Here is a 57,671-nt window from a genome sequence, read left to right as displayed (position 1 = left end):
GATATTGGTGATTTAAAACGCATTAAATTATCGGCCAACTGGATGGCTGCTGCCGGACACCCGGGTGAAGACGCTGGCTTGTACGAGGCGGTAAAAGCCGTTGGCGAAGAGTTATGTCCTGAACTCGGCATTACCATTCCAGTGGGCAAAGATTCGATGTCGATGAAGACTCAATGGCAGGAGAACGGCGAAGACAAAGCCGTGACGGCACCAATGAGTCTGGTGATCACCGCGTTTGGCCGGGTGAACGACATTCGTGCAACCTTAACGCCGCAATTACGTACCGATAAAGGTCAGTCGCACCTTGTGCTGATTGATTTAGGTAAAGGCAAGAACCGTTTAGGTGGTTCAGCGTTGGCGCAGGTGTACCAGCAACTGGGGCAGCACACGCCGGATTTAGACGATACAGAAGCCTTTAAAGCCTTCTTTAACACCACACAGCAGTTGGTAACCGAAGGGCGCTTATTGGCTTACCACGACCGTTCTGACGGTGGCTTATTCACTACCGTAGCGGAAATGGCGTTTGCCGGAAATTGTGGCGCGAATGTGGCACTGGATGAATTAGGCGAAGACAATTTAGCGGCTCTGTTTAATGAAGAGCTGGGCGCTGTTATCCAGGTCAGTGATGAGCAGTATGAGCAAGTAATGGACGCCTATAAAGCCGCTGGTTTAGGCGACTGCGTTAAGCGTATTGGTGAACCAACGCACGACGACGCTATTGTCTTTACTCGCGACGGACAGAATGTATTAGCGCAGAGCCGCACGCACTGGCGTACGGTGTGGGCTGAAACGACGCACCAAATGCAACGTCTGCGTGATAACCCGGTTTGCGCTGACGAAGAATTTCGTTTGAAACAGCGTGCGGATAACCCTGGTTTACAGGCAGATTTAACCTTTGATCCTTCTGAAGACGTTGCTGCGCCTTATATTACTAAGGGTGTGGCGCCTAAAGTCGCGATTCTGCGTGAGCAGGGCGTCAATTCGCACTACGAAATGGCGGCGGCGTTTGACCGTGCTGGTTTTGAAGCGGTAGATGTTCACATGAGCGACATTCTGGCGGGCAGGGTATCGTTAGAAGATATGCAGGCGCTGGCGGCTTGTGGTGGCTTCTCTTACGGTGACGTTTTAGGTGCCGGTGAGGGCTGGGCGAAGTCGATTTTGTTTAACGACCGTGCGCGCGAGCAGTTCGAAGCTTTCTTTAAGCGTAATGATACGCTGGCGCTGGGTGTGTGTAACGGTTGCCAGATGTTGTCGACGCTGAAGCAGTTAATACCGGGAACTGAGCATTGGCCGCGTTTTGTGACCAACCGCAGTGAGCGTTTTGAAGCGCGCTTTAGCCTGGTCGAAGTGCAGAAATCTCAGTCTGTTTTCTTAGGTGATTTGGCCGGTTCACGTATGCCTATTGCGGTTTCTCATGGTGAGGGAAGAGCTGAGTTTGCTAACCCTCAGCAACAGTCTCAGTTGGAGCAAAATGGGCAGGTTGCGCTACGTTACATTGATAACTGGGGCGAAGTGGCAGAGCAGTATCCGGCTAACCCGAATGGTTCACCGAAAGGCATTACGGCGGTAACCAGTGACGATGGTCGAGTGACAGCCATGATGCCGCACCCTGAGCGTGTGTTCCGTACTGTTGCTAACAGCTGGCACCCGGATGAGTGGGGCGAAGACAGTCCATGGATGCGCATGTTCCGCAACGCCCGTAAGCACATCGGTTAGCTGGGCGGCGCGAACTGCAATTCGGCTAACCCGTGGGCTTTCTGCTTACGGAGACGCTACGAGTTCATCCCTGAAGGCTTGACGAAGGCCATCCATGGCCTTCGACACTCCTGCAGCAGAAAGCCCACGGGTTTGATGCCTCTTGCAGCTCGCGCTGCACACCTCCTCAATAGTCCCTGCAACCGTTGGGCGCTCGCTATCCATGGTGATGTGAACATCTGATTCGCGACGTGTAGCCTGACGTTTACGTCAGGTGCTGGCTGTTATTTTTATGCCTAACGCTTTAGTAACAGCCAGTACACTTTTAAGGGTTGGGTTGCCTTTGTCGCTGAATGAACGGTATAGCTGTTCTCGGGACAACCCTGTTTTTTGAGCTAACTCGGTCATGCCTTTTGCTTTTGCCGCTATGCCAATAGCATGGGCAATGTAGCCTGCGTCTTCTGTTTCCAGCGCATCGGCAACGAAAGCCGCGACAGATTCTGCATCCTCTAAATAGGAGGCTGCGTCAAATTTTCTGAAAGTCGTTGCCATTGTTACTGCTCCAATATTCGTAAAGTAAGTGTGCTTTTTTAATGTCTCTGCTTTGGCTTTTTTTATCGCCTCCGACGAGTAACAAAATGAGCACACCTTGATCTTCATAGAAATAAACTTGGTAGCCGGAACCAAAGTGCATTCGTAATTCGCTTAGTCCATGACCAATAGGCTTCACGTCACAGGAGATTCCTTCTACTAACCTATTAACCCGGGCAATAATTCGGCCTTTGATTGTTTGATCTTTTATGCCTGATAACCATTGCCGAAATTTATTTGATTCGTATACTGATAAGCTCATTGTAGTTTTTAAAATACACTTTGGCAAATAAGATGGGTAAATTAGCAGAGGCAGTGAATCTGGTATGTAGGCCAGGGCGGTGAATTCGTGTAGGTGTTCAATGGCGTAGCCTGATGTTTACGTCAGGAACGATATCCCACCTGACATGAATGTCAGGTTACAACACCACCGTATTTTTATGCGGAGGGTTGGCTACTAGGGTTTCGCGCAGGTCATTTTCGTAACTGGGTTTCAGGTGAGTTACCCAAAGCTCATCGGGTTGTTGCTCTAAGCTTTTCAGGGCGCGTTCAAGTAAGCCCGGGGTCATGTGTTTGGTTTTTTCTGCAACGGGCAGTAACTCGTCGGGAAAAGCGCATTCCAGCATTAGGGTGTCGATGTGGCCTAAGCGGTTAAGCTGTTCGGTCAGTTGCGTGCCGGCAATGGTATCGGCAGGGAAGACAAAGTGTTTGCCCTGACTTTTTACGCTGTAACCCACTGTCGGCACGCTGTGTTCTACGGCAAAAGCTTTAATTTCCAGACCTTCAAGCTCTATGCACTCACCGGGATGAATTTCGTTAAACTGCAATATCGCCTCAGGCCCTTCTGTCATGCTGCTAAGTTCGGGCCAGATATCGCCATTAAAAATATTAGTCTTCAGCTTTTCCAGAGTATGAGCCTGAGCGTAAACCGTAACAGGTAAGTGCTCACTTCCGTACTGGTTACTTAAAAAGGTAGGGAGCGCCGCTATGTGGTCCATGTGTGAATGGGTTAAAAACACATGCCGAATCTGGTGCATTTGTGCCAGGCTGAGTTGATTCAGACCGGTGCCGGCGTCAATCACAATGTTATGATTGAGCTGAATACAGGTTGAACCGCCTTTGTTGTCGCCGCTGAGTCCGCCGCTGCAGCCAAGCACTTGAATATTCACAATCTGTTCCCATCTTGGTTTACACTGTAGTGAAAGATTATCACATTAATACAGCCGAGGAGGCTACATGGAACACACACCAACGAAAAGCTCTCCAGTTATGCCGCAACTGATTATTCTGACGTTATTCTGGGTTGGTCTGCAGTTGGTGGCAACCTGGGTAAAAGATGACTTTTCTCATGTGGGCCAATACATCAGTGAAATTAATGCCACCGGCAGTACGGCGGCAGGAGCTTTTGGCTGGGTAGGATTTATTCCTCTGGCTCTGATTTCGTTCGGTGTGTTGTTAACTGCGCGCCCGCATTTACGGGTAAAAGGCATTAGCCACCTTGGTTGGAGCTTACTATTTTTCTACCCGGTAGCTTACCTTGGTGCCGCGCTGGCGCCTTGCGACTTAGGCTGCCCGGCAGATGGTTCCAGCTCTCAGGCATTGCACAACATCATTAGTATTGTCAGTTACTTTGGCTTTGCGCTGGGCACCTTGTTACTCACCTTTACACCGAAAACCACCTGGCCGGTACGTTGTGCGTTTGTTCTGCTGTCCTTGATTATAGCCTTAGGCTTTGTGCTGATGATTAACCCGGAATTGACAGAGGTACGGGGTGCTATGCAGCGTTATGTTGAGTTGGCGCAACTGGTGGTGTTCTGGTTGTTGTTATGGTTGAAGCCTGAAGAGGCCAACGGGGGAAGTGATGAGTAACTCTGTTCGTTTAAGCGTTGAAGGTATGAGCTGCGCGTCTTGTGTCGGTCGTGTCGATAAAGCGCTGAACGGCTTGGATGGTGTTGAAGACGCTTCGGTTAACCTGGCGTCGGACAGTGCCGAAGTGACTTACTCAGATAAGCTTTCTGTGGATGATTTGATTAAGGCGGTGAAAGGCGCCGGCTACGATGCACATGAAGTGCTTGATCGTGATAAGCAAATGCGTGAACAGCGCGAGCAACAGGCACAGGAAATGCGCACCTTAAAACGTCAGCTGTGGCTTTCCGCTTTGCTGACGTTGCCGGTGTTTATACTGGCCATGGGCAACCATGTGGTGCCGGTATTTTCCGAATGGGTGCATCATTCACTGGGCTTACAAACCAGCTGGTGGATACAGTTAGTGCTTACTACCGTGGTGTTGGCGGTTCCCGGTGCACGTTTTTATAAATTAGGTATTCCTGCTTTATTCCGCGGTGCTCCTGACATGAACTCGCTGGTGGCGTTGGGCGCTACGGCTGCCTGGGGTTATTCCGTCGTGGCAACGGTTTTTCCAACCTGGTTACCGAGCGAGTCAGTGAACGTTTACTTCGAAGCGTCGGCGGTTATTGTCACGCTCATTCTGGCGGGCCGTTTTATGGAAGCGCGAGCCAAAAGCCATACGTCGGATGCCATTCAGCGACTCATGAGCCTGCAAAGCAAAACTGCCCGGGTGGTACGTGATGGTAATGTCACCGAAGTGGATGTTGCTGAGCTGGGAAAAGGCGATGAAATTGAAGTGCGCCCGGGCGAACGTATTGCGTTAGATGGCGAAGTTTCTTCTGGTGACAGCTACGTGAATGAAGCCATGATAACCGGTGAACCTGAGCCGGTGCATAAGCAAAAAGAAGACAAAGTAGTCGGCGGAACGCTGAACGAAAAAGGTACGCTACGCTTTAAAGTGACGGCAACCGGTGAAGGAACCGTACTGGCACAGATAATCCGTATGGTTGAGCAGGCGCAGGGCAGTAAATTGCCCATTCAGGACACGGTGAACCGTATTACATTATGGTTCGTACCTGCGGTGATGCTGGTGGCGTTGCTGACCTTTTTGGTGTGGTACTTTGCGGCCAGTGAGTCAGCACTTACTTTTGCGCTGGTCAATGCGGTGGCTGTGTTAATTATTGCCTGCCCTTGCGCCATGGGGCTGGCGACACCGACCTCAATTATGGTGGGTACCGGCCGAGGTGCGGAAATGGGCGTGCTATTCCGTCAGGGCAGTGCCCTGCAGGCGTTGCAACAATCCAAAGGCGTTATCTTTGATAAAACGGGTACGCTGACTGAAGGGAAACCAACCATTACCGACTGGATAACCGTTGGCGACTTTGATGAAAAAGAGGTGCTGACATCAGCGGCTTCTATTGAGGCTAAATCCGAGCATCCTACGGCAGAAGCTTTGGTTAATTACGCAAAAGATCAGAACTTAAAAGTGTCTGAGCCGGATACCTTTGAAGCCATTTCAGGTTTGGGGGCTACCGGTAAAGTCGATGGCAAAACACTTTATATTGGCACCAGCGAGTTGATGCAGGACAACGGTATTGCGTTGGATAACGAACCCGATGACGCGAAAGGCTGGTCTGAAATTGGCCGCACACCGATTTATGTGGCTATTGATGGCAAACTGGCAGCGGTATTTACCCAGGATGACCCGATAAAACCCAGCGCCAAAGAATTGATTAAACGCTTGCACGCCAACGGTCTAAAAACTGCTATGGTCACAGGGGATGCCGAGTCCACCGCAAAACGTATTGCCAAAGAACTGGGCATTGATGAAGTGGTTGCCAATGTAAAACCCGATGGCAAAGTGGATGCGGTTAAGCGCCTGAAAAAAGAATGGGGTCAGGTAATCTTTGTGGGCGACGGTATCAATGACGCGCCCGCACTGGCTTCCGCAGATGTAGGCTTTGCTATTGGCACCGGTACGGACGTCGCCATTGAATCCGCCGATGTGGTGCTAATGTCTGACAACCTGACCGTTGTGCAACAGGCCTTTGCTTTGTCTGAAGCCACCATGCGCAACATTCGTCAGAATTTATTCTGGGCGTTTGCTTATAATACCGCGCTGATCCCTGTCGCTGCGGGCGTGCTGTATCCGTTTTTCGGTATTTTGCTGTCACCTATGCTAGCGGCGGGTGCCATGGCGTTGTCTAGTGTGTTTGTCATTACCAACGCGCTGCGCCTTAAAACCGTGAATTTGGAAAAGTAAATTGAAAGGAATAGACGGACATGAAAGTCGGAGTTTTTGATAGCGGTGTGGGTGGTTTAACTGTGGCTCGATCACTGCAACAAAGTGGTTGTTTCAGCGAACTGTTATATTACGGTGACACCGCCCGGGTGCCTTACGGTAGCAAGGACAGCAACACCGTTACGCGCTATGCGCTGGAAGCCGTGGAGTTTTTTAATGGTGCCGATGTGGACTGTCTGGTGGTGGCCTGTAATACCGTCAGTGTGACCGCATTGGAGCAAATGCAGAAGTTCTCCAATAAGCCGGTGTATGGCGTACTTGAGCCGGGAGTTATGGCACTGCAGCAACTGCAGGATATTGATACCAACGCCAGGGTGTTGGTTATTGCAACGCGCTCGACCATAAACTCCGGTGCTTACCAGCAACAGATACAGGCTTTGGGTTATAAGCAGGTGAATGCTATGGCCACGCCGTTGTTTGTGCCCATTGTTGAAGAAGAGCTTTACGATGGACCAATTCTGAAGGAAACCTTTAAGCACTATTTTGGCCAGCTTGAAAAACCTGATGTCGTGCTGCTGGGTTGTACACACTTTCCGCTAATTGCCAAGAGCATTTCGGCGTATTTCAGCGGCGCTAAAACTATTCACTCCGGCGAAGCCATGCTGGCCTGGCTAAAGCAACATCTGGACTTAAGCGCCCAGTTTGAAAGCACACCACTGCACATCATAGCCACCGAAAACGTCGATGCCGTCAAACGCACCGCCACCCGCTGGGGCCTGAAGCTGTAGCCTGATGCTATTGCATCAGATGAGATATCGAGGACAACGCGAGTGCTGAGGTTATCAGTGGGACTTTGGAGCACTCGCTATTCCACGTTTCCTATAATGCAATAGCATCAGGCCACACCTTTTAGTCCTCTAATTCATCTGCCCTTTTAATCCTTCTCTTAATTTTCTCCTTCTTAAATGCCGCTATTATCAATACATAAAAACGCCAATTCCCAGATTGGGAATTTTATTGACAAACTCTAATTTTTTCCCATAATGGGAAATATGAATCGGGATAAGTACGTTCATGAGAATTGTATCAAGGGCTACCCTCCGCGAGTTTTGGGAAAAGCCTAATTACAGGGATGCAGAGCAACCTTTGAAAGCGTGGTTCGATGAAGCTCGATATGCGTCATGGGAAAAGTCACAGGATATAAAAGAGCAATACCGGCATGCGAGTTTTATAGCTAATAATCGGGTTGTATTTAATATCCACGGTAACAAGTACCGGCTTGTTGTCGCGATGAAGTACGAGTTCTCGATGATTTACATTCGTTTCGTTGGTACGCATAAGCAATACGACGCAATTGATGCAGAAACAATTTAGAGGTGAGGGTATGAATATAAAGCCCATAAAAACAGCTGAGGATCATCAGCGTGCACTGGTTCGTATTGATGAGCTTTGGGATGCTGAACCCAACACAGAAGCGGCTGATGAACTCGATATTCTGGTGACTTTGGTCGAAGCGTACGAAGAAACTAAGTATAAAATCGATGCGCCCGACCCTGTGGAAGCAATTAAATTCAGAATGGATCAGGAGGGTCTAAAAGACTCTGATCTGGTGCCATTTTTAGGTCAGCGGAGTCGGGTTAGTGAGGTTTTAAATCGAAAGCGACGTTTAACACTGCCTATGATTCGTCGCTTGCATAACGGGTTACATATACCTCTGGAATGTCTGGTGACGGATTACGAACTAGATAGTGCTGGGACCTGAAGTTATTGCGGCAGGTGAAAATGTGAGCTAGCGAGTGAGCTAAAAATTTAGCGGTGGGGCTTTGGAGAGAGTAAACGACTGTCGGGTCACATGTAAGCGCTACGAGTGTTGAGGCCCGTTATGCCAGAGTGTCGAAGGCCATGGATGGCCTTCGTCAAGCGTTCATGGATGAACTTGCAGCGTCTCTGGCATAACGGGCCTTAACGCTCAAGCGAAACGTGTGACTCAACAGTCGTTTTCTCCGAAGTCCCACTGCTAACCTCCGCACTCGCGTTTTCCTCGATATCTCACCTGACATAAATGTCAGGCTACGTTAAACTAAGCACCACTTTGGCTTTCAGGAGTTTGTACTTATGCCGCAGACGCAGCGTCCGCTTTATATTCCCTATTCTGGTCCTAACTTGTTGGAAACCCCGTTACTGAACAAGGGCAGTGCCTTCAGTCGGGAAGAGCGTGCCGCGTTTAACCTGACCGGCTTGTTGCCGCCTCGCTATGAGAGTATTGAAGAGCAGGCAGAGCGTGCTTATATGCAATACCGGAGCTTTGAAACGCCGATTAACAAGCATATTTACCTGCGTGCTATTCAGGACAACAATGAAACCCTGTTTTATCGCTTATTGACGGATCATCTGGAAGAGATGATGCCAATTATTTACACCCCGACGGTGGGAGATGCCTGCGAGAAGTTCTCGGACATTTACCGCAGTTCGCGCGGCTTGTTTATTTCTTACTCTGAGCGTGATCAGATAGACGATATTCTGCGCAATGCCACTAAGCAAAAAGTGAAAGTTATTGTCGTAACCGACGGTGAACGCATTCTGGGCTTAGGTGACCAGGGTATTGGCGGCATGGGTATTCCGATTGGTAAGCTGTCGCTGTACACCGCTTGTGGTGGTATCAGCCCGGCGTATACGTTGCCGGTTATGCTGGATGTTGGCACCAACAATGAAAAACTGCTGGAAGACCCAATGTACATGGGTGCGCGGCATAAGCGTATTGGTCAGGAAGAGTATGATGAATTCCTCGACAAATTTATAAAGGCGGTTACCAAGCGTTGGCCGGGCGTGATGTTGCAGTTTGAGGACTTTGCCCAGCCCAATGCCATGCCGTTGCTACGTCGCTATCGTGACGAGGTTTGCTGCTTTAATGATGACATTCAGGGCACTGCGTCTGTGACGGTGGGTACGCTATTGGCGGCCTGCCGTCAAAAAGGCAAAAAGCTGAGTGAGCAGAAAGTGGTCTTTGTCGGGGCAGGCTCGGCCGGTTGCGGTATTGCTGAGCAGGTGATGATTCAGATGACGGCTGAGGGTTTAACCGAAGAGCAGGCGAAGAAACAGATATTTATGGTCGATCGCTTTGGTCTGGTGATGAACACTATGGACGGGCTGCGCGATTTCCAGCAGGCACTGGCACAGAAGGTTAGTGACTTAAATGACTGGGAGTACAGCGGCGATTACCCGTCGTTACTGGACGTAATGCATTGTGCTGAGCCTGATATTCTAATTGGTGTATCTGGGCAGGCCGGACTCTTTACTGAGCAAGTTATTTCGACCATGGCAAAAAATGTGGAACGGCCCATTATCTTTCCATTGAGTAACCCGTCGAAACATGTTGAAGCGCATCCTGCGGATGTGATGAAGTGGAGTGACGGTAAAGCGATTGTGGCGACCGGAAGTCCTTTTGGTCAGGTTGAATACAATGGCAGGACTTACCCGGTAGCTCAGTGTAACAACAGTTATATTTTCCCGGGCATTGGTCTGGGTGTGTTAGCGGTTAAATCGGATCGTGTCAGTGATGAAATGCTTCGTGTCGCCAGTAAGACACTGGCCGGGGCGTCACCCAGTGCCAATGGCAAAGGCGAAGAATTGCTGCCGGCCTTTAATGACTTGACTCAGCTCAGCAAGGACATTGCTTTTGCGGTGGGTAAAGTGGCGCAACAGGAAGGTTTAGCACTGGAAATTGATGACGATACGCTACGTGAGCGCATCGACAACAATTTTTGGAAACCGGAATATCGTTTCTATAAACGGGTCAGTATTTAAGTATGCGCTAAGTCGATGGCTTGCTGTAAATCGCTCAGCAGGTCGTCGGCGTTTTCAATGCCTACCGATAAACGCAATAAATCCAGCGGTACCGGCGTATCAGGCCCTTCAATGCTGGCGCGATGTTCAATCAGACTTTCGACGCCACCTAATGACGTAGCCCGATGCCATAACTGAGTTTTCGCGGCAACCGCAATGGCGGCTTTTTCTCCGCCGGCCACACGAATCGATAACATGCCACCGAATCCGCCGTTCATCTGTTTTTGGGCAACCTCGTGGCCCGCAAAGCTTTTTAGCCCGGGATACAAAACTTCAATAACCTGCGGATGTTGCTCCAACTGCTCGGCAATATATAAAGCACTTTGACAGCTTTCTCTGACCCGTAAAAATAAGGTCCGCATGCCTCGTAACAGTTGCGCTGCGTCTTGAGGCCCCGGAACTGCGCCGGACTGCGCTCGAATCGCGACCAGGCGTTTCCAGAAGTCATTATCTTCTCGGGCAGCCAGTGCGCCGGAAATGACATCGGAATGGCCGTTCAGGTATTTGGTGGCGGAGTGCATCACAAAATCGGCGCCAAGATCTAATGGCTTGGTTAGCAGTGGCGTTGCGACTGTGGAATCGACTGCAAGCAGAGCACCGCAATCGTGAGCGATATTAGCGACGGCGGCAATATCAGTCACGGTCCACAAAGGGTTACCCGGCGTTTCCAGCCAAATAAGCGTAGGGGCGTTTTCTGCAATGGCAGCGCGTAACTCGTTTAAATCCGCAGTATCTACAAACCGAACCTTCAGTCCGCTATCGACGCCAAAAGTCTGTAGCCATTTGCGCAAAGCCCAGTACATGACTTTGGGGGCAATGACCGAATCGCCGGGTTTTAATGCCTGAAAAACGGCCGTAGCGGCGGCCATGCCGGAAGCAAATAAGCGCGCATCGACAGCATTCTCAAGCTCTGCCAGCAGCTTTTCTGCCGGGCGGTAAGTGGGGTTGTCAGCCCTTGAATACACACGACCGGTACGATATTGATTATCCTCATCACGCAGATAAGTCGTTGATGTGTATACTGGAGGGATAATTACGCCATTCTCGTTGTCAGAGTGGGTACCACCCTGAGCAAGGAGTGACTGTGGCGAAAAAGGATGTTTCGTCATATAAATTCTCGTTAAAGTAATCTCAATGCGAGATAGTACGTATAAGAAAGGAAATGATTTAATACTAACTTAAGAGGTATTGTAATGCGTTACTTAATTTCCGCACTACTGGGTTCTATGTTGTTTGTCGCAAACGCCGCACAGGCGAACGAATGTGAGCTGACCATAGATAGCAATGACAACATGAGATTTGATACAAAAGAGATGTCCGTACCGGCAAGCTGTGATGAAGTGACAGTGACTTTAACTCATTCAGGTAAACTGGATAAGAAAGTCATGGGTCATAACTGGGTGCTGAGTGAAGCGGGCGATATGCAGTCTGTTGTTCAGAAAGGCATGTCGGCAGGTATGGATAACAATTATGTACCAGAAGGCTCTGATGCCGTTATCGCAGCGACTGATGTAGTTGGTGGCGGTGAGGAAACCTCGGTGACCTTTTCTACAGAAGGCATGAGTGCAGATACCGATTATAAATTCTACTGCACCTTCCCTGGTCACTCAGCAATTATGCAAGGCAGCTTTGCGATTAAAGAGTAATTATTGCAAAACTGTTCTTTCGCTAATTAATTAGTCATAGCTGCAGCCTATAGGGCTGCAGTTTTTTTGGAGCACCATTTGACCGTTATGAAGTTTTTACTCATTACTTTCGTTTTCGCATTGTCGCTGACTGGCACGGTTAGTCAGGCTCAGCAATTCGGTCCTCGTGAAGCTTTGGTTATTGCCGAACCGGTGACCTTTGAGCGTGAACGTAACCGGGTAGAAGCGGTTGGTACGGCCGAAGCTGTGCGCTCCATTACCATTTATCCTGCTGTCGGTGACAGGGTCGTGGCCGTCAATTTTCAGCCGGGCGATGAAGTTGAAAAAGATGAGTTGCTGGTTGAGCTGGATGCCCGCCGTCAGCAAGTTGCGGTGGAACAAGCACAAATCAATCTGCGTGATGCTGAGCGCACAGTAGAGCGCTTACGTGCCAGCCGTGAACAAGGTGCTGTGCCGCAATCAGAATTAGACAACGCTATTTTATTAAAGGATTTGGCGAGAGTTGAGCTGGATAACGCTAAGATAGAATTAGAAGATCGTTTTATTCGCGCTCCTTTTACCGGAATTATTGGTATCACTGATGTTGAAGTTGGTGACCGTATTGACGAGCAGACGGCTATTGCAACGCTGGATGATCGTTCCACCTTATTAATTGATTTTCGTATTCCCGAAGCCGCCGTTTCACTATTGCAGGACGGTGCTGAGCTTAAAGTTCAGCCTTGGCGCTATTCTGGTACGCCGGTGACTGCAGAAATTGTGGAACTGGATTCGCGCATTAATGCGACCAGCCGCATGTACCGGGCACGGGCGAGAATCAATAATAACAGCGATGATTTTTTACCCGGCACCAGCTTCAGAACTGCCATCGAACTGGCAGGGGAAGAGTTCGCTTCAATACCTGAAGCGGCATTATCCTGGGGCGTGAATAACCCATTTGTCTGGGTTGTCGAAGACGACAAAGCGCAACGAATTGAAGTGCAAATAGAGCAGCGTCTGGCTGGGCGAGTGTTAGTTTCAGGCAATATCCAGCGCGATGATTTATTGATAGTTGAAGGGGTACAGAGTCTTCGCCAAGGACAGCCTGTGATTTTTGATCGAGCAACACTCGACACTCAGGAGGCCTCTGAATAATGTCAGATCAGCAGCTAAATAATCACCAGGATGCGAATGACTTACCGTCGGTATCGATTCGTCGTCCGGTACTGATTGTTGTTCTCAATGTGCTGATCGCCATCGCCGGTTTAGCGGCGCTGATGGGCGTCGAAGTACGTGAATTACCGGATGTTGACCGGCCTGTGGTTGGCGTCAGTGCGGCGTTACCGGGTGGTGCGCCAGAAACTGTTGATGCCGAGGTAACCAGCATTCTGGAAGGGGCTGCGGCCCGAGTTTCCGGGGTGGAATCCATCCAGTCTTCAAGTGAAGAAAACAGCGCCCGAATTTCGATTGAGTTCAGACCTGGTGTCGATTTAGACGTGGTGGCGGCAGAAGTTCGCGAAGCGGTCAATCAAGTGCGTCGGGAATTACCGGACGATGTAGAACAAATTAACGTGCAAAAGGCAGACAGCGATGCGCGTTCGGTGCTGGATTTAGCGGTTAGCAGCGATACTCTGACCCAGGAAGAACTGACGCGCCGACTGGAAACCGACTTGTCACCGGAGTTTCTGGCCATTAATGGTGTCGCAGATGTTCGCTTAAACGGCGACCGTGAACGAGTATTACGAGTGGATCTCGATCCTCTCAAGCTAGTGAGTTTTGGGTTGTCGGTAACGGATGTGGCCGATGCGCTGCGCTTAGCTCCTTTCGATGTTCCTGCCGGCAGCTTACGTTCGACCGACCAGCGACTCATCATACGGGCTGATGCAACGGCTATTACTGAAGATCAAGTTGAGAACATTATTGTCCGTGATGACACGCGTATCGGCGATGTCGCACAAGCTTACTTTGCGCCTGCGGACGCGGGCAGCTTTGTTCGTCTGGACGGCAAGCCTGTTATCGGTCTGGGGGTAATACGTCAGGCTGGTTCTAATACTATTGAAATTTCTGATCAGGCGCTTGCCGTGCTTGATCGTCTGCGTGACCGGTTTCCGGACATGGAAATGCACATTACCAATGATGACGCGCAGTTTATTCGTAAATCGGTCGCAGAAGTGGTTACCACTCTGGCCATCACCATTGCATTGGTAGTAGCGACTTTATGGGTGTTCATTGGCTCTTTCAGGGCAACGATTATTCCGGCATTCTCTATTCCGGTTGCTTTGTTCGGTGCGGTGGCTGCCATTTGGTTAATGGGTTTCTCCATTAACATTCTGACCTTGTTGGCGCTGGTGTTGGCAACCGGCCTGATTGTCGATGACGCCATTGTTGTTACCGAAAATATTCAGCGACGCCGGGCCATGGGTCTTGGCAGTCGTGCGGCAGCTGTGTTGGCAACCCGAGAGGTTTTCTTTGCGGTTGTGGCAACCACGGCGGTGCTGGTGGCAGTGTTTGTGCCAATTGCCTTTTTACCTTCAACGGCAGGTCGTTTATTCCGTGAGTTTGGCGGTGTGCTTGCGGCGGCTGTGGTCATTTCCTCATTTGTTGCTTTGTCGCTGGTACCGGCGTTTACCGCACGTTTGCCGAAATCGGCAGGGCAAAATAACCGTTTCGCTAAAATAGGTCATGTGTTTAAACGGTTTTATAAGCGTACGTTACACAAAGCGCTGGATTTTAGTTGGGTCATCGTGCTGTTGTCACTGCTATCCGCTGGTGGTGGCGCCATGCTGTATAACCAGATAGACAGTGAACTGATGCCGAATGAGGACCGGGGTTCGGTACGGGTTTTCTCTCGCGGACCGGACGGGGTGGGTCTGAAGTTTATGGACCGGCAGGCGCGTCAGTTAGAAGAAATTTTACTGGAATATAAAGACAGCGGTGATATTGAGTCGATTTACACCGTGGTCGGTCAGTGGGACCCAAACCTGGTATTTATTACCGCGAATCTGAAACCCTGGGAAGAGCGCGACATTAGCCAGCAGGAAATTATTGATAACATCAGAGAACCCTTAAGTCAGGTACCGGGCGCACCGGGACGCGCTTTTGGTGACAACAGCCTGAATTTAAGAGGGCAAGGTGGTGGTATTGAAATGGCCATTACCGGTGAGAACTATGATGAGATCTTTAAAGTTGCCCGGGAATTTACCGCTGCAGTCAAAGAACGAATGCCGGAACTTGGCGATCTTAATGTGTCTTATCAGCCAACTCAGCCGCAGTTAAGGGTGAAAATTGACCGCCGGCGGGCGGCTGAGCTGGGCGTTTCATTAAATGATATATCGTCGACGTTACGCGCTGCTATCAACGGCGATGATGTCGCGGATCTCAACGTCGGCGACCAACAAATTCCGGTCATGTTGCGTACGCGTAACAACTTAATTCAGTCACCTCAGGATATGCAGAATTTGTATGTGTCATCCAGTAGTGGCGACTTAGTTCCGATATCCAGTGTCTCTGAAATTATTGAAGAAGGGGTATCAGCAGAACTGGAGCGACAGGCACAGCGTCGTGCGATAGAAATAGATGCGCAACTGCCTGAAGACTTACCGATGTCTGAAGTGGTAGAACAATTGCGTTCGATAGCGGAAGAACAATTACCGGATAATATGGGGCTGGTGTTCTTAGGGGAAGCGGCTGCCTTTGAAGATACCTCACAAGAAATTGCCATGACCTATATTCTGGCCTTCTTAATTGTGTTGTTGGTGCTGGCGGCTCAATTTGAGTCCTTAAACAGTGCGGTGGTAGTGATGCTGACCGTTCCGTTTGGTATTGCTGCGGCTATTTATGCCTTGTTCCTGACTGGTACGTCAATGAACATCTATTCGCAGATAGGCCTGGTGATGCTGATAGGCCTGCTGGCTAAGAACTCCGTGTTATTGGTTGAGTTTGCTGATCAGTTGCGAGACCGGGGGCTCGATGTTCGCGAAGCCATTGAAGAAGCGTCGTTAATTCGCTTACGCCCCATTATGATGACTTTAGTATCAACCATTCTGGGTGGCTTGCCGTTGATTTTATCCTCCGGTGCTGGTGCGGAAGCCCGCAACTCTATTGGTTGGGTTGTCTTCGGTGGTCTCGGACTGGCAACGCTCTTTACGTTGTATCTGACGCCGGTGCTTTATCTCTGGCTAGCGCGCTTTACCAAACCGCGTGCCGACGAAGCCGCCCGGCTGGACAATGAGATGGAAGCAGCAAGAGAGAGTGGTCACTAAAGGCCGTTTGGAGTAATAATCCAGTGCTGAATATTCCAGCGCTGGCGTACTTTGTCCATTGCCCCGGTTTCTTCAAGATGCTTCAGAGCACGGTTGATTTGCTCGAGCAACTTCGTATTGCCGGCTTTGACTGCAAAGCTGACAGGAACCCTAATTTCTGGCTGCCAGAGAATTCGTACCCCAATCCCCATTTCTTTGGCAAGATACAAGCCCACCTGCTCAGGCATAATAACGGCTTCCACTTCGCCGACCGCTAACTGCGCCATGGATTCCTTTTTCGAGTCAGCTTGCTGGATTCGAATGGCGTTATGCAGGCCCAGCTCTTTTAAGTGTTGCTCCAGAATGGAGTGCCGGTCGCCACTAATACGTTTACCAACTAATTTTCTGACGGACTCAGGACTGCTGTCCTGATCCAGGACAAACAGAGTGGCAAGGCGGTGATAATAGGGCTGACTGAAGTCGAAGTAGGTTTGACGAACAGACGTTGACTCCATCCCGATGGCAATATCGAGTTCGCCATAGCGCAGCAAACTCACGACATTGTCCCAGTCGTATTGGTGGAGGTTAAATTCTTTTTGCAGGTGGTTAAATACGGCTTTTGTCACATCGACATCAAAGCCAACCGGTTCGCCATCTTGGTTAAACTGATAAGGTGGGTAGCCAGTGGCCATACCTATTTCGTCGGCATGACCGCTGGCAGGCACTGAAACATTCAACAATAATGAGACAGCGAAAAAGGTTGGCAGCAGCCGCATCTAAGCGTCCATAACCTTTAACTTGGAACGAATGTAATCAGCGTGACTGATATAAAGTAAATCGGCGAGTTTGCGTAACATACTTTCCTCATGTGGATCGAGCTTACTATCAGCGTAGGCAACAACCCACAAAGTTTCCAGTAATTCAACGCGTTGCTCGTATCTCAGCGCTTTCAGTTGTGCGGTGAAATCGTGTAGTGATGAGGCTTCTTTTACTGCCTGCACGGCTTCTTTAACTGCATTTTCCGCCTGGTCACCGGTGATGCCATATTCGTGTTCTAGCTCATGCAATAAGTGATCATGTTCCTCATCTGAAAGCTTGCCGTCGGCCAGACTAATCTCAGTCATTAAAACCAGAGAGAGAAAGGCATCGTTGGTGAGCCCGTCTACCTGGTGCAGTGTGGCTTGTTCAGAGATTGGGTTTTGTTGAAAAAAATTTTGCAGAGCTTTTAGCATACAACATCCTATTTGGGTAAATCGGGTAATAAAAAGGAAAATTCTGTGCCTTCGCCAGGCGTTGATTGGACAGAAATTTCGCCCTTGAGTTTCCGCGTCACCAGATTATAAACAATGGATAAGCCGAGCCCGGAACCGCCTTTTTGACGCGAGGTGGTAAAAAACGGCTCAAAAATATTCTTCATGGTCTCGCTGTCCATGCCTTTACCATTGTCACGAAAGTAAAAGCGTACACCATTATCTTCCTGCTTGGTCAGAATACGAATTTGATGATTTTCATCGGCTTCAGCAAAGGCGTGATCATTGGTGTTACTGACCAGATTGGTCACGATTTGTGCCAGTGCACCTTGATAAGTGCTCAAAACAATACGGTCGTCGCAGTCGATGTCTATAGTGACTTTTTTCTTTTTCACCATAGGGTTCAGGCTTAAAATCAGCGCGTGAAGGTAACTATTCAGTTCGCATTTAACCAACTCAAAACTGGATTGATCGACCGCCGTTTTCTTAAAATTTTGGATTAGTGTTGCTGCGCGCTCAAGATTGCTGCTGAGTAATTGGTAGGCCTCGAACGTATTGCTGATAAAAGTGTGCAGTTGTTTGCGCGAAATGGAACCGTCGCTAAAACCTTGATCCAGCTTTTTTAAGCGGTGCTCGCAATGGGTGACGGCGGTCACCGAAATGCCCAGCGGGGTATTGACTTCGTGCGCGACACCGGCAACCAATTTACCCAGAGCCGCCATTTTTTCCGTTTCAATCAATCGCTCCTGGGCTTGCTTAAAGTTGTCCAGTGCTTTGGTCAGCGACTGTGTGCGCTCTTCGACCATGCTTTCTAACTGCTCGTTTTGGCGCATCAGCAAGTTTTCAAACGTTTCACGTTCAGCAGCGCTGACCGCACGTCCGTATATGTCAGCCAGCATACCAACAAAAGCGACTTCATCGGAGCTCCAGCGACGCGATGGTTTACGGCTTTCACAGCACATAACACCTATCATTTCGCCTTTATGACGCAAGGGAACATCCAGCAGTCCGTAAACGCCGGTTTCTTGTAGATAGCCATTATTGAGCTCAACGGTTGCCGGATGAGTGCGGGCATCGTTGGCTATAATGGTGCGCTCAGTTTCTAAGGCTCTGAAGTATTCAGGTAACTCGCTTTTACGTAATATTGGTACGTCGGCATCGGGGCTTTTTTCGTCGATGAGCTTGGCAGCTGTCATACTTTTTTTATCAGGCTGTAGCAACCAGATGCTGACTCGGCTGATATCCAGCCCCTTCAGTGCCGAGGTTAGAATTAACCCGGATGCTTTTTCTAAGTCACCGCCGTCAATGTCTGTCGACTTTGATACGTCGAGAAGGATATTTTCTAATGCGTCGTTCATATTCAACCCGTGTTCTGAATATTTTCTCACTATAACCCACTGACTTTTAAAGTCCATTAACCGAACATAACTCTCCATTTAACGTTAGCAACTGGACTTTTGGATCGTAACTGCCTACAAAGGGAAGACATTTTTAATGAGGCAATACCATGAAAAAAACAACATTAACCTTAGCGGTGGCATCGCTGTTGAGCTTTGCGCCGTTGAGCATGGCAGAGGAACAAACTCAGGGCTGGGACGTAAGCGACCCACAAGGTGAATTTAAAACCATTGATATCTCGGTCAACTCAGGTACCTGGATGAATGTGGATGTCAGCCCTGATGGCGAGTACATCGTATTTGATTTACTGGGTGATATTTATCGCATGCCGTTTGGCGGTGGCGAAGCTGAAAAACTTGTCGGTGGTATTGCCTGGCATATGCAGCCGGTCTACTCGCCAGACGGACGTTACATTGCGTTTACCTCGGATCAGGGCGGTGGCGATAATATTTGGGTCATGGATGCGGATGGCAGCAATGCGCGCGCTGTGACCGAAGAAACATTTCGATTGTTGAACAGCCCGGCGTGGAGCCCGGACAGCGAGTTTCTGGTCGCGCGTAAACATTTCACCGCCAGCCGCTCACTGGGTGCCGGTGAAGTCTGGATGTATCACCGCAGCGGCGGTTCAGGTGTTCAGCTGACTGAGCGTCCGAATGACCAAAAAGACTTAGGCGAACCGGCGTTTTCACCTGACGGTAAATACATCTATTTTTCGCAGGATGATACACCGGGAAAAACCTTCCATTACAGTAAAGATTCGCTGGAAGGCATTTATGACATAAAGCGCTTTGAGCGCGAAACTGGGGAAATCGAAACCTTAATAAGTGGTGCCGGTGGCGCAATTCGTCCGACGCCGTCACCCGACGGGCGTTATTTGGCCTACATTAAGCGCGAAGATTTTGACAGCGTACTCTATGTACTCGATTTGAAAACCGGTGAACACAAGCGGGTTTACGGGAAGATGGAACGCGACATGCAGGAAACCTGGGCCATTCACGGTGTTTACCCGACCATGGACTGGACCCCGGATTCTAAGCAGTTGGTGTTCTGGGCCGGTGGTCATATTCAGAAGCTCAACATCGATGATGGCAACGCGCGCATTATTCCGTTTAAAGTTGAAACCGAAAAGAAAGTACAGCAGGCGTTACGCTTTAAGCAGAACGTTGAAGCTGACCAGTTTGACGTAAAAATGCTGCGCATGGCACAAGTGTCACCACAGGGCGACGCGGTGATTTACGAAGCTTTGGGTAGTTTGTATCAGCGTTCATTACCAAATGGTGAGCCGCAGCGTTTAACCAACAGTGAAGACTTTGAACTGTACCCACAATACTCGCGTGATGGCGAAAGCGTGGTGTTTGTGCGTTGGAACGATGAAGAGCAGGCTCAGGTTATTGTTCGCGATATTAGCTCGGGTAATGAGCAGGTGCTGAATACCGGTCAGGGCAACTTTGTCGAACCGACATTTTCACCTGACGGCAAGCACGTAGTTTACCGTAAGGTGCGTGGTGGTTACTTAATTTCAGATAAGTTTGGTCTGGAAAACGGTATTTATCGCGTTGCAGTGTCAGCCAACGCAGAACCAGAGCAAATTGCCGAAAGCGGGCATTTACCGCAATACGGCGCACGTAACGACCGGGTCTATCTGATGACACCGGGCGCTAAGCCAACCTTGAGCGTTATTGATTTACGCACGCTGGAACAACGCGAGTTGTATCAGTCGGAATTAGCCACTGAATTCCGTGTGTCTCCGGATGGCAAGCAACTGGCTTTTGCGGAACGTTTTAAAGTGTTCGTAACACCTTTAGTCGAGCGCGGGAGCGTTATCAACGTAGGGCCGGGAGATAAGCAAATGCCGGTACATCAGCTGTCTGTTCGTGCCGGTGAAAATCTATCCTGGACGGCAAACAGTGACCAGATTTACTGGACACTGGGGCCGGAGCTTTACCATACGTCGGTGGCTGAAGCCTTCAGCGCTGAAACTGAAAGCGACACGCTGAAAGTAGACAATGGTCAGAACATTGGTTTTGAGCATGACGCGATGGTACCGGGTACAACCGTTGCTTTTGTCGGTGGTCAGGTGGTTACCATGGATGGAGACACGGTCTACCAGCAGGGTACCGTGGTGGTCCGTAACAATAAAATTGTGGCGGTAGGACCGGAAGCTGAAGTTAATGTGCCTGCTGGTGCTGAAGTGATTGATACCAGCGGTAAGACCGCTATGCCCGGTTTATTTGATGCCCACGCGCACGGTGGTCAGGGCCAGGCGGAAATTATTCCGCAGCAGAACTGGGGACAATACGCGAACCTCGCATTTGGTGTGACTTCCATTCATGATCCATCTAACGATACGACCGAGTTCTTTGCCGCATCCGAACTGCAAAAAGCAGGCAAAATTGCGGCGCCTCGATTGTTTTCCACCGGTACTATCTTGTACGGGGCTAATGGTCCGGGGTATACCTCGCATGTGGACAGTTTAGAAGACGCCAAATTTCATCTGGAGCGCCTGAAGAAAGTGGGTGCCTTCTCGGTGAAAAGCTACAACCAACCTCGTCGTAACCAGCGTCAACAAGTGGTTGAAGCTGGTCGAGAACTGGAAATGATGGTGGTACCTGAAGGTGGTTCGCTACTGCAGCACAATTTAACCATGATTATGGACGGGCACACCACGGTTGAGCACTCGCTGCCGGTTGCCAATATTTACGCTGACATTCGCCAGTTATGGAAACAAAGTGATGTGGCTTATACACCAACGTTGGGTGTGGCCTATGGCGGTATCTGGGGTGAGAACTACTGGTACGCTGAAACCGATGTGTGGAAGCATCCGAAACTGACTCAATATGTACCGCAGGAGTTTTTAGTGGGCAAGGCCATGCGCCGCGAGAAAGCGCCGCATAACCATTACAATCACTTTAATAATGCGGAAGTGGCGACCGAGTTGCAAGACTTAGGTGTTGACGTACTTGCCGGTGCTCACGGTCAGCGCGAAGGTTTGGCGCAACATTGGGAAATTTGGATGATGGCACAGGGTGGTATGGAACCACTGGATGCCTTACGCACCGCGACACTGGATCCGGCAAAAGTTTTTGGTATGGACCACGCGTTAGGTTCACTGGAAGAAGGTAAACTGGCGGATATTATCGTGATTGATGGTAACCCGCTGGAGAACATCCGTGATACCGATAAAGTGACTCATACCATGGTTAATGGCGTACTTTATGACGCCACCACCATGGATCGCTTGCTGCCTGAACCACGCAAGCGTAAGGACTTTTTCTGGGAAGAATAAGCCCGGATTAACTCAGCTATGATGCTGCCGCGGTTTCGGCGACCACTTGCCGGAACCAGCGGTGGCCTGCATCGTGTTGTAATAACGGTGACCAGATCATGGTCAGAGTTAACCCCGGTATTTCGAACGGCGGGGCTTTCATAACCAACTGACTGTCCTGTGAATACAGTTCGGCTGCGCGCGTTGGCAAGGTAGCAACCAGCCCCTGGCGTGCCAGATACATAGCCACATGATAATTACGGGTAAACACCTTAATTCTCCGGCGTTTGCCCAGTTTATCTAAAGCGTCATCCACCCAGCCCAGTTTTTGCACATCGTGTGGATCCATACCGACGCCTACACCAAAACCGGTTTTACTGACCCAGACGTGCTGAGCTTTCAAGTAATTATCCAGCGTGTAGTCTTCCAAAAGTGGGTGATCTTTGCGAATTAAGCAGGAAAACTCATCACTCCATAAATTCTTTTGATGAAACGACTGTGGCAGTTGTTCAAAGCGGTTGATGGCTAAATCCACTTTGCCGTTTTCCACATCATGAAAGCTGATGTCACTGGGGGTCATAATATCCAGCGAGACATTAGGTGCCTGCTCATCAAGCTTTTCCAGCAGCTTCGGCATAAGCGTGGAAGCGGCGTAGTCGGATGCCATAATGCGAAATACCTGATCGCTGGTTGGGGCATCAAATTCGCGGACTGGCTGAATCATTTCTTCAACCGAATACAATACGCCGCGCAGGGCTTCCTGCATGTCCAGCGCACGTTGGGTTGGTACCATGCCTTCGCTGGTACGTACTAAAATAGGGTCGTTCAGCAGGTTGCGCAGACGCTTTAAACCGTTACTCATGGCGGGCTGGGTAATATTAAGCTGAGCCGCCGCACGGGTGACGTTCTTTTCCCGCAGCAGAACATCTAAGTAAACCAGCAGGTTCAGATCAATGTCTTTGATGGTATTCATAGCTATCCGAAATAAGTGGAATATGAAAAATCTATCGGAATTATAAATAGGGTGAATGTATAACGCCAGTCCTGTTTCTGTCATTATTGAGGCTTAAGTTCACTCAAAGAAAGAGCCGTTGTGGCCGTTATAGCGGGTAAAGACAATGACTAGCAGCCCTGAAACCATGGCAAAAAGTATTCTGGATGGCTTTCATAGCCACTACCGGCGTTTTCAGGCGCTGACTCAGGGGGCGCGTGAACGTTTCTTGCAACGCGACTGGGCGGCGGTGGTGTCATCGGCGTCCGAGCGAATCCATTATTACGACCGTCAGGTGGGCACAACGGCTAAGAAAGTCGAGCGCCGTGTGGGTAATGAGCTGGATGAAACACTCTGGCTGGCAACCCGGCAACGCTATCAACAATTGCTGAAGTTTCATCCTCAGGCGGAACTGGCGGAAACCTTTTACAACTCAGTGTTTTGTCGGGTGTTTGACCGTGCCTACTTTAACAACGACTATATTTTTGTAGAAACCGTGCTGGCGAATCACATTCCGGTGCCGGTGGAAAATGAATGCCACTCTTACTTCCCGGTGGTTGACGGGCTGGAAGGCACACTGACGCGAGTGTTTGACGATATTGGGCTGGGCGGTGAATTTGAAAACTTTGAAAACGATATTGAACAGTTGCGCGATAAGTTTTTTGAGCGGGCGACTGAAACGGATATCGAGGCCCATAACTTACGCATTGATGTACTGAAGTCCCCGTTCTATCGCAACAAAGCGGCTTATATTGTCGGGCGGGTGGTGACTGAGAATAACCATTACCCCTTTATTGTGCCCGTGCTGATTAATTCGGAGGGCAAGCTCTACGTGGACGCTTTTATTACCCGGTCGGACCGCATGGCCACTATTTTCGGCTTTGCGCGCTCGTATTTTATGGTGGAAACCGAGGCGCCTTCTGCCTTGGTGCGGTTTTTAAAAGATTTAATGCCACACAAAACTCTGGCTGAACTTTATTCCTCGGTGGGCTTTCATAAGCAGGGCAAAACCGAGTTTTATCGCGAGTTTTTGCACCATTTGCGCCGCACAGATGACCAGCTTTCTGCTGCCCCCGGTGTCAAAGGTATGGTTATGACGGTGTTTACCCTGCCGTCTTTTCCTTATGTGTTTAAAGTCATTAAAGACCGGCTGGGCGGCACCAAGGAGTTTGGCCGACAGACGGTAATTGATCGTTACCGCATGGTTAAGCGACATGATCGGGTGGGGCGTATGGCCGATACACTGGAATTTGTCGATGTGGCGTTGCCGCTTAAGAGAATATCCGGCGACTTACTGGAGGAGTTTAAACAAACCATTAGCAACTCCATTTCGATAGAGGGAGATACGCTGGTGATTCACCAGTTGTTTGTTGAACGCCGTATGACGCCGTTGAATTTATACTTAGAATACGCCAATGACGAAGAAGTAGATGCGGCAATGGATGACTATGGCCGGGCCTTAAAAGAAATGATGGCCGCCAATATTTTCCCCGGTGACATGTTGCTGAAAAACTTTGGTGTGACCCGGCATAAACGGGTGGTGTTTTATGACTATGACGAAGTGCGTTACTTAACCGATATGAGCTTTCGGCGGCTGCCGGAGAATGACTGGGAAGTGTCTTATGCACCGGACGATGTTTTCCCGCAGCAGCTGGCGCAATTTGCTGTGCCGCAGGCGAAATATCGCGACAAGCTATTGAAACGTCACCCTGAGTTGGTTGATCCGACGTATTGGTGCGGTATACAAAAAAACATCCGCAAAGGTGAACTCACGGATGTCTTTCCTTATGCTGCCGACTTACGCTTTACGCGGAGGTTTTAAACTGGTCTTCCTCGGTCGAGCCTTTTAGTGCGGTAACCGAGGACAACCCGCCCTGAATCACGTTGGTCAGCTCGTCAAAGTAACCGGTACCCACTTCCTGTTGGTGGGCCACAAAGGTGTAACCTTTGTCTGCTGCGTCAAACTCCTGCTGCTGTAATTTAACGTAGGCTGACATGTCGTTGCGGGCATAATCATGTGCCAGCTCAAACATGTGGTACCACATATTGTGCACACCCGCTAAAGTAATAAATTGGAACTTATAACCCATTGCGGCCAATTCGCGCTGGAACTTGGCAATGGTGTCGTCGTCCAGGTTACGTTTCCAGTTAAACGAAGGCGAACAGTTATAGGCTAACAATTTACCCGGATACTTGGCATGAACGGCTTCAGCAAACTGGCGCGCTTCGTCTAAGTCTGGTTTAGCGGTTTCACACCAAATAAGATCGGCAAACGGCGCATAAGCTAAGCCGCGTGAAATAGCCTGCTCAATGCCCGGCTTAACCCGATAGAAACCTTCGGCAGTGCGCTCACCGGTAATGAAAGGCTTGTCATTCGGATCGAAATCAGACGTCAGCAAGTCGGCGGCGTTAGCGTCAGTACGGGCGACAATCAATGTTGGCGTACCGGCAACATCAGCAGCTAAGCGCGCAGCGGAAAGTTTCTGCACCGCTTCTTGCGTTGGCACCAGTACTTTTCCGCCCATGTGACCGCATTTTTTCACAGATGCTAATTGGTCCTCAAAATGCACACCGGCAGCACCGGCTTTTATCATGTTCTTCATGAGCTCGTAGGCATTGAGCACACCACCGAAGCCGGCTTCTGCGTCAGCAACAATCGGGGCAAAATAGTCTACGTAGTTGTCGTCTTCCGGCGTAACGCCTTTTGACCACTGAATTTGGTCGGCACGGGCGAAGGAGTTGTTAATGCGCTCGACTACCGTTGGTACTGAGTCGACCGGGTACAGTGACTGATCCGGATACATGCTGCAGGCTGAGTTGTTATCAGCAGCGACCTGCCAGCCGGAAAGATAAATGGCCTGTAAACCGGCTTTGACCTGCTGTACTGCCTGACCGCCGGTTAAAGCACCCAGTGCGTTCACATAGTCTTTGCCGAACTTTTCCTGCGCTTTACCATGAATCAGCTGCCACAGTTTATCGGCACCGTTGCGGGCGTAAGTGTATTCCGGCTGCACTGTGCCACGTAGCCGCACCACATCTTCGGCACTGTAGGGACGCTCAACACCTTTCCAGCGCGGGTCGGTGTCCCATTGCTTTTGTAATTCTTTAACCTGTTGTGCGAATGAAAGGTTTTTGGTTGTCATAAATAATTCCTTGTTGTTCTTTAATTGTCATTACTTGAGTTGTTGGTAGCCGGGCAGGGTCAGAAAGTCGACCAGCTCGTCGGCGGTGGTAATTTCTTCCAGCAGGCTCAGGGCCTGGGCAAAGGGTTCGTTGTTCCAGCGCTGTTCACCGACTTCATTTTTCACTGTGTCCGCTTCTTCCTGCAGATATTGCCGAAACAGCTCTTTGGTGACCGGCGTGTTGTCGGAAAGCGTCTTGCCGTGGCGTATCCACTGCCAGATTGAGGTACGAGAAATTTCGGCGGTGGCGGCATCTTCCATCAGGCCGTAGATAGGAACGCAGCCTTTGCCGTTCAGCCAGGAGGCAATGTACTGCAGCGACACCCGAATGTTGGTTCGCATGCCCGCTTCGGTGCGCTCGCCGTCACAGGGTTGCAGCAGTAAGGCCTGATCAATCGCTGTGTCGTTTTCACGCAGAACGTGAAGCTGGTTGTCGCCTTCAATACCGTCGACAAAAATTTCGCGCACGGTATCCGCAAGCCCGGGGTGAGCAATCCAGGTGCCGTCGTGCCCATTGTCACGTTCCATGGTTTTGTCGGCGTGCACTTTAGCGAGTATTTTCTCATTCTCAGCTGGATCTTTGCTGGGAATAAAAGCCGCCATGCCGCCCATAGCCAGGGCGCCGCGCTGATGACAGGTTTTTACTAACAAGCGTGAGTAGGCATTAAGAAAAGGCTTGTCCATGCTCACCACCTGGCGGTCGGGAAGAACCCGCTCCGGATGCTCTTTCAGGGTCTTGATGTAACTGAAAATGTAGTCCCAGCGACCGCAGTTAAGTGCAGCAATGTGGTCTTTCATGGCGTGCAGTATTTCGTGCATTTGAAAAACCGCCGGCAGGGTTTCAATGAGTATGGTGGACCGAATGGTGCTGGTTTTCAGGCTGAACTTTTTCTCTGTGAAGTGAAAAACGTCGGCCCACCATTTGGCTTCGTCGCTGTGTTCCAACTTGGGCAGGTAGTAATATACACCGGAGCCTTGTTGCAGGCGCTGCTGATAATTCAGTAAAAAGTACAAAGCAAAGTCCATTAATGCACCGGGAATTGGCTTGCCGTTACGCTGTACGTGTTTTTCTGGTAAATGCAGGCCGCGAACCCGGGCAATGAGCAGTGCAGGATCAGAGCCAACTTCATAGTGTTTGCCACTGTCGGGGTCGGTGTAGGTCATGCCGCCAATGTTGGCGTCACGAAGGTTGATTTGACCGTTAACCATGCCCTCCCAGGTAGGCGATTGAGAATCTTCAAAGTCAGCCATGTAGCAATCGACATTGGCATTCAGCGCGTTGATGACCATTTTACGGTCGACTGGGCCGGTAATTTCTAAACGGCGTTTTTTCAAGTCGGCTGGTAACTCGGCAATGCGCCAGTTTTCTTCGCGAATGTCTTTCGTGGTGGGATCGAAGTCGGGCAACTGGCCCTGATCAAATTGCGCCTGTCGTTGCTGGCGCTTTTTTAACAGCGACTCTAACTGTGGTTGAAAGGTATCGACTAACTCAGCGAGAAAAGACTGATTATCGTCGTTGAACAAGGCCTTCGCATCGTCATCAAGCGGTTGACTGAAGTTAAATAGATTGTTCATTTTTGAATCCGTTGTTATGAGTTTGTTAACACGGATTAAGATTAGATGCTGGTCGCACCATTAGTCTAATTTATGCGGTTGATTAGCAGTATTCAGTATGGTTATTTTGGTTGAGAAGGAGTTTGTGGCTAAAATTCGAACGGGGCCAAAGCGGCCCCGTTACTGGTTTGAATGTTGGGAGAACTCTTAGGATTAAATCTTGAAGCGCTCAACCAACTCATTCAGGCTAACAGCAAGACGCGATAACTCTTGGCTGGAGGCGTTGGTTTGTTCTGCACCTGAAGCGGTTGAGTTAGACAAGTCGCGAATACTGACTAAGTTCTTATCAACATCACGTGACACGTTTGCCTGCTCTTCAGCGGCACTGGCGATGGAAGTATTGTGGTTATTGATTTCACTCACTGCTGTCGCAATTAACTGCAGAGCCTCGCCGGCACCACGAGCCACATCGAGAGTCTTAGTGGCTCGTTCTAAGCTTCGATCCATTGTACTAACTGAACGGTCACTGGACTCATTAATGGCTTTAACCATGTCCTCAATTTCAACGGTGGACTGCTGCGTTTTGTGTGCCAGTGAACGAACTTCATCGGCGACAACCGCAAAGCCTCGACCCGACTCTCCGGCTCGTGCGGCTTCAATGGCGGCGTTAAGTGCCAGCAAGTTCGTCTGCTCAGCAATGCCGCGAATTACCTCAAGTACCTTGGTAATACCTCTCACTTTTTCCGCTAGCTCGGTAACGCTACCGGATGAATCACCAATTTCCTGTGAGAGCTCTTCAATAGCGCGTACCGTTTCTCGCACACGTTCGTCGCCATGTTGTGCCTGCTTATTGGCTTCTTCGGAAGCTTCAGAGGCGTTTTGAGCATCCTGAGCAACGGTTTCTACTGCTGTCGTTAACTCGTTTACGGCAGTCGCTGCTTGTTCGAGCTCTTCCGACTGTTGCTGGATGGTTCGGGTCGACTCTTGAGTGACCGAACTAAGCTCTTCTGACGTTGAGGCAAGTTGTTCTGAAGATTCGGAAATGGTGCTCATGGATTCGCGCAATTGATCTTGCATGGTACGCAATTGGCGGAGCAGTTGTGCTGGCTCGTCTTCACCTTCAATGTCAATCGATTGAGTTAAATCGCGAGCTGCTATGGTTTTTGCGAAATCGACTGCGCCACGAATGGGTTTTACGATACTTCTGGTCAGCACTATGGCAAATAACGCTAATAACGCGATAACGATGACTAATGCGATGACTACCGCCGTGTTGGCCGTACTGGAAACGTTATGAGCCTCTGCAGAAGCCTCATCAATGAGCTCCATTTCGCGAGCCAGAAGTTCGTCGAGCTTGGCAGAAATTTTATTGGTCAGCGGCAGAACATTGTTTTCGCGAAGTGAGTCAATAGCATCGGTTAAACCAGCGTCGACGAGTTGATTAAACTGGTCATTCAACTTCCAGAACTCTTGATCCAACGCCATGTATTCATTGAATAGTTTTTTAGCCTTTGCATCTGCAATAGTCGACTCATACTCGTCCTGGTTGCGTTTTAGAGAATCGATAGCGCTTGTTAAGTTCTCTCGATACCTCTCAAGGCGAGTTGGGTCGTCAATATAGGCGGCAACATTAGCCGAGTGGATACGTACTCTTAAGAATTCGCGGTCCAAATCGTTCACGTTATCAAGTGCAGGCACCTGCTCACCGCTAATGATATTAAGTTGAGTCTCAATAGCCCCCATACGGTTGAGTGCAAAAATACCCAAAATGAGTGTCAGTATTCCAATGAGCCCGAAAGCCGTGCTTGCGCGGACACCGATGGAGAGCTGTCGTATCATGTTATAATCCTTTGTTGTACCAAAACTTATGGTCTACTGCTGGCAGACTCAATGTCACTAGAATCTAAGATATACTTTGCTATCGGCAGCTAGCTCGAAAAACAAAACCTTTTTAATAAACTTTTTAGCTTCTCTTGAGTGGGTTGTATGGTTTCGGTTAATAAGTACTCATCTGGCTGATGCGCTTGTCTGATCGAGCCGGGTCCCATAACCAAAGTTTCACAGCCTAATTCTTGTAGAAAAGGCGCTTCGGTGCAGTAGTTTACAGCCTGAGCTTCGCTTTGTGCGATTTTTTCAGCGAGTTGAACCAGAGCTGAGTCGGTTGCTTGTTGAAAGGCCGGCACAGGGTGGTGCAATGAAATCAGCTCAACAGAGCCGGGATAACGTGCCTGAATACTCTCCGTCGCTTTGTGCAAATGAGCGTAAAGCTCGTCGACCGATAAGCCCGGTAGCGGACGAATATCCAGATGCAATTCACAACAGCCACAGATACGGTTGGCATTATCGCCTCCATGAATGTGGCCAAAATTCATAGTGGGTTGTGGCACCGTAAAGCTTGAATCTGAATATTTATGCTTAAATTCTTCTTTTAATTTCAATAGTGCTGAAATGACGTCGTGCATGAGCTCTATGGCGTTAATACCCAATGCTGGATCGGAGCTGTGGCCGGAGCGTCCGGTAATGCGAACAACCTCACTCATATGACCTTTGTGTGCGTATACCGGGCGCATATCCGTAGGCTCACCAATCACACAGTAGTCGGGTTTCAGATGAGCAAAGCGGCTGACTTCGCGGGCGCCGTTCATGGTCGTCTCTTCATCGGCGGTCGCCAGTATCATTATCGGTTTGGTTTGCTGAGTTGAGTCCAGCTCGCTGAGCGCCTGCAGAACGAAAGCAAAGAAGCCTTTCATATCAATGCTGCCGAGACCGTACCAGCGGTCGTCCTGCTCGGTGAGCTTAAACGGATCAAAGTTCCAGCGGCTGGCATCGTAAGGCACGGTGTCGGTGTGACCGGACAGTAATAACCCACCGCTTCCACCGCCACGGCGGGCCAGTAAATTGTACTTTCCCTGTTGGCTTTGCAGTTCGTTAATTTCGCAGTCAAAACCAAGCAGCTCGAGCCACTCAGCCAAGAGAGTAATGACTTTCTGGTTGCTCTGATCCCACTTAGGATCGGTGGCACTAATGGACGGCAGAGCAATGAGCTGCTGGTACATGGAAAAGAATGACGGTAAAGAGGCTGTGCGCATATGAGTTAATTCCTTGAATATAATTATTCACTATTATTGCATAAATATATTTATTCGGTTATTCTGCATTTTTACTCAGAAACAGCAATAGGTTTTTTGTCGCATGCCGTCTCAGTCAGTCGCTATTATCGGAGCCAGCGGTTACGTTGGAGCGGAGCTTAGCCGTTTAGTGCAGCAACACTCGGCTCTTAGCCTTCTTGGCTGTTATGTGTCTGAGCATAGCAGTGATGCCGGTACCTTGTTGAGTGATTTGTACCCACAATACGGACATTGTCTAAAAATTTCCTTACAGGGCTTGTCAGATAAAGAAAAGTTGAGCATTAAGCGTCAGGCCGATACCGTGTTTTTATGTACTGATCACGGGGTCAGTGTTGCCCTGGCGCCTGAGTTTCTTGAGGCAGGCCTAAAAGTGATAGACCTGTCCGGTGGTTTTCGCTTAGACGCAGTTGAAGATTATCCGACGTTTTATGGTTTTGAGCACAAACAGGCTCGGTGGCTTCAGCAGGCGGCTTATGGTCTGGCGGAATGGTACCCGCATGAGATAGCTACAGCCCAGTTGGTTGCGGTTCCTGGTTGCTACCCAACGGCCAGCTTAATGGCATTGCTTCCGCTAAAGCAGTCCGGTTTACTCAACAATAACAAAGTTATTATTAATGCGGTGTCCGGAGTTACGGGTGCGGGGCGCAAGGCTTCTCTTGTTACTCATGGTGCAGAACTCTCTTTGCAGGCATACGGCCTATTTGGACATCGTCATACACCGGAAATAGCTCAACAACTACAACATGACGTACTGTTTACCCCTCACCTGGCACAATTTCCACGTGGCATTCTGGCCACTGTGTATGCTGATCTTAACCCGGGGGTTAGCGATAAAGAGCTGGATAACGCCTACCAATGTTACGCGGAACAACCCCTGGTACGCTGTGATAAGCGGGCACGCCCGGCTATTAAGGATGTTGTACAACAGCCTTTTGTGGATATTGGCTGGCACCGGCAGGGAAACCAACTGATTGTGTTGTCGGCCATCGATAACTTGCTTAAAGGTGCAGCCAGTCAGGCGATTCAATGCATTAACCTGCAGTTAGGTCTACCGATTGAAGAGGGCCTGTTATGAAAGTCGTAAAACTGGGTGGCAGTTTATTGGAGCAGCCTGAAGCCCTGAAAGCTATGTTTCAGTCACTTAAACAAACTTATGATAAAACGCTGTTAGTGCATGGCGGTGGCGCTTTAGTGCAACAGTGGTTGGCGACAGCAGGCTTACACAGTGAAAAGCAAGACGGCATAAGAGTCAGTCCTGAGCAACACATGCCGTACATAGTCGGCGGCCTGGCCGGTGCGGCAAACAAAACACTAATGAAATACGCCATTGCCCAGGGCATAAAGCCGATGGGTATTACCTTGTATGAAACGGGCATTAGCTGCGTACAAAGGTCTGAAACCTTGGGGCAGGTAGGCGTTTGTGAGATTCCGGAAGTGATGCCTGCTGTCGGGCTTATTTCTGACTTACTGGCGCATGGTTATCTACCGGTCATTAGCTCTATTGGCTTTGGTGAAAATGGCGACTGGTTTAACGTCAATGCCGACGATGCTGCGGTTGCTGTTGCCGCGACCTACAACGCTGAGCTGTTGTTTCTGACCGACGTTGAAGCGGTTTTAGACGGCGGTGGCAAGCCTTTAAGTCACCTCAACTCAGATACGATTCACGAACTGACTCAAACTGGCGTCATTAAAGACGGCATGCTGGTGAAAGTTCGCGGCGCGCTGGAAGCCGCAAAACGCTTACGACGATGTGTGCGAATAGGCAGTTGGAATTTAATGAATAACCCTTTTTCAGGCACACAGATTAGTGAGTAAGTATGATGAAACATTGTTTATCCGGGCTGGAGTTAACTCCGGCTGACACAGTGCAATTATTGGCTTTAGCACAAGCGCAAAAAAAACACCCCGAAAAATATCAACACACACTGGCTGGCCAAAGCGTAGTGACGCTGTTCGAAAAGCCCAGTTTACGCACACGCCTGTCTTTTGACATTGGCCTGCAAAAACTGGGTGGTCATGCCGTGTACCTGAACGAGCAGGGGCAGGGTATGGGCGTGCGCGAAACCGTTGCCGACTATGCCCGCAACCTCTCCTGCTGGGCCGATGCCATTGTCGCCCGGGTGATGTCGCATAGCACCTTAGAAGAACTGGCTCAGCACGCGTCGGTCTCGGTGGTTAATAGCTTATGTGATCGGTTTCACCCTTGTCAGGCATTGGCCGACTTTTTAACGCTACAGGAACAGTACGGCAAAGTGCAGGGGCTGAAGCTGGTTTACTTAGGCGACGGGAATAACGTCTCGCACTCGTTGATGTTAACGGCTGCCACGGTCGGGGCTGACTGCACCATTATTTGCCCGAAAGGTTATGAACCCGATGCTGATGTTGTGAAGCAAGCGAAAACTTTGGCAAAGAACAGCGGCGCAAACATTGTAGTAACGCATGACATTGCTGCGGTTGCCGGTGCCGATGCGCTCTACACCGATACCTGGGTTTCTATGGGCGATGAAAAGCCGCTGAGCGATGTGCGCGATATTTTTAATCCATATCAAATCAACGCGCAACTGGTTGAGCACAGTGGTGCCACCTCGGTGTTGCACTGCCAGCCGGCGCATCGCGGCTATGAAATTACCTCCGATGTTATGGACGGTTCATTGTCGCGCTGTTTTCAGCAGGCAGAGAACCGGCTGTATGCACAAAATGCCTTATTAACTTTGTTATTAAACCCAGCGGCAGCGGTACTGCCGGAATCTATGGAGAAAGCCTCATGAGAAACGTAAAAAAAGTCGTACTGGCCTATTCCGGCGGTCTGGATACCTCCGCTATTGTACCCTGGTTAAAAGAAAACTACGGCTGTGAAGTGGTGGCTTTTGTAGCTGACGTTGGGCAGGGGGCGGAAGAGCTGGAAGGCGTGGAAGAAAAAGCCAAAGCGTCCGGTGCGTCCGAGTGCCACGTGGTCGATTTGAAAGACGAGTTTGTGAAAAACTATGTGTACCCAACACTTAAAACCGGCGCTATTTACGAAGGTACTTATTTACTGGGTACAGCCATGGCGCGGCCAATTATTGCTAAAGCTCAGGTGGAAGTGGCGCGTAAAGTGGGCGCGGATGCGCTGTCTCACGGTTGTACTGGTAAAGGTAATGATCAGGTACGGTTTGAGTCCTGCTACGCGGCGTTAGCACCTGACTTACAAGTGATAGCGCCGTGGCGCGAATGGGAACTCAGCAGTCGTGAATCCTTGCTGGATTATTTGGCAGAGCGCAATATTCCGTGCTCAGCTTCGGCGACGAAAATTTACAGCCGTGATGCCAATGCCTGGCATATCTCCCACGAGGGCGGTGAACTGGAAGACCCCTGGTGCGAGCCGACTGAAAAAGTCTGGACTATGACGGTATCGCCCGAACAGGCACCGGATAAGCCGGAATATGTATCAGTGACGGTCAAAAATGGCGAGATTGTGGCAGTGAATGACAAAGCGCTGTCGCCTTTTGAATGCCTGGAAGTGTTGAATGACATTGCGGCTAAACACGGTGTGGGTCGGGTGGACATTGTCGAAAATCGTCTGGTGGGCATGAAAAGCCGTGGGTGCTATGAAACCCCGGGCGGCGCGGCGATGATGGCAGCGTTGCAGGCGATTGATGAGTTGGTGCTGGATAAAGCCAGCCGCAGTTGGAAAACTCAACTGAGCGAGCAGTTTGCGCAACTGCTGTACGATGGCCGCTGGTTTACACCACTGCAGCAGTCGGTGATGGCGGGGGCACAGTCATTGTGTTTGACTGCCAGCGGTGAAGTGGTACTGAAGCTGTATAAAGGTTCGGTAACCGCAGTGCAGAAAAGCTCGCCTAATAGTCTGTACAGCGAAGACTTTGCCACCTTTGGGGCGGATGAAGTTTATAACCAGGCGCACGCCGAAGGCTTTATTCGGTTGTTCTCTCTTCCCAGCCGGATCGCGGCTTTACAGAAGCAGCAGAAGGGGTAGTTTATGGCGTTATGGGGCGGACGTTTTGCGGCTGGGCCCGATGCCGCATTCCAGCAATTTAATGACTCGCTACCCTTTGACTACGTGTTAGCGGAGCAGGATATTACCGGGTCGAAAGCCTGGGCTAATGCGCTGCAAAAGGTTGGTGTGCTGAGTACCGAAGAGTGTCAGCAATTGCAGCAAGCACTAAACGAACTATTGAACGAAGTGCGCACGGACCCTGCTGCCGTGGCGGTTGGCGGCGATGAGGATATTCATTCTTTTGTAGAAGCTGCGTTAATCGCAAAAGTAGGTGACTTAGCTAAAAAACTGCACACCGGGCGTAGCCGTAACGATCAGGTCGCGACCGATTTACGTTTATGGTGCCGGGAGCAGTCTGATGCTCTGCAGCATTCTTTAAAGCAGACGAAGCAGGCGTTAATTGATTTAGCAGAGCGCGAGCACAGTACGGTCATACCCGGCTATACCCACCTGCAACGGGCGCAACCGGTTTTACTGGCGCACTGGTGCCTGGCCTATGTGGAAATACTGCAGCGCGATAGTGAGCGCTTACAAGACGCTACTGATCGGCTCAATAAAAGCCCCTTAGGTTGCGGTGCACTGGCGGGGACGGCGTATGCAGTCGACCGCGAAGCCATTGCCAGCGAGTTGGGGTTTAGCGAAGCAACGCGTAACAGTCTGGATTCGGTATCTGATCGTGATTTTGTGGTGGAGCTGTTAAGCACCGCGTCGCTGTCTATGCTGCATTTGTCGCGCTTAGCGGAAGACTTAATTTTCTACAATTCAGGCGAAGCAGGCTTTATTGAGCTGGCCGATAACGTGACCTCGGGCTCTTCGCTGATGCCGCAGAAGAAAAACCCGGACGCACTGGAGTTGGTGCGGGGTAAAAGTGGTCGGGTGGTGGGCTCATTAACCGGCTTAATGATGACCTTAAAAGCGTTGCCATTGGCCTACAACAAAGATATGCAGGAAGACAAAGAAGGGCTGTTCGATGCCTTTACCACCTGGCAGGCGTCATTGGCTATGGTGACTTCAACCCTGAATGGTCTGACGGTTAACCATGAAGCCTGTCGCACAGCAGCGCAGGGCGGTTACGCGAACGCGACGGAATTAGCGGACTATATGGTGTCCAAAGGTATTCCGTTCCGGCAGGCACATCACAATGTCGGGGAGCTGGTGCAGCAGGCCATTCAGGCTCAAAAGCCATTGGAAGATATGTCGCTGGAGGCGTTTCAGGCGGTTGTTCCTTTGATTGAACACGATGTTTATGACTGGCTGACACTGGAGGCTTTATTGGATAAGCGCTGCGCCCTTGGCGGCACTTCACCTCAGCGGGTGAATGAAGCGTTAAAGGCGGCACAGCAACAACAGAAAATTCAGGTGCGCGATGCCAACTTGGGTGATATCGGTGCGATTCTGGAATTGGTTCAGCACTGGGCCGGGGCGGGCGAGAACTTACCACGGGCTAAAGATGACATTGTGCATTCAATTAATGAGTTTGCGGTGACCGAAGTTGGCGGCAAAGTGATGGGTTGTGCATCGCTTTATATTTATACGACGGGGCTTGCCGAAATTCGCTCGCTGGGCGTGCATCCGCGCACGGAAGTTCGTGGTCAGGGGCGCATGCTGGTGTCTTATTTACTTAAAAAGGCACGCTTACTGAAGTTAAACCGGGTGATAGTACTGACCCGGGTGCCGGACTTTTTTGAGCAGCAGGGTTTTAGTCATTGCTCAAAAGACACTTTACCGGAAAAGGTCATGAAGGACTGTGAGATTTGCCCAAGGCTGGCCAACTGCGATGAGCTGGCCATGGAATTTCATCTTGAGCAGCCGAGTGAACAACTTATTTTTCGTACAACAGTCTAGAACTTTGGCGCTCAAGCTCAGGTTTTAGTACAACGTGGTTATCCAGCGCTCTTCGTTAATAAACGACCAGCTCCAGTCTTTCCATTTGTCACTCAGGCCCTTGGTTTTTACTTCATCAAGGGTCATACCCTGCTGTTTCATGGTATCAACTTCTGCTTTGGTTTCTTTCAGCATGGTTAGAAAACCACGATAATCTTCTTCGCTGGCCAAAGGTCCGTGTCCGGGAATAATGACAGTTTCATCGGTAATGCGATCCAATAAGTTTTCGACATTCGCAATATAGCCGTCAACATCACCGCCACTTTTTAGGTCAATAAACGGGAAGCGTTCATTGAAGAATAAGTCGCCCGGGTGCAGTACGTTGGCATCTTTAAACCAGACGGCACTGTCACCGTCAGTGTGCCCGGCTGGTAAATGGAACACGTAGATGGTGTCCTCATTAAAGTGGAAGGTGATACCGGAATCAAAAGTAACCGCAGGCAGACCCGTTTCGTTAAAGCTGTCGTCGTTACTTAAGCGTTCACGGACATGGTCATGGGCAAAAATGGTCGAGCTCTGGTTATTCGCGAACCACATATTGGAACCCACATGGTCGCCGTGAAAATGGGTGTTCAGAATATAGCGAACCTCTTCACCACTAATATCCTTAATTTTGGCAGCAATACGTTCCGCTACTTGAGTGTATTGATCATCCACCAGGAATACACCGTCTTCGCCGGACGACATCAGCATGTTGCCGCCTGCTCCGGTTAGCATATAAATATTATCGGCCACTTCATTGTGTTCAATCATGACATCTTCGAAACGATCTGCCGTAGCTGGAAAAGCAAAAGCTGCCAGTAAGCCACTGATTAAAAGTTTACGCATGGGGTTTCCTCATTTGATTTTTTCATTACTGATATAGGTTACTTATTCAACAAGCGCAAAGATCAAAATGAGAAAACGCAGGTTACCGGACCATGAATATTTTGTGACACTTTTGTGTTGTCACAATCTTGTCATGCAAGCGTCTTAGTCTTCTCCCGACTTAAATCATAACTGGACAACATCCAAGTCGGGAGAACCCAATGAAATTTAATACTTTATTCAAAATCTCTGCAGTAACAGCCGCTCTATTCTTAGCCGGTTGTGGCGGCGATATTAATGTAACCCCAACGGTGAATAACGGCGGCGGTTCTGGTTCAGACGGTGGCGGCGCTGATGGCGGCGGTGGCGATTCAGGAAGCGGTGCTGATTGCGCAAGCTACGGCGACGTTCAAGGTTCATACGACGGTCAAGACTGTAATTACGATACAGACTTCGCAAGTGCGACCATCGAAATTGACGAAGATATTACCTTTGAAGAGTTGCCTGACGGTGGCGTGCATGTTTTTGAAGGCGCGCTGCAAATTGGTGTAGATTGCGACACTACGACAAGTTGTGAAATTAATCAGAATGGTCCGGTCATGACCGTTGAACCGGGTGCAACACTGGCCTTTACCTCTGGTGAAGCTATTGTTCAGGTTGCCCGTGGCGCTCAGCTGAACGCAATTGGTACTTTCGACAAGCCAATTACGTTTACCTCGGCTAACGCATTTGACCGTTTGAACGTTACAGGTGATGCACCACGTTTCGCCGACTGGGGTGGTATTATCGTCAACGGTAACGGACAAACAAACCAGTGTACGAATGCGCAACGGGCTGCTGACACTTGTAACATTGAGTCCGAAGGTATTGTGAGCTACTACGGTGGTAACGATAACGCTGATGATAGCGGTTCAATGAAATACGTTAAAATTTGGTACGCAGGTTCAGGTCCTCGTGAAGGTGGTGATGGCGATGACCTTAACTCATTAACTCTGAACGCTGTGGGTTCTGGTTCATCTTATGAATTTCTTCACATTCACCAGGGCTATGATGACGGCGTTGAGTTCTTTGGCGGTGCGGCCAACATTAAAAACATCGTTTTCACCGACAATCAGGACGATTCTGTAGATATTGATGCCGGCTGGCAGGGCAAAGCTCAATTCCTGTTCATTAAACACGGTACGGTTGATGTTGATGGAAATACTGTGGGTATGGGTAACGGCGGTTTTGAAGCCGACGGCGAGAAGAATAACGGTCCAGATTACGATGAAGTTCCTCCTTCAGCTCCAACGATTGCTAACGTCACTGTTATTACCACCGATTTAAAGTCTGAGCGCGATGATGCTCCTTCAATTGCCACTAAGTTTGATGACAACTTCCAGGGTCAAATGTATAACGTACTGAAAATTAAAGAAAACGGTACTGCTGACGACGGTTGTATCTTCTTTACTTCAGATGGTGAAGCGGGCGTTGATAATGGCGAGCTGGACTTCTACAACTCAGTTTTAGCCTGCACTAACAACTTCGTGAATACGGGTGATAACACCTTCGGCGATGGCGAAACCTATTCAGCCTGGTATCCGAACGACGGTGTAAACGAAGTGCTGGATGGTTCTGCGACTGTTTTGAATGATGACGGTATCTCATCGGATATGTCCTCATCCATTACTATCGCAGCGAATGATTTAACTGAATTAAACGATGACTTCTTTACTCCGGTTGATTTCATCGGCGCATTGTCTGACGACGATACAAGTTCTGAGTGGTACCAGTGGGTTGAAACTGCTGTAGCTGCTGCTGACGCGGACTAATTTAAGTTGGAATGCGAATGAATAGGCGCAACGGTGTTGCGCCTATTTTCCGATTTTATTGCAGGAGTTGGTTATGAAAAATCAATACAAACTCAAACCTGTTGCTTTAGCGGTTGGATTAGGGTTGTTTGCGTCTGTTCCGGCAGCGTTAGCTCAGCAAGCCGACGAAGCTGAAATTGAGCGTGAATCGACGATTGAAGAAGTGGTGACAACGGGCAGTCGTTTGCAAGGTAGTGCAGCCGCTGTGGTTGAAGAGCGTAAGAATCAGGCTTTTGTGGCTGATATCCTGGGCGCTGAGCAGTTATCTCGTTCTGGTGACAGCGATGCGGCTTCGGCCTTGCGCCGAGTAACCGGCTTAACCTTGGTTGATGGTAAATTTATTTATGTCCGTGGTCTTGGTGAACGTTACTCCAGTGCCCGCATCAATGGAGCCAGCATACCCAGTCCGGATTTAACCCGTAACGTGGTACCGCTGGATATTATTCCTTCGACCATTATTGAAAGTATGGCAGTACAAAAGGTGTTTTCACCTTCAATGCCTGCGGCTTTTGGTGGTGGTAATATTGATATCCGTACGCGCTCTTTACCGGATGATTTTGTCTTTAGTGTTGAAGCGGGCGTTGGCATGAATAGCAACGCAGACGAAGGTTATACCTATAACCGCGACGACAGCGGTATCCCGGCAGGCATTCAGGAAGCCATTGGCCGCTACCAGGGCGACTTTAGCTTGCGTAACATTATTAATACCGATGGTCTGACTGGTACTGGAAACAGTGCGGGTAATCAGGCTCGTGAAATTAATGCCTCGCTAGCGAAGCAATTGCCACGTGATATGGTGCTGAAGAAAGAATCGTTAGATCCGAACATGGATTTAAAGGCGACCTTAGGTAACAGCTTTGACGAGTCATTCTTTGGTGGAACCATAGGCGTATTAGCTGCGGCGTCTTATGACAATAACTGGAACTATTCCGAACGCCAGAATGCGGTTATCAGTAACAACGCCACAGCGGATTGTTCAACGTCTCTGGAAACGGTAGAAGACATCTCTAAGTCTTGTTACAACACCTTTTCAGAAACCTCAGTAACGACAGAAACTGAGCGCATGAACGGTTTTTTCACCGCAGGCTATGAACTGGATACGCACAGTGTCAGTTATACCAAAATTTATCTTGAAGATTCAGAAGACGAATCGGAATTTGGTATTAAACAAAGCCCTAATGGTAGTAACCTGAAAACTATTATTGGAACGGGTCTTGCGAACCGTGAGCACGAGTTTAAATATGAAGAGCGTGTACTGGATGTGGATCAGTTCCGCGGACAACATACCTTCATGGATTACTGGGGCATTGGTTTTGACTGGCAGTATACGGAGTCAAAAGCTGAAACAGACATTCCTACGGAAGTTTCGTACCGTTTTGATGATAGATATGACGCTGACGGTAACTTTACAGAAACTCGCGTAACCGGTGACGATAACCGCGCTGTTTTCCAGTTTGTCGATATGGAAGATAACGTTAAGTCATACGGCGGTAACTTCTCATTGCCAATTATGCTGTCAGGTATAGAGCTTGAGTTAAAAGCAGGCTATGACTTTGTTGATAAAGCCCGTTATTACAATACCAGTAGTTTTAGTCTCGATAATGGATCCGGTTCGGGCTTTTCCGTTCTTGATGATTTAGACGACAAATTAGGGCTAACGGGTTATTTGACGGATGATGTTATTGACGAAAATAACTTTCGCCTTACTTTCCGCGAGCCCAGTGCACCAAATGCAGATGATTATTTAGCGGCTCAGAAAATTGATGCCTATTACGGTGAGTTCGACGCGATATTCGATAACACTTGGCGCGTAAGTGGTGGTGTCCGGTATGAAGACTTTAAACAAGTTTCTCTGGCGACATCGAGCTTGATCTTTAGTGAACAGGATCTCAATAATTACTTTAATCCTGAGCGGGTGATTAATAGCACGATTGCCGAAGATGACCTTTATACGGCTTTATCTCTGACTTATATGACCAGTGATAATTACCAACTGCGTTTTGGTTATGGCGAAACGGTTGTGCGCCCAGATTTACGTGAAACTGTGCCGGTGGCTTATTATGACCCGGTAACTGATATCCGTACCTTCGGAACCGCAGGTTTAGAAAGCAGCGATTTGCGTAACTACGACGCACGCTTCGAGTATTATGCAGACAATGGCGACAACTACACCATTGCGGCGTTCTATAAGGATATAGAGAACCCAATTGAGTCGATACTTCAAGTCGGTGATGAAGAGTATACTTTGAGCTATGTTAATGGCGAATCTGCGGAAGTTTATGGGGTTGAGCTTGAGTGGCTGCACGATTTAGGCTACCTGGCGAACGGTTTCTTTACCTCTGGTAACTTAACCTGGAGTGACTCTGAAGCTTCGATTGATCCGGCTCTTGCGGGTAACTTAACCAACCGCACGAAGCGTATGACCGGTCACTCTGAATACGTTGCCAACTTCCAGTTGAACTACGACTCAGCTAACGGTGAACACGCCACTTCGTTGGTCTATAACGTGTTTGGTGAGCGTATCATAGCGGCTGGTATCGGTGGACGTGAGGACGCTTTCGAGCAACCATTCCATTCACTGGATCTGGTTTATAACTATTATCCGAGCTTTAATTCCAAAATCGGCTTCAAGGTGAAAAACATTCTTGGAGAAGATCAGGAAGTGACTCAGTCGGATATCTTAGTTCGCAGCAAAGAAGTTGGAACCGAAATTAGCTTAAGTTACAGCTACGAGTTCTAATTTGGGGTAGCCTGACATTTATGTCAGGTTCAATATCCCTCCTGACGTGAACGTCAGGCTACATAGAAGTAGCCTGGCGTTTTTTTATGGTACCTACATCATTAGGTCATCTTTATCTCTAGTGGTTTCAACGTATCTAAATGCACATCGCGTTGCGGGAAGGCGATAACAATATCGTTTTCAGCGAATATCTTATCTATTTTAAAGCGTATGTCGGACTGTACTCGACGAATATCCATCGGCGCTTCAACTTCTGTCCAGAACAGTAAATTGAAGGTTAAGCTGTTGTCACCGAAGTCATCAAAGAAGACTTCAAAAGGCAGGCGCTGAACAATTTTTTCGTGTTGACTGGCAGCCTCCAGCATGAGTTCGCGAACCTTGTCGATAGGCGAGCCATAGGCAACCCCAACGGTGACTGTGCTGCGTATTTCCGTCGATACCAGTGTCCAGTTCACTACCCGCTGCTCAAGGAAATAACTGTTTGGAACCAGCACATGCACGCCGTCAAAGCGTTTGATGCGAACACAGCGGTTACCAATTTCTTCAATGCGGCCACGCTCGTTTTCTAGCTCAACAATATCGCCGATGCGAATAGGTCGCTCGGCAATTAAGATCATCCCGGAAATCAGGTTGTTCAGCAGGTTCTGAGCACCAAAACCGACACCAATGGCTAATGCACCACCTAAGACTGCAAATATGGTTATTGGGATACCCGCAACTGGTAAGGCAATGAGAACAATAAGTACATAAGCCAAAAACGAGAACAGCTTACGAAAGGCATAAATGGTGTTTTGAGAAGCGTGCCCGGACTTTAAGGCACGTTTGACCAGACTGGAGCCTATCCAGCGTATGACAATGACGCCAACAATAATCAGCGAAATAGCAATAATTACCTGGCTGAGGTAGATTTGGGCATCTCCGGTTTTCCACAACTCGACATTCCAGATTCTATTTAAACCAGAAGAGATGTCTGTCCAGGACATTTGCATAATCTATTTACCTATTAGAATGAATCTTTCTTTGTAATTTACGCGAAAAACACGTACATTGCGCGCTCAATTTTTACCCTATTATCCTGGATGTTGAATACGTGATTTCTGCTGCAAATATCACCATGCAATTTGGTGCAAAGCCTCTTTTTGAAAATATTTCTGTTAAATTCGGCAACGGTAACCGCTATGGCCTGATAGGCGCTAATGGCTGCGGTAAGTCGACCTTTATGCGTATATTAAGTGGTGAGCAGGAGCCTTCTTCTGGCAATGTGTCGCTGGAACCTAATATTCGCATCGGTAAGTTGCGTCAGGATCAATTTGCTTACGAAGACTACAGTGTGGTTGATGCCGTTATTATGGGTCACGAGGAGCTGTGGGCGGTAAAGGAAGAGCGTGACCGCATTTATAGCAGTGGCGAAATGAGTGAAGAAGACGGCATGCGTGTTGCCGATTTGGAAACCGAATTTGCCGAAATGGACGGTTATACAGCCGAGTCCCGTGCAGGCGAATTGTTGCTGGGGCTGGGTATACCGGTAGAGCAGCACTTTGGTTTGATGTCGGCGCTGGCTCCGGGGGTAAAAATTCGGGTGTTACTGGCGCAGGTTCTGTTTTCTGAGCCGGATATTATGCTGCTGGACGAACCGACCAACAACCTGGACATTAATACCATTCGTTGGTTAGAGGACGTGTTGGCGGAAAAGCAAAGCACTATGATCATCATTTCGCACGACCGTCACTTTCTGAATACGGTTTGTACGCATATGGCCGATATTGATTACGGTGAGTTGCGCGTGTATCCGGGCAATTACGACGAATACATGTTTGCCGCCACTCAGGCGCGTGAACAGCTGATGAGCGATAACGCCAAGAAGAAAGAGAAAATAGCGGAGCTGCAAAGCTTTGTCAGTCGTTTCTCTGCGAATGCGTCGAAAGCCAAGCAGGCAACCTCACGTCAGCGCCAAATGGAAAAAATTCAGCTGGACGAAGTGAAAGCGTCCAGCCGGGTGAATCCGTACATCCGCTTTACTCAGGAAAAGAAACTTTACCGATTAGCGCTTGAAACCGAAAACGTACGTAAGAGCTTCGAAGACGAAGCGGTATTAAAAGGTCTGAGTACCTCGGTTGAAGTGGGCGAAAAAGTCGCCATTATCGGTGCCAACGGTATTGGTAAAACGACGTTGCTGAAATGCCTGATGGGCGAATATACGCCGGACTCAGGCAGCATCAAGTGGTCCGAAAATGCGGCGATAGGCTACTACGCGCAGGACCATGCCCACTGGTTTAAGCAGGAAATGACCGTGTACGAGTGGATGTATCAGTGGAAGAAGCCGGGCGACGACGAGCAGGCTATTCGTGGTGTACTGGGTCGTATGTTGTTTTCCTCAGACGATATCCAAAAGCCGGTATCGATTTTATCCGGTGGTGAAAAAGGGCGGATGATTTTCGGTAAACTGATTTTGCAGCGCCCGAACATTCTGGTGATGGACGAGCCGACGAACCATTTGGATATGGAATCGATAGAGTCGCTCAACCTGGCGCTGGAGCAGTTCGAGGGTACTTTGCTGTTTGTCAGCCATGACCGCGAATTTGTGTCGTCACTGGCTACTCGTATTATCGAAATAACCGACAAAGGCTTACGCGACTTTGCCGGCAGTTACGATGAGTACCTGGCGCAGTTGGCTGCCGCTTAACGCTGCACCATTTTCTGGGCGCTCTTGACCAGTTCGTCAGGGTCGCCCATACGCTCTGGCTTTGTTACGCCACGTTGGCAGGCAGGACGCTCGCTAATGGTGTTCATCCATCGCTTTAGGTTTTCCAGGCCGTCAAGGCTGACACCGGACCAGTCGTGGGTACGAACCCAGCACCAGTTGGCAATATCCGCTAACGAGAAGTTGTCACCCGCTAAGTATTCAGACTCGCCTAAACGTGTGTTCAGCACTTCAAATAGCCGCCGGCTTTCATTCTGATAGCGCTCAATGGCTGAGGGCAGTTTCTCCGGAAAATAACGATAGAAGACATTGGCTTGTCCCATCATGGGGCCGATGCCTCCCATCTGAAACATCAACCACTGAATCATACGTGACCGTTCTTTCGGGTCTTTAGGGTTGAGTTTGTCGTAGGTTTCCGCCAGGTACAGCATAATAGCACCGGACTCAAACACCGCGAAATCATCGTTGTTTTTATCGACAATTACCGGAATGCGACCGTTAGGGTTCATTTTCAGAAACTCCGGGCGTTTTTGCTCGTCGTCCTGCAACTGAACATGATGAAGATTATAGTCCAGCCCCATTTCTTCTAGTGTGACCGTGGCTTTATAACCATTGGGGGTTGCTGATGTGTAGAGTTCAATCATGTGTATCCCTTAAACCTTTGATGAGTCGCGCTCTTTCATACGCTCGTACCAGGCTTTTAGATTAGGCCAGCGTTCATCGACACGCAGCTGAATCACCTTGGCAAAGTCGACCGTGCAAAAGGCGTTAATGTCAGCAATGGTAAAACGTTCCAGCGCAATGAACTGATGCTCGGCTAAGTGCTTATCCAGAAAATCTAAGAAGGTCAGAACTGCGGCATGATTAACATCACCCCACTCTTTAATGGGTGTCATGCGATGTTTGAAGTAGTCGGTGGTGTGCTGAAAACACATGCCAATCGGAAAAAATAAATAAAAGTCTACCCAGCGGTTCCACTGTTCGATAATAGCCTGCTCTTCGGCGGTATTGCCTAATAAAACTTCAGAATTTGGGAAGGCACTCTCAAAATAGCGACAAATTGCCATGGTTTCGCCAATGCAGGTGCCGTTGTCGAGCTCCAGTACCGGCACTTTTTTCATTGGGTTCTTTTGCTCAAACTCCGGCGTTAGGTTCTCGCCTTTAGACAGATCAATTTCAATACAGTCGACCTTATTCAGGAGCCCTTTTTCCGCGAGAAACATCCGTACCCGCCGCGGGTTGGGCGCTTTTGCCATTTCATAAAGTTTCATAAAGCTAACTCCCTTTTAAATTGAGTGTTAGCTTCAATTTACTCCGACTTTAGCGAGATTGAAAGGTGCCTTTTAAGCTGTTTGCAAAGGCGACAAACTTCTCTTTTATGGTGCGTTTCACTTTCACCTCAACCGAACCCAATACCTGGAAACCCTCAATTCGTATATGCGGCGCTTGCTTTAAGTTGCCCATAGACGGGGCTTTATTCTCGGTGGAACCAAGAATGCTAAAGACATTGGTGCTAATGGTGATTTCTTCAGGTACGAAAATTTCAAGACTGGAAAGGCCGCCTATAATTTTTATAGTAACGTCAGGGTGTTGGAATATGGCATCGGTAAAGTCGAGATCGACGGAGCCTAACAGAGAATAGATAGTGATTTCACGCGGTACTGTCCATACACCGCAACGTTCGTTGGAGGACAGAATGGATACGACATTTTCCGTTGGTTGGACACGCCCCTCGCCGTAATGTGGCGAGAACTGCTGTTCTTTCATGCTGTCGTATGAGGTGTCAGGTTTAAGCTCCAGATCCTCTACCAACTCAGCAAGCTGGCTATGTGCGGTTGCATCCATGGCTTGATCAAGACGGCGTTCAAAGGCTTCTGCCGATAGCTCACCGTGGCTGTAATTCATAACCAACTGGTCGATGGTTTCTTCGCGGACTTTTTCTATTGGGCGATCTTCAAACTTTACACTCATGATGGTTCCTTGTTGTTCTTATCTTCTTATTATGGACAACAAAGCAATTCTTAGGCCAGAAATAATTAATATAAAAATCAATAGGTTATAATTTCTGTGAAAATTAATCTTTGTGCCTGTCACTAAATATTGGGAAAAACGACCAATTCATACCGGATCAGTTGATCTTCTGTGAGTTATTAACTTAACTAAAACCCAAGAAAACCAAGTTATTTCAGACGGATACGACCATGAATAAACTCCCTTTTGTTGTTGATGCCCATACCCACCTTTTCAACGCTCGTTATGTGCCTTTGCAGGGCATTCTGGAGAGTTGGGGTATTTGGAAATTACCGGCAAAGTTAATTAGTAAACTGGCGTATGCACTAACGGCCAGTTCTACCTTAAAAGAGCGGCTAGAGTCATTTTCAGTTGCAACGAAAACAGGAGCCACAGAAAAAATCTGCAACGAGTTTGCCCATCTGGTTTGTGTTGAAATAGAGCATTACTTACCGGGAGAGTTAAGGGAAGAGAGCAGTAGCAATCCGGAGTTAGCGAAAGCTTACCAGGAGAAATTCATTAATAGTGAGTTGTATTCGGTTCTGAGAGAAATACATCAGTATTACGGTGACAGTGAATCGGCCCGGGAACTGGAGTTAGATTACATAGAAACAAAATTGACTTTCAAGGCAGAAATGCAGGTTCAGGATAAGCTATCGGGTTGGTTCTCCGGCATTCACAAAATGATTGAGCGAATGCTGCGCAGGTCATTGGAATTTTTAGAAGACGCCGCGGACAAAATAGATTTTGTTTTAAATATGCTGCGCAGTGAAGTCGGCATACTTAAGCGGTTAAAAGGCTATTACGGCAACTTTGCGGAAAATTATGTGCTTTTTCATTACATGATGGATATGGCCCATCCGTTTGATGATAACCCCAAGTATGAGTTTTATGATCAGCAGTTAGAGCGCATGACGGCGTTGGAGAATTATTCAGAAGGAATCGTGCTGGGGTTCTCCGCCTTTGATCCTCTGCGGTTTGTTTCTCAGTCTGCCACTGATCGCGTGCTTCGAGATGCCATAGAGCGCTCGTTAGAGCACGGCAAAGCGGGATTCAAGTTTTATCCTCCTATGGGTTACAAGCCGGCGGGTAATGAACCTCCGGTTGAACGGGTTGTTGATTACTTTCTGGATTTTTGTGTGGAGCATTCCATTCCGGTTTTCACTCACTGCACGCCGGAAGGCTTTCAGGCCTATAAAGGTTCAGGATTAAATTCAGACCCGGATTACTGGGAGCAGGCGCTGACAAAAACAGAGCAAAGGAAAACAATGAGACTCTGCTTTGGCCATGCCGGTGGCGGAAAGCGAAAAATGAACGGGCGCTGGGTTAAAGGTTGGCTGGCAGAGACAGAAGCGGAGTGGAATGATCCGAATAACTACGCTCGTAAAGTTGTTGAGCTCTGTCGGCGCTACCCACATGTTTATTGTGACTTGTCTTACCTGCACGAAATTGTCGGCAGTAAGAAAGCTCAGGCGAGTCTGGCCAAACGGCTTGAAATTGAACTAACGCGTGAAGCCACGACTGACAAGCCTTTTAAGCTGGCTGACAAATTAATGTACGGCAGCGACTGGCATATGGTGTCTATGGTTAATGACATTGAAGCCTATTTTGGGCAAATAAAGGACATTTTTGAAAAGCAGAAAATGCAGCCTTTTGCCGATAAGTTCTATTTTAAAAATGCACTGAGGTACGTTGATTTAGAGGCTTATATTAAACGTGCGGAGAATGTGTTTAGTCAGGATTACATTGCACGGTTGAAAGAAATTCGGACGAATTTGATGTAGCCTGATGCTATTAAATCCGATGAATGCTCAATTAATAAGAGGAATGTTTATGACCCATGGGGTAGGGGTTGCGCGGGCTGAGGAAGCTCTCAGCGCTTTGGAAAATATGACCGCAGGTGTTCAGCCTATTGCTTTAGAAGAATACCAGCAGCGTGTTGCTAAGGCACAGAAGCTGATGCGGGAACAAGGCATCAGTGCGATGTATTTAAACGCAGGTACTAACTTAGAGTATTTTACCGGTTTGAAGTGGTATCCCAGCGAGCGCTTAGTTGGCGCTATTCTTCCGGTTGAGGGGAACGTCACCTTAATAGCGCCTGCGTTTGAAGTCGGCTCGTTAACCCAGGCAATGATACTGCCCATGGATACGGTTTTGTGGGACGAACATGAATCTCCCTATGAACAGTTGCTGGCGTTTTTAGCAGAGCATTTTTCTAATGGCTATAAACTGGCGTTGGATGAGTCCACGCCATACAGCGTTGTGGCAAAGCTGGAAGAGCGTAAGCCAGCCGAAACAATGTGTGACGCAAAAGTCATTACCGCTGCCTGCAGAATGCATAAGTCGCCCGCAGAACTGGCGCTCATTCAGGCCGCAATGGACATGACCATGGCAGTACACAGAGCCACCGGCGCTATGCTTCGTGAAGGCATCACAGCATCGGAAGTCAGAGCGTTTATTGATGAAGCGCATCGCAAGGTGGGAGCGTCCGGGTCGTTTTTCTGTATTGTTTTGTTTGGCAAGGGAACCAGTTACCCGCATGGCGTTAATTACGAGCAACGCTTAAAAAAAGACGACTGGGTTCTTATCGATACCGGTTGTAAGTTGCATGGGTATCACTCTGATATCACTCGTACCTACGCCTTTGGCACTGCAACTGAAGAGCAACAGACGTTCTGGCAGTACGAACGTGATTTGCAGCAAGCGGCTTTTGATGCGGCTTATATTGGTAAAACCTGCGAATTTGTTGATGACGCCGTTCGCGTTAAATTAAAAGAGCAGGGCTTGCAAGCAGACTATCAATTACCGGGTGTGCCGCACAGAACCGGGCACGGCATTGGCATGGACTTGCATGAATGGCCGTACTTAGTTGGCGGTGATAAGACTGTGCTGGCGCCGGGAATGTGTTTCAGTAATGAACCTATGGTGATTAACCCGGAGAAGTTTGGTGTGCGCTTGGAAGATCACTTTTATATGAGTGAAGAAGGTCCCGTGTGGTTTACCGAACCCTCTCGCTCAGTGGATGATCCGTTTAACCTTCTATAATCGGCGACATGGGGCATAACGTGAAACGTCAGGCTCCATGCTTCATCTGCTTTTTTAAATTGACAATCCAAACTGCTTTATAAATACTGGAAAACAGATTCTAAGCACGGAGCGCGGCCTATGCACAACTTGGAGAATTTCACGGTGCGCTGTCTTAAGCCGCTCGTTTGGCTTACCGTGTTTTTGGTTTCGTTCTCCGCGGCTGCGCAAAATCCAAACCCCGCCGCGCGGGATTACACAGGTTTGGAGATCGCGTTAGAAAATCAGTTAAAGAACATTTCTGATGCCGAACAGTATGCCGCCAAAATCCAGTCGCTCACTCAGGAATACGCACCGCACTCGCTACGTGAAAAAGCCTATCTCGACTATTTAGCTTGCGTAAATAATATTGAAATTAAATCCGCTAGCTATTCTTCGAAGGCAACGATTGTTGAACAAAAGAATTTTACTTTGGCCGATTACTTGTGTGAGCAGGATAAATTCAGTAAGGCTGGAGAATCAGGGAAAGCCTTTGACCGCGTGCTAGTCGCTTATTTAATGCAGTCCGAAGTATCATCTGCACCTCTAAGATATTTATCAGCTTTTTTATACGCAAATGAGTCGCTCCGGAAAGGGCGTCTTGCTCAAGGTATTGAAGCAACCCGCATTATGTTAGCGATAGCCAGGGAAAACCACTTCCAGCATCTACAAAGTTCTACTTACTCCATTCGGGCGTTGCTTCAGGCGGATCTGAAGGATTTTGAAAGCGCTTTGAAGAATATTGACCGCGCGATTGAACTTGCAGAGACCAACTATGACCGTTCCAACCGCTTATTGGATAAAGGTTACATTTTAAGTTTTGCAGGACGCAATGAGGAAGCTATAGCGCTTTACGATGACTTGCTGAAACTTGAGTCTAGCCAAGGGGACTATGAGTTAAAGCTGATCGTTTGGAGTAACTTGCATTATATATACGCGAATACAGGGCAGTTAGAAAAGAACCTGGCACTCACTGAGGACATGTTGAACCTCGCAAAAGACAAGGCCAGCCAATATTATGTAGCCGCAGCTAAGATGTCACGAGCGTATGCTTTACTAGAAGCGGGGCAGTACGAAAAAGCATCTAAGCTATTTAAAGAGGCGGACCAATGGTATCTGGAAAACGGTTATGACTTAAGAACGGCCGAAGGGTACGAGGACTGGGCCGTGTTACTGCAAGAACAGTCTTACTCTCAGGAGGCTTACGCCTATTTAAAGAAAAGTGTTGAACTGTACCGTGAACTTGAAAGCAAAGATGGTCACTCCGAAAACGATACGATTGAAGCATTACTCGAAGCTGAACAAAAGCAACAGGCTTTGGCTGAAGCAGAACAATCCATTGCTTTCATGGAAGCACGGCAAAAAGCTCAAGCCCAGTTGATTGCTGCGATTGTTATCAGTGCTTTACTGATTTTAGCAATTGGTTTATTCGCTCACTTCAGACTTAAACGATTAAACCGCGCGCTGGACTCTGCCAATGCCGCCCTGGAACACGAAAACCACCATGATCCACTAACCGGTGCCCACAACCGCCGGTATTTTTATCGGTTTTTAGAAGAGGAAAAATTACGAAAAGACCGCACACAAGCGTTTATCGGGCTTATCGATATTGACCACTTTAAAACACTGAACGACACCTATGGCCACGATGTTGGTGACGAGGTACTGCAAATACTGGTGAAACGTCTGAAGTACGCGACGAAAAACGATGACAAAGTGATTCGTTGGGGCGGTGAAGAGTTTCTTATCTATTTGGCTGTCAATGGCTCTATTGACGAAACGCGCTTGGCGTTACAGCGTATTATTGCTGAGGTTAACTCGCAGCCGTTTAGCGTTGGACAGCAGGTGCTTGGCGTAACCATCTCTATGGGGTTTAAAGTTGTAGAGTTAAGTGCAGATATTCATCATGAAGTAAAACAGGTGGATAACTACCTTTATCAAGCGAAACGCGAAGGACGGCAGCGAGCGATTGGTCAATTCAATGATCAATTATCTTTAGAACAAATATAAGCAGGACTCGCGTTGCTAGCAACATTGATGAGACAAGTGGTACAAAATTGGCACAATCGGGGAAACAAAAAAGCCCCGCTGTTTCCAGCGGGGCCTTGCAATATGTGGTGCCGGAGGCGGAATAGAACTGCATATGTTACGTGTTGATTTATAATGGTTTTATAAATAAAAAATAAATAAGTGTTACAACCCGTGTTACTAAGTATTTATTTTACAACATTCCGGCTTGATTAGGTGCTAAGGGTTTATAACCATATCGAGCATTTGGCGCGTCGGCCGATCTGATGGAGTGGTAGATTAACCGAATAAACCGATGGTCAGCTTTTCTTGATGATTACACTTCCCTACAACAATGATGTCAAATCGAACTATAGACAATGTCCATAGGAAGGCTACCTAGCTTTGGGTGAAAGTGGTATGGTATCTTCCAAAATAAATACAAAAACACCTCTTCATACTGTTCAATTTGAGCTTGGTAAGCCGGTTGCGAGAAACGATAACCTCTATCTCAGGCTGCCTTTGCCAATAGAGCTATAAGGAATCGTCATGCCGACGCTGGATTTTAAGGGAAAGCAATTCGTATATTCACATCACCTGAGTGTACCATTTCGTGAGATTAAAGTAATTCCAGAAAAGTCACTGCCAGAGGAAGGCAAGAAGCCAAGCCTTGATAACAACCTGATAATCCATGGGGATAACTTGGAAGCGCTAAAAGCGCTTTTGCCAACTCATGCCGGTAAAGTTGACTGCATATTTATTGATCCGCCATATAACACAGGTAATGAAGGATGGTGTTATAACGACAACGTTCGTTCCCCATTGATGCAAGAATGGCTCAAGAAGTCTGCAAATCCTGTTGATGGCGAAGATATGGAGAGGCACGACAAATGGCTTTGCATGATGTGGCCAAGACTACAACTATTAAAGGAGCTGCTATCTGATACAGGGGCTATTTTCATGACAATAGATGATCATGAAGCTAATAGGCTAGAAGCTATTGGAGAGGAAATATTTGGCAGCGAAAATAATCTCGGGCGCATAGTCGTAAGACTAAACCCTAAAGGTCGACACCTTGACCAGTTTTTAGCTAAAACTCACGAGTATGTTTTAGTATTCACCAAAAATATTCAGCTAGCGCAGTTGTCTGGAGTCGACAAAGATGAGGATATGTTAAGCGATTATGACAAGGAAGATGAGAACGGGTTATATCGCCATATCGAGTTAAGAAATAGAAATTCCGCATTTAATCCTGATACGCGGCCAAAGCTTTATTATCCAATTTATGTGAATCCAGAAACTAAGCGAGTATCCCTCAAGAAGGACGATGAATTTTGTGATGAGGCTTTGCCTTTGGATGGCTCGGGGAGTCCAACGTGTTGGACATGGGGAAAGGTAAAATTTGAACAAGAGAACCATCTTCTTGTTGCATCTAAGACTAGAGAGGGACACTGGCGTGTTTTCCGTAAGGACTACTTGAATAAGGATGGTAGTGAAGTAAAAACCAAGCCAAAAACAATCTGGCTAGATCCTGATCTGAATATGGATGAGAGCAGAAAGGTGGTAAGTAGGATTTTTGGAAAGAATATCTTTGACTTTCCAAAGCCAGTGCCGCTGGTGGAAAAAATTTTGCAGATGGCAACGAGCAAGAACTCAATAGTATTAGATTCATTTGCAGGGTCTGGCACAACAGCACATGCTGTTTTGTCTTCCAATGATAAAGATAATGGAAATAGGAAGTTTATACTCATTGAGTGCGAAAATTATGCTGATGAACTAACCGCCGAGAGAGTAAGGCGAGTTATGAATGGCTATCCCTACCAAGGAACAGAGAAGAAAGAGTTATATTCTGAGTCAATTACTTGGTCCCGGTTTCAAAAAAAGCAGCCGAAAATTATAGAAGAAATTAGCAATATTGAAGCTCAGAACCAATCAAATTTTGACAAAATCAATAAATCTTTAAAGGATGGGCAGCTCATTGTGACTGGTGAGCGCAAAGTTGAAAAAACTGCAGCAGGTCTCGGTGGTAGTTTTGCTTATTGCTCATTAGGTGAACCTATTAGAGTTGAAAGTTTATTGAGCGGTTCTGGCATGCCGTCATTCGAGTCTCTCTCTCGTTATGTCTTTTATACTGCTACAGGGAAATCTTTGCAAGAGGTTGCAAAAGTTTCGGCTGATGGGTTTATTGGGGAGACCGATCTTTTCCGAGTTCATTTGTTCTACCGACCTGAAGCCGATTGGCTTCGTTCCAATGAAGCTGCTCTGAATGCAGAAAAGATAGCGGCTATTACTAGCAATAATCCAACCAAAAAGCGCACTATAGTTTTTGCTGTTGCTAAGTTTATGAGCCAGAAGGAATTGACAGAACACCGGATTGAATTCTGCCAGCTACCTTATGCTATTCACAGAATAATGGGGGCTTAGGATGGAGTTCAAAGATTACCAGAACGGCGTTCTTGATAAGCTAGACTACTACATTGACAAGCTTAAGGCCTCAAAAGAGCAGGCTGAAGCGTTTGTTGAATTTCAACAAGCACGAGGCCAACATGCAACGACCTCCGATTATGCAAAAGATGCCTGGGACGCTTTAGTTCATGAACGCCGAATTGATTTCATCCAAGCAAAAAATGGGGCTCTTAAGCCAGCCCCTTATATTGCAAGGTTTGATGGACTAGACCGACCAATCCCCAATGTTTGCTTTAAGGTCCCGACCGGGGGTGGAAAGACCTTGCTTGGAAGTGCGGCTATAGAACGCTTGCAGATTGATTTATTCACTAAGCAAACGGGCATGGTTTTATGGGTAGTACCCTCTGATTCAATCTATAGACAGACATGGAAACAACTGGCCAATAGAGAACATCCGTATCGTCAAATTCTTGAGAGAGCTTCGGGTGGCCGGGTTAAAATGCTTGAAAAAAACGATCCGTTCACCAGGCGTGATGTAGAAGAAAATCTATGCGTGATGCTTCTTATGCTTCAGTCAAGCGCTCGGCAATCTAAAGAAACATTGAGAATGTTCAGGGATAGTGGACGGTTCACTTCATTCTTTCCCACTGAGGATGACTCCATTGCAAACGAACAGCTGTTGAGGAGTGTTCGCAATCTGGACTGCAATGACTTATCCGACTTTGGATGGGCTGAAGGAGTGCAACCTGATTCGGTGTCATTAAAGCACAGTTTGGGCAATGTGCTTCGATTGGTGTCGCCAGTAATTGTTGTCGATGAGGGGCATAAAGCTTATAGCGAAACTGCGAGGGAAACTCTTTGTGGCTTTAACCCTCGGTTCATCTTAGAACTATCTGCAACGCCTAATCCAAATGGGAAATTGCATTCAAACGTGATGGTGAATGTAAGTGGCCAGGCGCTTAAAGATGAGCAAATGATAAAGCTTCCTATCAACGTGGTAAATGATGCTAAGAGTGACTGGAAGGACACCTTATCAGCGTCGTGTGAACGGCTCCAAGAGCTTGATAAAACGGCAAGAGAGTTTGAAGCTGAGTCGGGTCGCTATATTAGACCGATCATGCTTGTGCGTGTGGAACGAACTGGTAAGGATCAAAGAGACAAGGCATTTGTTCATTCTGAAGATGCTAAAGAATTTTTGATAAAGAACCTCGGTGTAGGTGAGAGTGAGATAATCATTAAAACATCAGAGAAAGATGAGCTTGGTGATATAGATTTGCTTAGTAACACTTGCCCGATTAGGTATATTATCACGAAAGACGCCCTCAGAGAGGGGTGGGATTGCCCTTTTGCGTACGTACTAACAGTTCTTTCCAAGATGACTGCTAAGACCGCAATAACGCAGATGATTGGCCGGGTATTACGACAACCTCATACAAAGGTTACGCAGCTCTCGAGTCTCGATGAGTGTTATGTATACACTTATGATCAAGATGTATCCGTAGCCGTTAAAAGCGTTAAACAGGGGCTTGAAGATGAAGGCATGGGAGATGTTGCATCCCAGGTTAGAGAGTCAGGTGGCAAAGGAGGGCAGCGAGAGGTCTTTAGAGAAGTGATCCAACGAAGAGAGAAATTTCGTGAGTTACCTAAGGTTTTTCTTCCGAAGGTATTACATGCCGATTCAAATGAGCTATCAGGATTTCGTTTGTTTGATTATGAACGAGACGTTTTGGGCGAAATTGAGTGGGAAGATCTTTCATACGTCAATGTAGATAACTTTGAACTTTTAGAAGATAAGCTCGAACGGACAATTACTCGAATCGACTACGAAGCTTCTAAAAGTGATCAAACCAAGCTGGACTTCACAGATACAGCACACCATGAAGAGCTCAAATTTGAGGATGGTGCTCAACTGGACTTGCCTCACTTAGTAAGGCAGTTGACCGATGTAATTCCGAATCCTTGGCAGGCAATGCGCATTCTGAAGGAGACACTTACAGTGCTCCATGATAAAGGGGTAACGGAAAAAGCTCTGTATATCAATCGCCTGGAGTTAGTCAAAGAAATTAAGCGTGACTTGAAGAAGCAAGTAACTTTAGTCTCTGAGAAAATATTCAAAGAAAAGCTCGAGCATAGTGAGATTACGCTAAGATTGTTTGCTTCAGATAATGACCGTTTAAATTGGGAACTGGCGCAAACTATTGAAGTCAACGTTGCCGATGGTGATGAAGTATTGCGTCGAAAAGACAACTCCGATCTTGAAAGAAGTCTGTTTGAGAAAGTGTACAAGAACGGATTAAACAACCTTGAGAAAGAAACTGCCTGGTACCTAGATAGGAAAGACTCTGTGTACTGGTGGCATCGGATAGCTGTCAATCAGGCTGAATACAGTCTCCAGGGCTGGCAGCGTAAAAAGGTGTACCCTGATTTGCTTGTCTGCGTAGAAGAGCCTAACACTGGTTCATTCAGATTTTCGATTTTGGAAACCAAAGGTGAGCATCTTAAAGGTAATGATGACACTGAGTACAAGCGAAAGCTTTTCGAGCTGTTAACTGAACACGCTAGAACGGCTGTAGAAGCAGGAGAGCTAACTATTGAGGCTGCTACAGGCGGCATGTCGTTCAAAATGCTGATGGAGGACTCCTGGAGCCAAGAAATCGTATCTGAGGTTAGTTAGATGTGCTAACTCAGACTTGATCTAACCCAGTTGTTAAGGTGAAGTGTCGGACCAAGTCGAGACTAATTCAGGTGACGAGATTTTAATAAAGTAGTCAAAGTTTCTACTGTTTTCTTCATGCTCTCGCAATTTTTACTGCCATGCTTTTAATTAAGGTGTCGCTCATTGTATTGATTGTTTTGTGATCAAAGGTTTCACGGCCAAAGGAGTTAATCATTTTTTCCCGTATAGCAACGGAGAAAGGCTTACCATTTTGTTCAGTGGCGATAGTGGATTGTGCGATAAGTTCGTACTCATCAAAGCAACTGTTCTCTTTGCAGTAGGTATTTGCGGGATCAAGTTCGTAAAGAGCTTCTGAAAGGTACCTGGTAAGTTGTTCATTAGCTTTGTCCATTTGCTCTTCTGCAACTTTGGATGCGAATGTATCGCTGCTTCCGTCTTGTGCTTGCCCATCAGGACCTAATGGTGAAACTCCTAATTGAGCTCTCTTTTCATTTACCTTATCGGTGTATTCCTGTGACATGGGATTGATGCCTCGTTTACGATTTTTTGCTTCTACCGATGAGTCGTAAATGTAATCATATTCTTCGGGGAAGTAGCGACTATGGACATTCCCTTTTACACGGGGTAAAAGCAGATCTTTTAGCGAGCGTTCTTTGTTATTCATAATCAATCCTTATTA

The 57,671-nt window shown here is 48.2% G+C and carries 43 protein-coding genes (1 of these 43 only partly in view); 25 read left to right on the top strand and 18 right to left on the bottom strand.

The features are described 5' to 3' along the window. A protein-coding gene (purL, locus tag CWI78_RS04060; RefSeq protein ID WP_126780521.1) for a phosphoribosylformylglycinamidine synthase crosses the window boundary here: on the top strand, window positions 1-1,716 show its end. 2,172 nt of this gene lie to the left of the window's left edge; the window shows 1,716 of its 3,888 coding nt (coding positions 2,173-3,888); the start codon falls outside the window, past its left edge; the stop codon is at window positions 1,714-1,716. A gap of 249 nt (window positions 1,717-1,965) precedes the next feature. Here the strand turns inward: purL and CWI78_RS04055 are convergent, their stop codons facing one another. From CWI78_RS04055 to CWI78_RS04045, 3 genes are all read right to left on the bottom strand, one after another. Then, window positions 1,966-2,247, bottom strand: a complete 282-nt coding sequence (locus CWI78_RS04055; protein ID WP_126780519.1) for an addiction module antidote protein — start codon at window positions 2,245-2,247, stop codon at window positions 1,966-1,968. Next, on the bottom strand, window positions 2,222-2,548 hold the full coding sequence (locus CWI78_RS04050) for a type II toxin-antitoxin system RelE/ParE family toxin (protein WP_126780517.1): 327 nt from the start codon (window positions 2,546-2,548) through the stop codon (window positions 2,222-2,224). Before CWI78_RS04050 ends, CWI78_RS04055 begins: the two co-directional genes overlap by 26 nt. A gap of 157 nt (window positions 2,549-2,705) precedes the next feature. Then, entirely contained in the window at window positions 2,706-3,455 is a 750-nt protein-coding gene (locus CWI78_RS04045) for a 3',5'-cyclic-nucleotide phosphodiesterase (protein ID WP_126780515.1), read from the bottom strand. 67 nt (window positions 3,456-3,522) lie between these two features. Between CWI78_RS04045 and CWI78_RS04040 the strand changes: the two genes are divergently transcribed. The 6 genes from CWI78_RS04040 (at window position 3,523) to CWI78_RS04015 (ending at window position 10,180) form a co-directional block, all read left to right on the top strand. Continuing rightward, window positions 3,523-4,155, top strand: coding sequence for a DUF998 domain-containing protein (locus CWI78_RS04040; protein ID WP_126780513.1), 633 nt, complete (start codon window positions 3,523-3,525; stop codon window positions 4,153-4,155). Next, window positions 4,148-6,397 (top strand): heavy metal translocating P-type ATPase, encoded by a 2,250-nt coding sequence (locus tag CWI78_RS04035; protein WP_126780511.1) that lies wholly within the window; start codon window positions 4,148-4,150, stop codon window positions 6,395-6,397. The genes CWI78_RS04040 and CWI78_RS04035 overlap by 8 nt, the downstream gene beginning before the upstream one ends. A gap of 20 nt (window positions 6,398-6,417) precedes the next feature. Beyond that, the gene (gene murI / locus CWI78_RS04030) at window positions 6,418-7,164 is read left to right on the top strand and encodes a glutamate racemase (protein WP_126780509.1); all 747 of its coding nucleotides are present in this window, start codon (window positions 6,418-6,420) and stop codon (window positions 7,162-7,164) included. 358 nt (window positions 7,165-7,522) lie between these two features. Continuing rightward, window positions 7,523-7,750, top strand: coding sequence for a type II toxin-antitoxin system HigB family toxin (locus tag CWI78_RS04025; protein ID WP_244213068.1), 228 nt, complete (start codon window positions 7,523-7,525; stop codon window positions 7,748-7,750). A 10-nt stretch (window positions 7,751-7,760) separates the two neighbouring features. Beyond that, entirely contained in the window at window positions 7,761-8,138 is a 378-nt protein-coding gene (locus CWI78_RS04020; RefSeq protein WP_126780506.1) for a helix-turn-helix domain-containing protein, read from the top strand. 353 nt (window positions 8,139-8,491) lie between these two features. Next, window positions 8,492-10,180, top strand: a complete 1,689-nt coding sequence (locus tag CWI78_RS04015; protein ID WP_126780504.1) for an NAD-dependent malic enzyme — start codon at window positions 8,492-8,494, stop codon at window positions 10,178-10,180. Here CWI78_RS04015 and CWI78_RS04010 read toward each other — a convergent pair. Further along, the gene (locus tag CWI78_RS04010; RefSeq protein ID WP_126780502.1) at window positions 10,177-11,328 is read right to left on the bottom strand and encodes a trans-sulfuration enzyme family protein; all 1,152 of its coding nucleotides are present in this window, start codon (window positions 11,326-11,328) and stop codon (window positions 10,177-10,179) included. The two genes, CWI78_RS04015 and CWI78_RS04010, sit on opposite strands and share 4 nt — an antisense overlap. A gap of 84 nt (window positions 11,329-11,412) precedes the next feature. On the opposite strand from CWI78_RS04010, the gene azu reads away from it, so the two are divergent. From azu to CWI78_RS03995, 3 genes are all read left to right on the top strand, one after another. After that, window positions 11,413-11,865, top strand: a complete 453-nt coding sequence (gene azu, locus CWI78_RS04005; protein WP_126780500.1) for an azurin — start codon at window positions 11,413-11,415, stop codon at window positions 11,863-11,865. A gap of 87 nt (window positions 11,866-11,952) precedes the next feature. Beyond that, complete coding sequence (locus CWI78_RS04000; RefSeq protein WP_126781030.1) at window positions 11,953-12,996, top strand: efflux RND transporter periplasmic adaptor subunit; 1,044 nt, start codon at window positions 11,953-11,955, stop codon at window positions 12,994-12,996. Next, a complete protein-coding gene (locus CWI78_RS03995) occupies window positions 12,996-16,103 on the top strand; it encodes an efflux RND transporter permease subunit (protein ID WP_126780499.1) in 3,108 nt (1,035 codons plus the stop codon). Before CWI78_RS04000 ends, CWI78_RS03995 begins: the two co-directional genes overlap by 1 nt. Here CWI78_RS03995 and CWI78_RS03990 read toward each other — a convergent pair. Genes CWI78_RS03990 through CWI78_RS03980 form a run of 3 tightly spaced genes read right to left on the bottom strand, consistent with a single transcriptional unit; the run spans window position 16,100 to window position 18,690 of the window. Beyond that, entirely contained in the window at window positions 16,100-16,858 is a 759-nt protein-coding gene (locus tag CWI78_RS03990) for a transporter substrate-binding domain-containing protein (RefSeq protein WP_126780497.1), read from the bottom strand. The two genes, CWI78_RS03995 and CWI78_RS03990, sit on opposite strands and share 4 nt — an antisense overlap. After that, entirely contained in the window at window positions 16,859-17,314 is a 456-nt protein-coding gene (locus CWI78_RS03985) for a tellurite resistance TerB family protein (protein WP_126780495.1), read from the bottom strand. It abuts the gene before it with no gap. A gap of 8 nt (window positions 17,315-17,322) precedes the next feature. Then, window positions 17,323-18,690 carry a sensor histidine kinase gene (locus CWI78_RS03980; RefSeq protein WP_126780493.1) on the bottom strand — a complete coding sequence of 456 codons (1,368 nt, stop codon included), beginning with the start codon at window positions 18,688-18,690 and terminating at the stop codon, window positions 17,323-17,325. Between the two features lie 149 nt (window positions 18,691-18,839). On the opposite strand from CWI78_RS03980, the gene CWI78_RS03975 reads away from it, so the two are divergent. Further along, on the top strand, window positions 18,840-22,016 hold the full coding sequence (locus tag CWI78_RS03975) for an amidohydrolase family protein (protein ID WP_126780491.1): 3,177 nt from the start codon (window positions 18,840-18,842) through the stop codon (window positions 22,014-22,016). Between the two features lie 16 nt (window positions 22,017-22,032). Here CWI78_RS03975 and CWI78_RS03970 read toward each other — a convergent pair whose 3' ends face one another. Further along, window positions 22,033-22,968, bottom strand: a complete 936-nt coding sequence (locus CWI78_RS03970; RefSeq protein WP_126780489.1) for a LysR family transcriptional regulator — start codon at window positions 22,966-22,968, stop codon at window positions 22,033-22,035. A gap of 145 nt (window positions 22,969-23,113) precedes the next feature. On the opposite strand from CWI78_RS03970, the gene aceK reads away from it, so the two are divergent. After that, a complete protein-coding gene (gene aceK / locus CWI78_RS03965; protein WP_126780487.1) occupies window positions 23,114-24,808 on the top strand; it encodes a bifunctional isocitrate dehydrogenase kinase/phosphatase in 1,695 nt (564 codons plus the stop codon). Here the strand turns inward: aceK and aceA are convergent. The 4 genes from aceA to argE all read right to left on the bottom strand — a co-directional run bounded on the left by aceA (window position 24,792) and on the right by argE (window position 30,811). Then, window positions 24,792-26,129 carry an isocitrate lyase gene (aceA, locus tag CWI78_RS03960; RefSeq protein WP_126780485.1) on the bottom strand — a complete coding sequence of 446 codons (1,338 nt, stop codon included), beginning with the start codon at window positions 26,127-26,129 and terminating at the stop codon, window positions 24,792-24,794. The two genes, aceK and aceA, sit on opposite strands and share 17 nt — an antisense overlap. A 30-nt stretch (window positions 26,130-26,159) precedes the next feature. Then, window positions 26,160-27,743 (bottom strand): malate synthase A, encoded by a 1,584-nt coding sequence (gene aceB / locus CWI78_RS03955; protein ID WP_126780484.1) that lies wholly within the window; start codon window positions 27,741-27,743, stop codon window positions 26,160-26,162. A gap of 192 nt (window positions 27,744-27,935) precedes the next feature. After that, window positions 27,936-29,561, bottom strand: a complete 1,626-nt coding sequence (locus CWI78_RS03950; protein WP_126780482.1) for a methyl-accepting chemotaxis protein — start codon at window positions 29,559-29,561, stop codon at window positions 27,936-27,938. An 89-nt stretch (window positions 29,562-29,650) separates the two neighbouring features. Further along, complete coding sequence (gene argE / locus CWI78_RS03945) at window positions 29,651-30,811, bottom strand: acetylornithine deacetylase (RefSeq protein ID WP_126780480.1); 1,161 nt, start codon at window positions 30,809-30,811, stop codon at window positions 29,651-29,653. 103 nt (window positions 30,812-30,914) lie between these two features. Here argE and argC point away from each other — a divergent pair, with 103 nt between their 5' ends. From argC to argH, 5 genes are read left to right on the top strand one after another with little or no spacing between them, the layout of a single operon-like run. After that, complete coding sequence (gene argC / locus CWI78_RS03940) at window positions 30,915-31,925, top strand: N-acetyl-gamma-glutamyl-phosphate reductase (protein WP_126780478.1); 1,011 nt, start codon at window positions 30,915-30,917, stop codon at window positions 31,923-31,925. Next, window positions 31,922-32,665 (top strand): acetylglutamate kinase, encoded by a 744-nt coding sequence (argB, locus tag CWI78_RS03935; RefSeq protein WP_126780477.1) that lies wholly within the window; start codon window positions 31,922-31,924, stop codon window positions 32,663-32,665. The genes argC and argB overlap by 4 nt, the downstream gene beginning before the upstream one ends. Before the next feature lie 2 nt (window positions 32,666-32,667). Continuing rightward, window positions 32,668-33,618 carry an ornithine carbamoyltransferase gene (locus tag CWI78_RS03930; protein WP_126780475.1) on the top strand — a complete coding sequence of 317 codons (951 nt, stop codon included), beginning with the start codon at window positions 32,668-32,670 and terminating at the stop codon, window positions 33,616-33,618. Further along, on the top strand, window positions 33,615-34,826 hold the full coding sequence (locus CWI78_RS03925) for an argininosuccinate synthase (protein WP_126780473.1): 1,212 nt from the start codon (window positions 33,615-33,617) through the stop codon (window positions 34,824-34,826). Before CWI78_RS03930 ends, CWI78_RS03925 begins: the two co-directional genes overlap by 4 nt. Window positions 34,827-34,829: 3 nt before the next feature. Continuing rightward, entirely contained in the window at window positions 34,830-36,692 is a 1,863-nt protein-coding gene (gene argH / locus CWI78_RS03920; RefSeq protein ID WP_126780471.1) for an argininosuccinate lyase, read from the top strand. 24 nt (window positions 36,693-36,716) lie between these two features. Here the strand turns inward: argH and CWI78_RS03915 are convergent, their stop codons facing one another. Next, window positions 36,717-37,559: an MBL fold metallo-hydrolase gene (locus tag CWI78_RS03915; RefSeq protein ID WP_126780469.1), complete on the bottom strand. Its 843-nt coding sequence runs from the start codon at window positions 37,557-37,559 to the stop codon at window positions 36,717-36,719. Between the two features lie 200 nt (window positions 37,560-37,759). On the opposite strand from CWI78_RS03915, the gene CWI78_RS03910 reads away from it, so the two are divergent. Next, window positions 37,760-39,349: a hypothetical protein gene (locus CWI78_RS03910; RefSeq protein ID WP_126780467.1), complete on the top strand. Its 1,590-nt coding sequence runs from the start codon at window positions 37,760-37,762 to the stop codon at window positions 39,347-39,349. 73 nt (window positions 39,350-39,422) lie between these two features. Continuing rightward, on the top strand, window positions 39,423-42,128 hold the full coding sequence (locus CWI78_RS03905; protein WP_126780465.1) for a TonB-dependent receptor plug domain-containing protein: 2,706 nt from the start codon (window positions 39,423-39,425) through the stop codon (window positions 42,126-42,128). Window positions 42,129-42,229: 101 nt separating this feature from the next. Here the strand turns inward: CWI78_RS03905 and CWI78_RS03900 are convergent, their stop codons facing one another. Next, complete coding sequence (locus CWI78_RS03900; RefSeq protein ID WP_126780463.1) at window positions 42,230-43,117, bottom strand: mechanosensitive ion channel family protein; 888 nt, start codon at window positions 43,115-43,117, stop codon at window positions 42,230-42,232. A 101-nt stretch (window positions 43,118-43,218) separates the two neighbouring features. Between CWI78_RS03900 and CWI78_RS03895 the strand changes: the two genes are divergently transcribed. Next, window positions 43,219-44,811, top strand: coding sequence for an ABC-F family ATPase (locus CWI78_RS03895; protein ID WP_126780461.1), 1,593 nt, complete (start codon window positions 43,219-43,221; stop codon window positions 44,809-44,811). On the opposite strand, the gene CWI78_RS03890 is transcribed toward CWI78_RS03895, so the two are convergent. Genes CWI78_RS03890 through CWI78_RS03880 form a run of 3 tightly spaced genes read right to left on the bottom strand, consistent with a single transcriptional unit; the run spans window position 44,808 to window position 46,800 of the window. Further along, window positions 44,808-45,473, bottom strand: coding sequence for a glutathione S-transferase family protein (locus CWI78_RS03890; protein WP_126780459.1), 666 nt, complete (start codon window positions 45,471-45,473; stop codon window positions 44,808-44,810). The two genes, CWI78_RS03895 and CWI78_RS03890, sit on opposite strands and share 4 nt — an antisense overlap. A 9-nt stretch (window positions 45,474-45,482) precedes the next feature. Next, window positions 45,483-46,100, bottom strand: coding sequence for a glutathione S-transferase family protein (locus tag CWI78_RS03885; protein WP_126780457.1), 618 nt, complete (start codon window positions 46,098-46,100; stop codon window positions 45,483-45,485). 49 nt (window positions 46,101-46,149) lie between these two features. Continuing rightward, window positions 46,150-46,800, bottom strand: coding sequence for a DUF1707 SHOCT-like domain-containing protein (locus tag CWI78_RS03880; RefSeq protein WP_126780455.1), 651 nt, complete (start codon window positions 46,798-46,800; stop codon window positions 46,150-46,152). A 230-nt stretch (window positions 46,801-47,030) separates the two neighbouring features. Between CWI78_RS03880 and CWI78_RS03875 the strand changes: the two genes are divergently transcribed. From CWI78_RS03875 to CWI78_RS03855, 5 genes are all read left to right on the top strand, one after another. Next, window positions 47,031-48,623: an amidohydrolase family protein gene (locus tag CWI78_RS03875; RefSeq protein ID WP_126780453.1), complete on the top strand. Its 1,593-nt coding sequence runs from the start codon at window positions 47,031-47,033 to the stop codon at window positions 48,621-48,623. A gap of 49 nt (window positions 48,624-48,672) precedes the next feature. Then, complete coding sequence (locus CWI78_RS03870) at window positions 48,673-49,884, top strand: M24 family metallopeptidase (protein WP_126780451.1); 1,212 nt, start codon at window positions 48,673-48,675, stop codon at window positions 49,882-49,884. A 120-nt stretch (window positions 49,885-50,004) separates the two neighbouring features. Beyond that, window positions 50,005-51,912 carry a tetratricopeptide repeat-containing diguanylate cyclase gene (locus CWI78_RS03865; protein WP_126780449.1) on the top strand — a complete coding sequence of 636 codons (1,908 nt, stop codon included), beginning with the start codon at window positions 50,005-50,007 and terminating at the stop codon, window positions 51,910-51,912. 546 nt (window positions 51,913-52,458) lie between these two features. Continuing rightward, entirely contained in the window at window positions 52,459-54,333 is a 1,875-nt protein-coding gene (locus CWI78_RS03860; RefSeq protein WP_126780447.1) for a site-specific DNA-methyltransferase, read from the top strand. Window position 54,334: 1 nt separating this feature from the next. After that, the gene (locus CWI78_RS03855) at window positions 54,335-56,989 is read left to right on the top strand and encodes a DEAD/DEAH box helicase (protein WP_126780445.1); all 2,655 of its coding nucleotides are present in this window, start codon (window positions 54,335-54,337) and stop codon (window positions 56,987-56,989) included. 115 nt (window positions 56,990-57,104) lie between these two features. Here the strand turns inward: CWI78_RS03855 and CWI78_RS03850 are convergent, their stop codons facing one another. After that, window positions 57,105-57,656 (bottom strand): hypothetical protein, encoded by a 552-nt coding sequence (locus tag CWI78_RS03850; RefSeq protein WP_126780444.1) that lies wholly within the window; start codon window positions 57,654-57,656, stop codon window positions 57,105-57,107. Window positions 57,657-57,671: the final 15 nt, after the last annotated feature.

Origin of the sequence: Idiomarina ramblicola, from assembly GCF_003987255.1 — a bacterium.
Lineage (GTDB): Bacteria > Pseudomonadota > Gammaproteobacteria > Enterobacterales > Alteromonadaceae > Idiomarina > Idiomarina ramblicola.
Note: the sequence above shows the minus strand (reverse complement) of the source record. Positions and strands in the feature narration are given on the sequence as shown.

Bases quoted from the DNA above. Each gene is read 5' to 3' on its own strand.
- CWI78_RS04055 (WP_126780519.1), bottom strand. From the start codon at position 2,247: ATGGCAACGACTTTCAGAAAATTTGACGCAGCCTCCTATTTAGAGGAT.
- CWI78_RS04050 (WP_126780517.1), bottom strand. From the start codon at position 2,548: ATGAGCTTATCAGTATACGAATCAAATAAATTTCGGCAATGGTTATCA.
- CWI78_RS04040 (WP_126780513.1), top strand. From the start codon at position 3,523: ATGGAACACACACCAACGAAAAGCTCTCCAGTTATGCCGCAACTGATT.
- CWI78_RS04035 (WP_126780511.1), top strand. From the start codon at position 4,148: ATGAGTAACTCTGTTCGTTTAAGCGTTGAAGGTATGAGCTGCGCGTCT.
- murI (WP_126780509.1), top strand. From the start codon at position 6,418: ATGAAAGTCGGAGTTTTTGATAGCGGTGTGGGTGGTTTAACTGTGGCT.
- CWI78_RS04020 (WP_126780506.1), top strand. From the start codon at position 7,761: ATGAATATAAAGCCCATAAAAACAGCTGAGGATCATCAGCGTGCACTG.
- CWI78_RS04015 (WP_126780504.1), top strand. From the start codon at position 8,492: ATGCCGCAGACGCAGCGTCCGCTTTATATTCCCTATTCTGGTCCTAAC.
- CWI78_RS04010 (WP_126780502.1), bottom strand. From the start codon at position 11,328: ATGACGAAACATCCTTTTTCGCCACAGTCACTCCTTGCTCAGGGTGGT.
- azu (WP_126780500.1), top strand. From the start codon at position 11,413: ATGCGTTACTTAATTTCCGCACTACTGGGTTCTATGTTGTTTGTCGCA.
- CWI78_RS04000 (WP_126781030.1), top strand. From the start codon at position 11,953: ATGAAGTTTTTACTCATTACTTTCGTTTTCGCATTGTCGCTGACTGGC.
- CWI78_RS03995 (WP_126780499.1), top strand. From the start codon at position 12,996: ATGTCAGATCAGCAGCTAAATAATCACCAGGATGCGAATGACTTACCG.
- CWI78_RS03990 (WP_126780497.1), bottom strand. From the start codon at position 16,858: ATGCGGCTGCTGCCAACCTTTTTCGCTGTCTCATTATTGTTGAATGTT.
- CWI78_RS03985 (WP_126780495.1), bottom strand. From the start codon at position 17,314: ATGCTAAAAGCTCTGCAAAATTTTTTTCAACAAAACCCAATCTCTGAA.
- CWI78_RS03980 (WP_126780493.1), bottom strand. From the start codon at position 18,690: ATGAACGACGCATTAGAAAATATCCTTCTCGACGTATCAAAGTCGACA.
- CWI78_RS03975 (WP_126780491.1), top strand. From the start codon at position 18,840: ATGAAAAAAACAACATTAACCTTAGCGGTGGCATCGCTGTTGAGCTTT.
- CWI78_RS03970 (WP_126780489.1), bottom strand. From the start codon at position 22,968: ATGAATACCATCAAAGACATTGATCTGAACCTGCTGGTTTACTTAGAT.
- aceK (WP_126780487.1), top strand. From the start codon at position 23,114: ATGACTAGCAGCCCTGAAACCATGGCAAAAAGTATTCTGGATGGCTTT.
- aceA (WP_126780485.1), bottom strand. From the start codon at position 26,129: ATGACAACCAAAAACCTTTCATTCGCACAACAGGTTAAAGAATTACAA.
- aceB (WP_126780484.1), bottom strand. From the start codon at position 27,743: ATGAACAATCTATTTAACTTCAGTCAACCGCTTGATGACGATGCGAAG.
- CWI78_RS03950 (WP_126780482.1), bottom strand. From the start codon at position 29,561: ATGATACGACAGCTCTCCATCGGTGTCCGCGCAAGCACGGCTTTCGGG.
- argE (WP_126780480.1), bottom strand. From the start codon at position 30,811: ATGCGCACAGCCTCTTTACCGTCATTCTTTTCCATGTACCAGCAGCTC.
- argC (WP_126780478.1), top strand. From the start codon at position 30,915: ATGCCGTCTCAGTCAGTCGCTATTATCGGAGCCAGCGGTTACGTTGGA.
- argB (WP_126780477.1), top strand. From the start codon at position 31,922: ATGAAAGTCGTAAAACTGGGTGGCAGTTTATTGGAGCAGCCTGAAGCC.
- CWI78_RS03930 (WP_126780475.1), top strand. From the start codon at position 32,668: ATGATGAAACATTGTTTATCCGGGCTGGAGTTAACTCCGGCTGACACA.
- CWI78_RS03925 (WP_126780473.1), top strand. From the start codon at position 33,615: ATGAGAAACGTAAAAAAAGTCGTACTGGCCTATTCCGGCGGTCTGGAT.
- argH (WP_126780471.1), top strand. From the start codon at position 34,830: ATGGCGTTATGGGGCGGACGTTTTGCGGCTGGGCCCGATGCCGCATTC.
- CWI78_RS03915 (WP_126780469.1), bottom strand. From the start codon at position 37,559: ATGCGTAAACTTTTAATCAGTGGCTTACTGGCAGCTTTTGCTTTTCCA.
- CWI78_RS03910 (WP_126780467.1), top strand. From the start codon at position 37,760: ATGAAATTTAATACTTTATTCAAAATCTCTGCAGTAACAGCCGCTCTA.
- CWI78_RS03905 (WP_126780465.1), top strand. From the start codon at position 39,423: ATGAAAAATCAATACAAACTCAAACCTGTTGCTTTAGCGGTTGGATTA.
- CWI78_RS03900 (WP_126780463.1), bottom strand. From the start codon at position 43,117: ATGCAAATGTCCTGGACAGACATCTCTTCTGGTTTAAATAGAATCTGG.
- CWI78_RS03890 (WP_126780459.1), bottom strand. From the start codon at position 45,473: ATGATTGAACTCTACACATCAGCAACCCCCAATGGTTATAAAGCCACG.
- CWI78_RS03885 (WP_126780457.1), bottom strand. From the start codon at position 46,100: ATGAAACTTTATGAAATGGCAAAAGCGCCCAACCCGCGGCGGGTACGG.
- CWI78_RS03880 (WP_126780455.1), bottom strand. From the start codon at position 46,800: ATGAGTGTAAAGTTTGAAGATCGCCCAATAGAAAAAGTCCGCGAAGAA.
- CWI78_RS03875 (WP_126780453.1), top strand. From the start codon at position 47,031: ATGAATAAACTCCCTTTTGTTGTTGATGCCCATACCCACCTTTTCAAC.
- CWI78_RS03870 (WP_126780451.1), top strand. From the start codon at position 48,673: ATGACCCATGGGGTAGGGGTTGCGCGGGCTGAGGAAGCTCTCAGCGCT.
- CWI78_RS03865 (WP_126780449.1), top strand. From the start codon at position 50,005: ATGCACAACTTGGAGAATTTCACGGTGCGCTGTCTTAAGCCGCTCGTT.
- CWI78_RS03860 (WP_126780447.1), top strand. From the start codon at position 52,459: ATGCCGACGCTGGATTTTAAGGGAAAGCAATTCGTATATTCACATCAC.
- CWI78_RS03855 (WP_126780445.1), top strand. From the start codon at position 54,335: ATGGAGTTCAAAGATTACCAGAACGGCGTTCTTGATAAGCTAGACTAC.
- CWI78_RS03850 (WP_126780444.1), bottom strand. From the start codon at position 57,656: ATGAATAACAAAGAACGCTCGCTAAAAGATCTGCTTTTACCCCGTGTA.